Origin of the sequence: Flavicella sp., from assembly GCF_029238425.1 — a bacterium.
Lineage (GTDB): Bacteria > Bacteroidota > Bacteroidia > Flavobacteriales > Flavobacteriaceae > Flavicella.
The window spans coordinates 1-40,455 of record NZ_JAQWGB010000156.1; the positions used below are offsets into that span (position 1 = coordinate 1).

37 protein-coding genes and 1 other RNA gene are annotated in these 40,455 nt (G+C 33.5%); 21 read left to right on the plus strand and 17 right to left on the minus strand.

All coding sequences use genetic code 11. The features are described 5' to 3' along the window. The 3 genes from P8H68_RS10880 to purB form a co-directional block, all read right to left on the minus strand. On the minus strand, positions 1-761 hold a 761-nt coding region (locus P8H68_RS10880; RefSeq protein WP_300324835.1), incomplete at its 3' end, for a TerC family protein. Positions 762-800: 39 nt separating this feature from the next. Then, positions 801-1,175: a hypothetical protein gene (locus tag P8H68_RS10885; RefSeq protein WP_300324838.1), complete on the minus strand. Its 375-nt coding sequence runs from the start codon at positions 1,173-1,175 to the stop codon at positions 801-803. Between the two features lie 110 nt (positions 1,176-1,285). Continuing rightward, positions 1,286-2,629: an adenylosuccinate lyase gene (gene purB, locus P8H68_RS10890; RefSeq protein WP_300324841.1), complete on the minus strand. Its 1,344-nt coding sequence runs from the start codon at positions 2,627-2,629 to the stop codon at positions 1,286-1,288. Between the two features lie 337 nt (positions 2,630-2,966). Between purB and P8H68_RS10895 the strand changes: the two genes are divergently transcribed. The 13 genes from P8H68_RS10895 to P8H68_RS10955 all read left to right on the plus strand — a co-directional run bounded on the left by P8H68_RS10895 (position 2,967) and on the right by P8H68_RS10955 (position 17,447). After that, the gene (locus P8H68_RS10895; RefSeq protein ID WP_300324844.1) at positions 2,967-3,743 is read left to right on the plus strand and encodes a DUF1080 domain-containing protein; all 777 of its coding nucleotides are present in this window, start codon (positions 2,967-2,969) and stop codon (positions 3,741-3,743) included. A 228-nt stretch (positions 3,744-3,971) separates the two neighbouring features. Beyond that, a complete protein-coding gene (locus tag P8H68_RS10900) occupies positions 3,972-5,822 on the plus strand; it encodes a DNA topoisomerase IV subunit B (protein WP_300324847.1) in 1,851 nt (616 codons plus the stop codon). Positions 5,823-5,909: 87 nt separating this feature from the next. Further along, a complete protein-coding gene (locus P8H68_RS10905; RefSeq protein WP_300324850.1) occupies positions 5,910-8,483 on the plus strand; it encodes a DNA gyrase/topoisomerase IV subunit A in 2,574 nt (857 codons plus the stop codon). A 197-nt stretch (positions 8,484-8,680) separates the two neighbouring features. Next, positions 8,681-9,577 (plus strand): MerR family transcriptional regulator, encoded by an 897-nt coding sequence (locus P8H68_RS10910; protein WP_300324853.1) that lies wholly within the window; start codon positions 8,681-8,683, stop codon positions 9,575-9,577. Positions 9,578-9,617: 40 nt separating this feature from the next. Next, entirely contained in the window at positions 9,618-11,087 is a 1,470-nt protein-coding gene (gene crtI, locus P8H68_RS10915) for a phytoene desaturase family protein (protein ID WP_300324857.1), read from the plus strand. After that, positions 11,084-11,923, plus strand: a complete 840-nt coding sequence (locus tag P8H68_RS10920) for a phytoene/squalene synthase family protein (protein WP_300324860.1) — start codon at positions 11,084-11,086, stop codon at positions 11,921-11,923. Before crtI ends, P8H68_RS10920 begins: the two co-directional genes overlap by 4 nt. Positions 11,924-11,985: 62 nt before the next feature. After that, positions 11,986-12,360, plus strand: a complete 375-nt coding sequence (locus P8H68_RS10925; protein ID WP_300324863.1) for a hypothetical protein — start codon at positions 11,986-11,988, stop codon at positions 12,358-12,360. Next, complete coding sequence (locus P8H68_RS10930; protein WP_300324866.1) at positions 12,357-12,806, plus strand: sterol desaturase family protein; 450 nt, start codon at positions 12,357-12,359, stop codon at positions 12,804-12,806. The genes P8H68_RS10925 and P8H68_RS10930 overlap by 4 nt, the downstream gene beginning before the upstream one ends. A gap of 6 nt (positions 12,807-12,812) precedes the next feature. Next, positions 12,813-13,496 (plus strand): lycopene cyclase domain-containing protein, encoded by a 684-nt coding sequence (locus P8H68_RS10935; RefSeq protein ID WP_300324869.1) that lies wholly within the window; start codon positions 12,813-12,815, stop codon positions 13,494-13,496. Then, positions 13,493-13,975: an SRPBCC family protein gene (locus P8H68_RS10940; protein WP_300324872.1), complete on the plus strand. Its 483-nt coding sequence runs from the start codon at positions 13,493-13,495 to the stop codon at positions 13,973-13,975. Before P8H68_RS10935 ends, P8H68_RS10940 begins: the two co-directional genes overlap by 4 nt. Before the next feature lie 116 nt (positions 13,976-14,091). Further along, positions 14,092-15,456 (plus strand): GH1 family beta-glucosidase, encoded by a 1,365-nt coding sequence (locus tag P8H68_RS10945; RefSeq protein WP_300324875.1) that lies wholly within the window; start codon positions 14,092-14,094, stop codon positions 15,454-15,456. An 85-nt stretch (positions 15,457-15,541) separates the two neighbouring features. Next, entirely contained in the window at positions 15,542-16,510 is a 969-nt protein-coding gene (locus P8H68_RS10950; protein WP_300324878.1) for a DUF4421 family protein, read from the plus strand. A 46-nt stretch (positions 16,511-16,556) separates the two neighbouring features. Continuing rightward, positions 16,557-17,447 (plus strand): alpha/beta hydrolase, encoded by an 891-nt coding sequence (locus P8H68_RS10955; protein ID WP_300324881.1) that lies wholly within the window; start codon positions 16,557-16,559, stop codon positions 17,445-17,447. On the opposite strand, the gene nth is transcribed toward P8H68_RS10955, so the two are convergent. Beyond that, complete coding sequence (nth, locus tag P8H68_RS10960) at positions 17,444-18,103, minus strand: endonuclease III (RefSeq protein WP_300324884.1); 660 nt, start codon at positions 18,101-18,103, stop codon at positions 17,444-17,446. The two genes, P8H68_RS10955 and nth, sit on opposite strands and share 4 nt — an antisense overlap. 151 nt (positions 18,104-18,254) lie before the next feature. On the opposite strand from nth, the gene bcp reads away from it, so the two are divergent. Next, the gene (bcp, locus tag P8H68_RS10965; protein ID WP_300324887.1) at positions 18,255-18,710 is read left to right on the plus strand and encodes a thioredoxin-dependent thiol peroxidase; all 456 of its coding nucleotides are present in this window, start codon (positions 18,255-18,257) and stop codon (positions 18,708-18,710) included. A 2-nt stretch (positions 18,711-18,712) separates the two neighbouring features. Here bcp and P8H68_RS10970 read toward each other — a convergent pair whose 3' ends face one another. Together P8H68_RS10970 and P8H68_RS10975 are read right to left on the minus strand one after the other, a co-directional pair. Continuing rightward, a complete protein-coding gene (locus tag P8H68_RS10970) occupies positions 18,713-21,130 on the minus strand; it encodes a carboxypeptidase-like regulatory domain-containing protein (protein WP_300324890.1) in 2,418 nt (805 codons plus the stop codon). A 59-nt stretch (positions 21,131-21,189) separates the two neighbouring features. Beyond that, positions 21,190-22,887, minus strand: coding sequence for a M23 family metallopeptidase (locus tag P8H68_RS10975; RefSeq protein ID WP_300324893.1), 1,698 nt, complete (start codon positions 22,885-22,887; stop codon positions 21,190-21,192). Positions 22,888-23,119: 232 nt separating this feature from the next. Here P8H68_RS10975 and P8H68_RS10980 point away from each other — a divergent pair, with 232 nt between their 5' ends. The 4 genes from P8H68_RS10980 (at position 23,120) to rny (ending at position 25,485) form a co-directional block, all read left to right on the plus strand. Further along, a complete protein-coding gene (locus tag P8H68_RS10980) occupies positions 23,120-23,410 on the plus strand; it encodes a hypothetical protein (protein WP_300324895.1) in 291 nt (96 codons plus the stop codon). A gap of 10 nt (positions 23,411-23,420) precedes the next feature. Beyond that, positions 23,421-23,714 carry a cell division protein ZapA gene (locus P8H68_RS10985; protein WP_300324898.1) on the plus strand — a complete coding sequence of 98 codons (294 nt, stop codon included), beginning with the start codon at positions 23,421-23,423 and terminating at the stop codon, positions 23,712-23,714. Positions 23,715-23,760: 46 nt separating this feature from the next. Further along, positions 23,761-23,867, plus strand: a non-coding RNA gene (gene ssrS / locus P8H68_RS10990) — 6S RNA. A gap of 46 nt (positions 23,868-23,913) precedes the next feature. Further along, positions 23,914-25,485: a ribonuclease Y gene (rny, locus tag P8H68_RS10995; protein WP_300324901.1), complete on the plus strand. Its 1,572-nt coding sequence runs from the start codon at positions 23,914-23,916 to the stop codon at positions 25,483-25,485. A gap of 77 nt (positions 25,486-25,562) precedes the next feature. On the opposite strand, the gene P8H68_RS11000 is transcribed toward rny, so the two are convergent. From P8H68_RS11000 to P8H68_RS11035, 8 genes are all read right to left on the minus strand, one after another. After that, positions 25,563-25,742: a PID-CTERM protein-sorting domain-containing protein gene (locus P8H68_RS11000; RefSeq protein ID WP_300324904.1), complete on the minus strand. Its 180-nt coding sequence runs from the start codon at positions 25,740-25,742 to the stop codon at positions 25,563-25,565. A 224-nt stretch (positions 25,743-25,966) separates the two neighbouring features. Continuing rightward, entirely contained in the window at positions 25,967-26,515 is a 549-nt protein-coding gene (locus tag P8H68_RS11005; protein ID WP_300324907.1) for a sigma-70 family RNA polymerase sigma factor, read from the minus strand. A 10-nt stretch (positions 26,516-26,525) separates the two neighbouring features. Continuing rightward, positions 26,526-27,551 carry a glycosyltransferase gene (locus tag P8H68_RS11010; RefSeq protein ID WP_366144942.1) on the minus strand — a complete coding sequence of 342 codons (1,026 nt, stop codon included), beginning with the start codon at positions 27,549-27,551 and terminating at the stop codon, positions 26,526-26,528. An 83-nt stretch (positions 27,552-27,634) separates the two neighbouring features. Beyond that, the gene (locus P8H68_RS11015; protein ID WP_300324913.1) at positions 27,635-27,820 is read right to left on the minus strand and encodes a membrane or secreted protein; all 186 of its coding nucleotides are present in this window, start codon (positions 27,818-27,820) and stop codon (positions 27,635-27,637) included. Between the two features lie 56 nt (positions 27,821-27,876). Further along, positions 27,877-29,670 (minus strand): acyl-CoA dehydrogenase family protein, encoded by a 1,794-nt coding sequence (locus P8H68_RS11020; RefSeq protein ID WP_300324915.1) that lies wholly within the window; start codon positions 29,668-29,670, stop codon positions 27,877-27,879. Positions 29,671-29,701: 31 nt separating this feature from the next. Then, positions 29,702-30,886: an acetyl-CoA C-acyltransferase gene (locus P8H68_RS11025; protein WP_300324918.1), complete on the minus strand. Its 1,185-nt coding sequence runs from the start codon at positions 30,884-30,886 to the stop codon at positions 29,702-29,704. Between the two features lie 38 nt (positions 30,887-30,924). Next, the gene (locus tag P8H68_RS11030; RefSeq protein ID WP_300324921.1) at positions 30,925-33,327 is read right to left on the minus strand and encodes a 3-hydroxyacyl-CoA dehydrogenase/enoyl-CoA hydratase family protein; all 2,403 of its coding nucleotides are present in this window, start codon (positions 33,325-33,327) and stop codon (positions 30,925-30,927) included. A gap of 18 nt (positions 33,328-33,345) precedes the next feature. Then, the gene (locus P8H68_RS11035; RefSeq protein ID WP_300324924.1) at positions 33,346-33,795 is read right to left on the minus strand and encodes a MarR family transcriptional regulator; all 450 of its coding nucleotides are present in this window, start codon (positions 33,793-33,795) and stop codon (positions 33,346-33,348) included. Positions 33,796-33,935: 140 nt separating this feature from the next. Between P8H68_RS11035 and P8H68_RS11040 the strand changes: the two genes are divergently transcribed. Genes P8H68_RS11040 through P8H68_RS11050 form a run of 3 tightly spaced genes read left to right on the plus strand, consistent with a single transcriptional unit; the run spans position 33,936 to position 37,411 of the window. Next, a complete protein-coding gene (locus P8H68_RS11040; RefSeq protein WP_300324927.1) occupies positions 33,936-34,865 on the plus strand; it encodes an ATP-binding cassette domain-containing protein in 930 nt (309 codons plus the stop codon). A gap of 5 nt (positions 34,866-34,870) precedes the next feature. After that, positions 34,871-36,187 carry an ABC transporter permease gene (locus P8H68_RS11045; RefSeq protein WP_300324930.1) on the plus strand — a complete coding sequence of 439 codons (1,317 nt, stop codon included), beginning with the start codon at positions 34,871-34,873 and terminating at the stop codon, positions 36,185-36,187. A gap of 60 nt (positions 36,188-36,247) precedes the next feature. After that, positions 36,248-37,411, plus strand: a complete 1,164-nt coding sequence (locus P8H68_RS11050) for a sigma-54 dependent transcriptional regulator (protein WP_300324934.1) — start codon at positions 36,248-36,250, stop codon at positions 37,409-37,411. Positions 37,412-37,451: 40 nt separating this feature from the next. Here P8H68_RS11050 and P8H68_RS11055 read toward each other — a convergent pair whose 3' ends face one another. The 3 genes from P8H68_RS11055 to P8H68_RS11065 are packed head-to-tail and all read right to left on the minus strand — an operon-like array spanning position 37,452 to position 40,372. Continuing rightward, a complete protein-coding gene (locus P8H68_RS11055) occupies positions 37,452-38,177 on the minus strand; it encodes a pseudouridine synthase (RefSeq protein ID WP_300324937.1) in 726 nt (241 codons plus the stop codon). Between the two features lie 5 nt (positions 38,178-38,182). Continuing rightward, the gene (locus P8H68_RS11060; RefSeq protein ID WP_300324939.1) at positions 38,183-39,334 is read right to left on the minus strand and encodes a geranylgeranyl reductase family protein; all 1,152 of its coding nucleotides are present in this window, start codon (positions 39,332-39,334) and stop codon (positions 38,183-38,185) included. A gap of 27 nt (positions 39,335-39,361) precedes the next feature. Next, complete coding sequence (locus tag P8H68_RS11065) at positions 39,362-40,372, minus strand: endonuclease/exonuclease/phosphatase family protein (RefSeq protein WP_300324941.1); 1,011 nt, start codon at positions 40,370-40,372, stop codon at positions 39,362-39,364. Positions 40,373-40,455: the final 83 nt, after the last annotated feature.

The window sequence follows — 40,455 nt, forward strand, 5'->3', positions numbered from 1 at the left end:
TTCTTTCTTATCTTCATATTCAATGCCTCTACACCTAAAGAGAAAGCAATTGCAAAATATAAATATCCTTTAGGGATGGCTCCGATTTCTTGGTCGAAGACGGTAGTATGAGCAAGATGGGCACCTTCTGTGATTAACATAAAACCGATCAAAATTAAAAATGACAAAGCCAGCATTTGAATTGTGGGATGTGCGTTTACAAATTTACCAACTGGGTTTGCAAAAAGCATCATGATGGCCATAGATACTAATACCGCGGTAATCATAATATACAAAGCACCATTAGTTCCGTTAGTCATTCCTACGGCTGTTAAAACAGAATCGAAAGAAAATACGATGTCAATCAAAACAATTTGAAGTATGGTTTTGGACATGGTAGAGGTTGGTTTGTGTTCTTTGTCATGAGTCTCTTCGGCACCTTCAACCTTATTTCTAATTTCGCTAGTACTTTTGTATAATAAAAATAGACCTCCTAGAAATAAAATAATACTTTGTCCAGAGACATGAGTATCTAACCATGAAGTTTCAATTGTGAAAATTGGGTCTTTCATTGCAATTAGGTAAGAAACTCCTAATAATAGAATAACTCTAAAAACCATTGCTAGTAGTAACCCTATATTGGTCGCTTTTTTCTGTTGGTGTTTTGGTAATTTTCCTGTGGCAATTGAAATAAAAATAATATTATCAATTCCTAAAACTATTTCTAAAAATGTTAAGGTTAGCAATGCTACCCAGGTATCGACTTGTGTGAAAATTTCCATGCGTTTTTTTAGTTTTTTGAGGTAATATTAGGTTTTTGCTTAGTTGGATGTTTTAATTGTACTTCCTTTCTGTTTAAAGTTGTTGTTCTCATAACCTGCTTCAAAGTCATAAGCATTGTTTTTTATCTTGGTGATTTTAACCACAAAATTAGTGCTGTCCAATTTTGATTTTGGGTTGACCTTTTTCAAATGGAATTCAAACTTGTTTTTCCATGTGATATTGAAAGTGTCAATTTTGTTTTTGTAGGTCTCAATTTGAAGGTTGTTTACTCTGTAAAAGCTAGAGCTGTCTCGCTTATTTTCTAAGTAAGATTTAAAGTGACCCGATTCAAAAGAATAAGAGTTTTTATTTTGTTTGCTGCAGCTGATGATCAAACTGATAATCGCGATACCAATGGCAATTTTTTGTAACATGTGTTAAAATTAAATAAAAAAAGTACCCGTCAGCTAGTTCAGGGTACTTTTTTAAATGATATTATTTTTATTTCTGTATAAATTTCGTGATTCACGAAAAATAATAGGGACTAAATTCCTGTATAGTTACTTGGAGTGATTACTTTTAGTTCATCTTTTATAGCATCAGAAACTTCTAAAGTATCAATAAAGTCAGCGATTGATTTTTGATTGATCACAGAATTTGTTCTAGTCAATCCTTTCAAAGCTTCGTATGGATTTGGATATGCTTCTCTTCTCAAAATAGTTTGGATTGCTTCTGCTACAACGGCCCAATTGTTTTCTAAATCTTGCTCAAAAGCTTCTTTGTTTAGTAATAATTTATTCAAACCTTTTAATGTAGAAGCGAAAGCGATCAAAGTATGTCCAAAAGGAACACCAACGTTTCTTAATACAGTAGAATCTGTTAAGTCACGTTGTAAACGAGAAACAGGAAGTTTTGCTGCTAAATGCTCAAACAATGCATTTGCAATTCCAATATTACCCTCTGAGTTTTCAAAATCAATCGGGTTTACTTTATGTGGCATTGCAGAAGAACCAACTTCTCCTTTTTTAATTTTTTGTTTGAAGTAGTTACTAGAAATGTAAGTCCAGATATCTCTGTCTAAATCCATAATAACATTATTGATGCGTTTCATAGCATCAAAAACTCCAGCCATATGATCGTAATGTTCAATTTGAGTTGTAGGGAAGGAATGGTGCAATCCTAAAATATTTTCAACGAAATGCGTACCAAAAGCTTTCCAATCGATGCTAGGGTAAGCTACTTTGTGTGCGTTATAGTTTCCTGTGGCACCTCCAAATTTAGCGGCATGAGGTGTGTTTTGCAAATGCAATACTTGCTGGTTTACACGCTCAACAAACACAAACAATTCTTTTCCTAATCTTGTAGGAGAAGCAGGTTGTCCATGTGTACGAGCTAACATCGGAATGTCGTCCCATTCTTCTGATAAATCAGCCAACTTAGCTGTCAATTCGTCTAAAGTAGGATAGTAAACCTCTTCCAAAGAATCTTTTATAGATAATGGAATTGCTGTATTGTTTATGTCTTGAGAGGTCAATCCAAAATGGATGAACTCTTTAAAAGCTTGAAGGTTCAAAGCATCGAATTTTTCTTTAATGAAATATTCAACTGCTTTTACATCATGATTGGTAACACTTTCAATTTCTTTAATTTTCAAGGCATCTTCACAGCTAAAAGAAGTATAGATTTCTCTCAAAGCAGGGAAAACAGAAGCATCAAAGTTTTCCAATTGAGGCAAAGGAATTTCGCAAAGAGCAATAAAATATTCAATTTCAACTTTTACTCTGTATTTGATCAAAGCTTCCTCTGAATAATATCCTGCTAATGATTCTACTTTTCCTCTATATCTACCGTCAATTGGTGAAATAGCATTTAAACTTGATAACGACATTTTTGTATATTGAAAATTAAGCGCCAAAAATACACAATTTAAAAGAAATATAAGAAACTATATATGGAAATTTAAAGCGGGTTTGGTGGTAGTTCTTGTGTTTGAATTAAAGTTTGAAAAATAATGAACATTCGCGAGTTTAAAATTCGGTATTTTCGAGAGCTGATTTTAATTGTAAGCTATTTATACCTGAGCTTAAAATAAATTAATTTATAAAAATATCTATATGAAAACCATGCTCTCCAAAACAATATATTTGGTTCTTTTTTTATTTTGTCTACAAACAATAAACTCTCAAAAACAAGGGATTGTTGATAAGCAAGACGGGCCTTCTAAAATGACAAAATCCAAAGATTGGGAATCGTTATTAGACAAGGAATTAAGTCAATGGGAAATCTGGACAGGAGTTCCACATAAATCTGTTAAAAATTTGCCAGCGTCATATGAAATTCCTGAAAATGGCATTCCAGTTAAACCTATTGGGTTGGATAACTCATTGGAGGTATTTAAGGTTGTAGAAAATGAAAATGGAGCATTGGTGTTGCATGTTTCAGGCTTGGTGTATGCTGGACTTACTTCAAAAAAAGAGTATGAAAATTATCATTTGACAATGCTTTTTAAGTGGGGTGAAAAAAAATATGCTCCCCGGTTAGAAAAAAAACGTGATAATGGATTGTTATATCATTGTTATGGCGAACATGGTGCTTTTTGGAATGTTTGGAAGCGCTGTTTAGAGTCTCAGATACAAGAAGGTGATTTTGGAGATTTGTATACTTTGGCAGGAACAAAAGCAAAAGTGCCTGTAAATGAATTCAATCGTTGGGATTCTAGCTCTGAAAATGTGATTAGCGGAGGAAAAAGACTGTATGACACTGAGAGTGTCCATGGAGAATGGACTAGAATTGATTTGTATGTCATAGAAGATAGTGCTATTCATGTAACCAATGGAACAGTAACTTTTGCGCTCACAGATGCAATGACGCATGATAATAAAAAGTTAGATAAGGGACAGCTACAAATACAATCGGAAGGGGCAGAAGCTTTTGTGAAAGATATTCAAATCAGACCGATTAAGAAATTTCCTAAAAAGATTAAAAAAGCTGCTGGGTTTTAAAGTTCTCATTTGCTAATTTCATTAAGGTTGATTTTGTTTTACTAAATATATCTTCGGCAATTTGTGAAATGTTATGTTCCGCCTGAATTCTTTTAAAAAGTTGTTCATAATTATTTTTTTTCTTCTTTTTATTTTTACTCTAAATCCCTATTTTAGCAAGATTCACAGTGTATCAATTGCTTTAAAATAGCGGTCTGGTACAATCAACTTAGTATCACAGAGATAAATATGGCAGAAACTACTTACACCGAAGACAACATACGATCACTAGACTGGAAGGAACATATCAGAATGCGACCAGGGATGTATATCGGGAAATTGGGTGATGGTACTTCTCAAGATGACGGTATTTACATATTAATCAAAGAAGTTTTAGATAACTCCATTGATGAATTTGTAATGAATGCAGGTAAAACAATTGAGATTTCGGTAAGAAATACCAATGTTATTGTGCGTGATTTTGGACGTGGTATTCCGTTAGGGAAAGTAGTTGATGTAGTTTCTAAAATGAATACAGGAGGTAAATATGATTCTAAGGCCTTTAAAAAATCTGTAGGACTGAACGGAGTGGGTACCAAGGCGGTAAATGCTTTGTCGTCAAATTTCAGGGTACAGTCCATTAGAGATGGAAAAACTGTATTTGCTGAGTTTGAAAAAGGTGAATTGATTACAAAAGGAGAACCTGAAAGCTCAAGTCAAAGAAAAGGAACTCGTGTTTCCTTTACACCAGATCCGAGTATTTTTGCCAATTATAAATTCAGGAATGAATATGTGATTAAAATGATCAAAAACTATGTGTATCTAAATACCGGTTTGACGATCATTTTTAATGGGGAGAAATATTTTTCTGAAAATGGATTGAAAGATTTATTGGAAGAAAATATGAACTCAGATGATATGGCGTATCCTGTTATTCATCTAAAAGGAGATGATATTGAGGTGGCGATGACCCATAGTAAAACGCAGTACTCTGAAGAGTATCATTCTTTTGTAAACGGACAACATACCACGCAAGGTGGAACACATCAAGTGGCATTTAGAGAAGCTCTGGTGAAAACAGTTCGTGAATTTTTTGGAAAAAGTTTTGAAGCTTCTGATGTTAGAAAGTCTATCGTGTCAGGAATTAGCATCAAAGTAATGGAGCCTGTTTTTGAGAGTCAGACAAAAACGAAATTAGGATCAACGGAAATGGGAGGCGGCTTGCCAACGGTTAGAACGTTTATCAATGACTTTGTTAAAACACAACTCGATAATTATTTACATAAAAACCCGGAAACTGCTGATCAAATTCAGCGTAAAATTCTTCAAGCGGAAAGAGAACGAAAAGAATTATCAGGGGTTCGAAAATTAGCTCGAGAAAGAGCGAAAAAAGCAAATCTTCACAACAAAAAATTAAGAGACTGTAGAGTTCATTTGGGAGACTTGAAAAAAGACAATAGGTTAGATACTACCTTGTTCATTACTGAGGGAGATTCGGCGAGTGGGTCTATTACGAAGTCGAGAAATGTAAACACTCAGGCAGTATTTAGTTTGAAAGGAAAGCCTTTGAACTCTTATGGAATGAGTAAAAAAGTGGTATATGAGAATGAGGAGTTCAATTTATTGCAAGCCGCTTTGAATATTGAAGAAGGCTTGGATGATTTGAGATATAACAATATTGTAATTGCAACCGATGCCGATGTGGATGGAATGCATATTCGTTTATTGTTGATTACTTTCTTTTTACAGTTTTTTCCAGAGGTGATTAGAGAAGGACATTTGTTTATTTTAGAAACACCATTATTTAGGGTAAGAAATAAAAAAGAAACAATTTATTGTTACTCCGACGAGGAAAGAAGAAATGCTATTGCAAAATTGTCAGGTAAACCAGAGATAACTCGATTTAAAGGTTTGGGTGAGATTTCACCGAATGAATTTGTTCACTTTATCGGAGAAAATATCCGTTTAGATCCGGTAATGTTAGACAAGGAAATGCCAATTGAAAAAATGTTGGAGTTTTACATGGGGAAAAATACTCCGGATAGACAAAAGTTTATCATTGAAAACTTAAAGGTTGAATTGGATGTTGTTGAAGAGTAGCCTTTTTTAATGGGAAAAATAACTCAAAATTTTAAATAGGAAGAAAGACTTAACCGGTTGTTAAATAAGAGAATATAAGTTAAATAGATGCAAGAAGAAAACGAAGAGCAATTAAACGAATCACAAGAAAATCAAAGTCAAGAAACGATTACTAAGGTAACCGGGATGTATAAGGAGTGGTTTTTAGATTATGCTTCTTATGTTATTTTGGAAAGAGCTGTTCCTGCTCTTGATGATGGTTTCAAACCAGTGCAGCGTCGTATCATGCAATCCATGAAAGATTTGGATGACGGGCGTTATAATAAAGTGGCTAATTTAGTTGGGCATACGATGCAGTATCATCCACATGGTGACGCTTCTATAGCAGATGCTATGGTGCAATTGGGGCAAAAAGAATTGTTGATTGATATGCAAGGGAACTGGGGGAATATCCTAACCGGTGATCGTGCTGCGGCCTCTAGGTATATTGAAGCTAGATTGTCAAAGTTTGCATTGGAGGTTCTTTTCAATCCGAAAACTACACATTGGCAAGCTTCCTATGATGGGCGTAGAAAAGAGCCAATTCATCTTCCAGTAAAGTTTCCGCTTTTATTAGCTCAAGGAGCGGAAGGAATTGCTGTAGGTTTGTCTACAAAAGTATTGCCGCATAATTTCTTAGAGTTGATTGATGCCTCAATTAAATATTTAAAAGGAAGAAGTTTTAAAATAGTTCCTGATTTTTTGACAGGAGGTATTGCTGATTTTACAAATTATAATGATGGTAAAAGAGGGGGGAAAGTTAGGGTGAGAGCAAGAATAGCTCAAGTTGACAAAAAAACATTAGCAATTACCGAGATTCCGTTTGCAACAACTACTTCATCATTGATCGATTCTATTTTAAAAGCAAATGACAAGGGGAAAATAAAAATCAAACGTATTGAAGATAATACGGCAGCTGAAGTTGAGATTTTAATCCATTTGCCTCCGAATGTGTCACCTGATAAAACGATTGATGCCTTGTATGCTTTTACAAATTGTGAAAGTTCAATTTCTCCATTGAGTTGTATTATTGAGGATCATAAACCTTTATTCATCGGGGTGTCAGAACAGTTAAAACGTTCGACGGATAGAACGGTGGCATTGTTAAAAAGAGAACTTGAAATTCAATTAGGTGAATTAAATGAACAGTGGCATTTCGCTTCATTGGAAAGAATTTTTATTGAAAACAGAATCTATAGAGATATAGAAGAAGTGGATACTTGGGATGGTGTTATTGAAGCCATCGACTTAGGGTTGAAACCACATACAACTCATTTAAAGAGAGCGGTAACAACGGATGATATTTTGAGGTTGACGGAGATTCGAATCAAAAAAATATCAAAATTTGATATAGATAAAGCAAAGCAGTTTATTGAAGCTTTAGAGGATAAAATTGCTGATATAAAAGATAAGTTGGCGAATTTAGTTGATTTTGCTATTGATTATTTTAAGAGACTTAAAGAGACCTATGGTAAAGGAAAAGAGCGTAAAACAGAGATTAGAATATTCGATGATATTGTAGCCTCAAAAGTTGCGTTGAGCAATACCAAAATTTATGTAAATAAAGAAGAAGGTTTTATAGGAACCTCGTTACGTAAAGATGAGTTTGTAGCGGAGTGTTCTGATATTGACGATATCATTATTTTTAGAAATAATGGAACGATGATGATAACCAAAGTCGCATCGAAAACTTTTGTTGGGAAGGGGATTATCCATTTAGCAGTCTTTAAAAAAGGGGATAAAAGAACCGTATATAACTTGATGTACAGAGATGGTAAGTCGGGACCAAGTTATATGAAACGTTTTAATGTAACGAGTATTACTAGAGATAGGGAATATGACCTAACAAATGGCAATAAAGGTTCTTTACTGCATTATTTTTCCGCCAACCCAAATGGTGAAGCTGAGGTTGTTTCAGTAAATCTAAGAGCGGTAGGAAGTGTGAAGAGATTGAAATGGGATATTGATTTTTCTGATTTGTTGATCAAAGGACGTTCTTCTAAAGGAAACCTGATAACAAAGCTTCCAATCAAAAAAATAGAATTCAAATCGGCAGGTAAATCTACGTTAAAACCAAGAAAAATATGGTTTGATGATACTGTTCAGAGATTGAATGTAGATGATAGAGGAGAGTTGTTAGGGGAGTTTACTGCAGAAGATAAATTACTAATTGTAACACAATCTGGAATTGCTAAAACAATTTCACCTGCATTGAATTATCATTTTGAAGATGATATGATCGTGTTAGAGAAATGGGAGCCTATTAAGCCTATTTCTGCCATTTATTTTGATGGGGAAAAAGAAAAGTACTTTGTGAAAAGGTTTATGATTGATCATCCAGAAAGAGAGGATAGGTTTATTACAGATCATCCAAAATCTCAGTTAGAAATTGTTGCTACAGATCATAGACCGAATGCTGAAGTGGTTTTTTCTAAGCGTAGTTTAGATGCTATTATTGTAGATTTTGAAGAGTTTATTGCTGTAAAGGGAATCAAAGCGATAGGAAATCAATTGTCGACAGATAAGATTAAAACCGTGAATTTGCTAGATCCAAAGCCTTATACACCTCCTGTTTTAGATGATATTGAGGTGAAAGAAGATGAGGTTACAGAAGATGGAGATGCGCAGCCAACTTTGTTTTAAATCAAGATACCTGGCTTTCTTTTTTTGATTAATTTTTTTGTATTTAGAGTAGAAAGAAAGAAGTAATAAACCGCATTTTTTCAGATTTTAAAAAGAATTTGAAACTCTATTTTGAAATAGAATTTTGGTTGTTTGTTAGGTGAAATTAAAATATTGGTAAATTTTGTTTACTTTTGTTTACATAAAACTAACTTTTGATGAACAAAATTAAAGATTCTTTTTTGATCCAAGATTTGGAGACCCTAAGTGGTATCAAGGCACACACAATTCGTATTTGGGAAAAAAGGTATAATTTATTGAATCCCGAGAGACTCAACAGAAACATAAGAAAATACAGTTTAACCGATCTACAAAAGCTTTTAAACGTAAGTATACTTTATAGTAATGGCTATAAGATTTCTAAACTTTCATTGCTGTCTGATGAAGAATTGCATGAGACTGCTAGAAAAATTAGTCTTGAGTCTGTAGCAAGTAACTATAACGTAAATACACTTATTCTTGCCATGTATGCCTTTGATGGAGATCAATTTGATAAGGTTTACAATGAGCTATCTGAATCCATGGGCTTTGAAGAATTGTTTGTCAAAGTCTATATACCTTTATTAGATCATATAGGAGTGTTGTGGCAAACCGATGCTATCAAGCCTGCTCATGAGCATTTTATTTCAAATTTAATTATTGGAAAAATAGTTTTAAATACTGCTGAAATTTCTTCCGTGACTTCTGAAGATACTACTACATATGTTTTGTATCTTCCTGTAGGAGAGTTGCATAGTTTGGGATTGTTGTTTTTAAATTATTGTTTAAAAAAGCGAGGTAAAAAAACAGTATATTTAGGAGGAGGAATTCCTTTTTCTAATCTGCAGACCTTGAACACAAAATTTCCATCCATAAAATGGATTTGTTCCTTTGTTGTAGAAAGAACAAGGGAAGAGAAAGAAGCTTTTTTGTTTGAATATGTTGATTTTTTAAAAAAATCTGATAGTTCAAGTTTGATTGTGGGCAGAGTTATGGAGGAAGTTTCTGGAAAAGAGGAGTTTAAAGAAAGAATTACATTTTTTAATAGTTTTAAAGAATTGCCATTTTTTGAATAAATATTTTTATTTGTTTAATTAATTTATATATTTGTTAAACATGAGAAAAAAAGTAAAAGTATTAGGTTCTGGGTTTTCATCATTATCGGCAGCATGCTATTTAGCAAAAGAAGGCTGTGATGTTGTTGTTTATGAAAAAAACAGTCAAATAGGAGGAAGAGCTAGACAGTTTAAAAAAGAGGGTTTCTTGTTTGATATGGGACCTACTTGGTATTGGATGCCAGATGTGTTTGAACGTTTTTTTAAAGATTTCAATCGTACTCCTGATGCATACTATAAACTGGAGAAATTAAACCCTGCTTATGAGGTCTATTTTGGTTTAGGTGACAGCGTAAAGATTGGAGATGATTTAGATAAAATTTATACTCTTTTCGAAAAAGAGGAAAAAGGGAGTTCTAAATATCTTAAAGATTTTTTGAAACTAGCAGAAAACAATTATAATGTTGCTGTGAAAGATTTAGTATATCGACCTGGGGTTTCACCTCTAGAATTGATTAGCCCAAAAACAGTGACCAAATTAAATCAGTTGTTTTTTGATATCAGAAAGTTAATCCAAAAAAGATTTAACAATCCAAGATTGATAAAAATCTTAGAATTTCCTGTATTATTTTTAGGTGCAAAACCTGGTAATACACCAGCGATGTATAACTTCATGAATTGGGCAGATTTCGGTTTAGGAACTTGGCATCCAAAAGGAGGGATGTTTGAAGTGGCAGATGGAATGGCCTCTTTAGCAAAAGAACTTGGAGTTACGTTTGTTCTTGATGCAGCTGTGGACAAGATTGCTGTAAATGCAAATGGAGTTGCGGAAGGAATTGTTGTGAACGATGAATTTGTGGAAGCTGATATAGTATTAAGTGGTGCTGATTATCATCATACAGAAAAGTTATTGGCAGAAGAGTACAGACAATATTCTGAGAAATATTGGGATAAAAAAACGTTCGCACCTTCGTCGCTACTGTTTTATGTTGGGTTTGATAAGAAAATTGAAAATGTTTCTCATCACACGTTGTTTTTTGATGAGGAATTTGATTCTCATGCCGAATATATATATGACACACCGGCATGGCCAAAAGATCCATTGTTTTACGCTAGTTTTCCAAGTATTAGTGATGATGCCTTTGCCCCAAAAGGGAAAGAAGCAGCAACTTTTTTAATTCCTATCGCAGCTGGGTTAGAGGATACCGAAGCCTACAGAGAGCAATATTTTGATATTATCATTGATAGATTAGAGAAATTGACTGGGCAAAAAGTAAAAAATTCTGTATTGTTCAAAGAGTCTTATTGTGTCAAGGATTTTATAAAAGATTACAATTCGTATAAAGGAAACGCTTATGGATTAGCGAACACTTTAACACAAACAGCATTTCTTAGACCAAAAATTAAGAGTAGTAAAGTAAATAATTTGTATTTTACTGGTCAGTTAACGGTGCCAGGACCAGGAGTACCACCAGCGTTGATCTCAGGTAAAATTGCAGCAGAACTAATTTTAAAAAAGGAAGGGAAATGAAAGAATTATTCGACAAAGTATCCGATTCTACAGCAGTAATGATTACAAAAATTTACAGTACTTCTTTTTCAATCGCTGTTAGGTTATTGGCCCCAAGTATCCGACAGGCAGTATATAATGTCTATGGGTTTGTTAGAGTGGCCGATGAAATTGTAGATAGTTTTGACGGTTTTGAACAAAAACAATTGTTGGATAGGTTTGAGGATGAATACAATTATGCTCGAGTTTATGGTATAAGTTCTAATCCTGTTATCAATGCATTCCAAAGAACTGTAGAAGAGTATGATATTGACCGTGAATTAGTGGATGCCTTTTTAAGAAGTATGCGTGCCGATTTAACGAAACAGGTGTATGCTACGGAAAAAGAGATAAAGGATTACATTTATGGATCTGCCGATGTGGTAGGTTTGATGTGTTTGAAAATATTTGTTCAAGGGGATCAAGAAAAATATTTACAATTAGTAGAACCTGCAATGAAATTAGGCTCTGCTTTTCAAAAAGTCAATTTTTTAAGAGATTTTAAAGCAGATTATGACGGTTTGAGTAGAACCTACTTTCCTAACGTAGATCCGAACAAACTTACGAAGGAAGACAAAGAAAATATTATTAGAGATATTCAAATTGAGTTCGACGAGGCCTTAGGTGGTATTAAAAAATTACCGAAAGAAGCTAGATTAGGAGTCTATGTTGCTTATAGATATTACCTAAGACTTTTGAAAAAAATAGACAATACTCCGGCTCCAGCTTTGTTGGAAAGTAGAATAAGAGTTTCTAATGGGTTGAAAACTTATTTATTGTTTAAATCTTATGTAAGGTATCAGTTTAATATAGTTTAAGAATGAAAGGATTTCTTATGTGTTTTTTATTGACAGTATTTTTTTCTGAAAGTCAGACGATAATGAATAATTTTCATGAACTGCAATCGAAGCAAGATGAAGAAAATTTTTTAAAAGAATTCTCAGCTAATTCTGATGTTGCAGTACAAGCTTATGTTTGTGCAGTGGAAATGAAACAAGCGGAATATGCAATCAATCCAATTTCAAAGCTGAAAATTTTTAACAAAACCAAAAAGAAATTAGCTTTGCTGATAAAGGATCATCCAAATAATATTCATCTCCGGTATGTGCGTTTGTTGTTGCAAGAAAAAACACCTGCAATTCTTGGATACAAAGATAATATCGACGAGGATACCCGTTTCCTTAGAAATGAAATTAAAAATAACAATATCTCTAAAGAGTTTCAGACTTTTATAGAGAGCAATACATCTATATGACTTACTTAATTTATTTTGCAATTACTGTTTTTACATATTTAGCCATGGAGGTAGCAACTTGGTTGACTCATAAATATGTGATGCATGGTTTTTTGTGGGTATTGCATGAAGACCATCATCAGCCAAAATACCAGCATGCATTTGAAAAAAATGATGCTTTTTTTGTAATAGGAGCCATTCCGAGTATTACATTGTTTTATTTTGGAGTTCACCCCGAGTTGAATTATAAATTTTTTATTGGATTAGGTGTTTTGTTTTATGGAATTACTTATTTCCTAGTACATGATGTTTTGATTCATCAAAGATTTAAATGGTTCAAAAAAACAAAAAACAAATACCTTATAGGTTTGAGAAAGGCACATAAAGTGCATCATAAGCATTTAGGAAAAGAGGACGGAGAGTGTTTTGGAATGCTAAATGTTCCTAATAAATATTTTAAAATATAAAATTTGATGACTCCGTTATATTTTTATTTGTTAGTGGGGTCCTTAAGCGTTCCTCTTTTGTTTTCTGTTTTTGTAATTGACTTTGTGAAAAAATTGAAAAATTTTCTCATTTCAACTTCCATAGTTGCTTTGGTGTTTTTAGTATGGGATGTCATATTTACGGAAAATGGGGTTTGGGGCTTTGAAGAAAAATATTGTTTAGGCATTCATATTCTAAAAATGCCGATTGAAGAATGGCTCTTCTTTTTTATTATTCCTTTTTGTAGTTTATTTACGCATTTTGCTTTTTTTTATAAGTTCCCAAAAGTGAAATTGCCAAGAAACTTTACAAGACTTTTCACAGTGGGATTAAAACTTTTGTGTTTGTATTTAGTGTTTTCCAACGCTCATAAAGCATATACCTCTGTTAACTATTCTTTTTTATTCGTTGTCTTAGCTATAGGCTTGTTTTTTAATATTGAATTGTTGCAAAAATTTTATATTTCTTTTCTTATCATTCTTGTGCCTTTTTTTCTTGTGAATGGAGCGCTTACCGGTATGTTTACAAACATTCCTGTTGTGTGGTATGACAATACAGAGAACTTGGGAATTCGATTGATTAGTATTCCTATAGAGGATATTGGCTATGCCTTTTCCATGTTGTTTGGAAATTTATTTTTATTTGAAAAATTAAACGCTTTTAATAAATGAGTATTACCTTCAAAAAACACTCTGGTATTTTTACATTGGAGTCAAAACAAAAGGCTCCTATTTCAGTGGAGCAAGCATGGGAGTTTTTTAGCTCGCCAGACAATCTTGAAAAGTTGACACCGAAAGAAATGAATTTTCAAGTAACCTCGGGCAAACCCCAAAAGGCGTATCCGGGTCAGATTATTAGTTATAAAGTGAGTGTCATTCCTGGAGTTAGGTTGAATTGGGTAACAGAAATCACACAAGTAAAAGAAAACCACTTTTTTATTGATGAACAGCGATTTGGTCCATACAAGATGTGGCACCATGAACATTTTTTTGAAAAAATAGATGATAATTCTTGTTGGTTAGGGGATAAGGTGTCTTACAAATTACCTTTCGGAGTCCTAGGAAGTATCGCGCAGGTTTTATTTATTAAAAAACAACTAAGAGGAATTTTTGAATATAGATCAAAACAAATATTAGAGCTTTTCAAATAACCTATTCTTCACCTCGTGCTTACAATTTGTTAACTCTAAAGTAACTGTATTATCGTGCTATTGAAATAGTTTCGCGTTGCGCCTAAAGTAAGATAATTTTATGTGGGTTGTAAAATATGGCGAAGAAAGAAATAGATGTATTAGATTTTCCAGATGATTTTTTATGGGGTGTAGCCACAGCTGCCTATCAAATAGAAGGTGCTTTTGATACAGATGGTAAAGGTGCTTCCATTTGGGATACGTATACAAATGAAAAAAGTTTTAAAAATGGCAATGCTAACGAGGCAATTGATTTTTATAATAACTTTGAAGAGGATATTAAAAGAATTAAAGAATTGAATTTAGATTCTTTTCGTTTCTCTTTATCATGGTCTAGAATATTTCCAAAAGGTACTGGAGAGATAAATATGGCAGGAGTTGCTTTTTATCATAAAGTAATTGATACCTGTCTGGATCAAGGAATAACACCTTGGGTTACTTTGTACCATTGGGATTTGCCTCAGGAATTGGAGGATAAAGGAGGTTGGACCAACCGTTCTATTTTAGATTGGTTTTCTTTTTATGTAGATTTTTGTACCAAAGAATACGGATCCAAAGTGTCCAATTGGATGGTTATGAATGAGCCCATGAGTTTTATTGGATTGGGATATTTTACCGGGCAACATGCGCCTGGAAAAAAGGGATTGAAAAAGTTTTTACCTGCAGCCCATCATGCAACACTTTGTCAAGCCATTGGTGGTCGTATTGTAAGAGAAAATGTAGAAGGAGCTTATATTGGAACAACGTTTTCTTGTTCTCATGTAACTCCTAAAAATTATTTTTGGAGCAACATCAAAGCGGCGAAAAGGGTTGATGCTTTGCTAAATCGATTCTTTATAGAGCCCTTACTCGGAATGGGATATCCTTATAAAGAGTTTTTGGGCTTGAAAAAAATCAAAAAATATTTTAAATCAGGAGATGAAAAATTAATGCAGTTTGATTTTGATTTTATTGGCCTTCAATATTATTTTAGAATTGTAGCAAAGTATAATTTGTTGCCGCCCATTTTATTCGCGAAAGAAGTTTCTGCTTTGGAAAGAAACGTGAAAACGAATTCCATGGGGATGGAAATATATCATAAAGGCTTGTATAAAATGATTAAGAAGTTTAGCAAGTACGAAGGCATCAATGCAATTTATATTACAGAGGCAGGGGTGTGTCTTGACGATGAGTTGATTGATGGAAAAGTAAAAGACCCAAAACGCATCAAATACATGAAAAAAACATTTTCAAAAATACTCAAGGCTATAAGGAAAGGAAAGAATGTCAAAGGTGTGTTTTTATGGACTTTGGTGGATAATTTTGAATGGGCAGAAGGTTACAAGCCTAGGTTTGGATTGATTTATAACGATTTTAAAACGCAAAAAAGAACGCTTAAAAAATCGGCGTTTTGGTTGCAATCTTTTCTGAAAAGAAAGGAAAAGATATACCCAGATTCTTAGCTTATAATCCTTCAAAAGAAACAGGATAAAATAAAAAAAATAACTACTTTCGAGTATGAGAAAAATGATCTTCATATTCGGTCTTATGCTGCATGGGTGCAATACAATTGCAGGTCAAGAGGATTCGAAGTTCATAGATCTTTCTAAAACGACCAAATTTATAGATACTCTATTGATAGATAGGGATTTAAATAATTGGTCGATAAGAGCCTTAAGTAGTTTTAAACAACAACAATTTATTATTCGACCTAAGGATAATAGATATACCTATAGACCGAATAATCCTTATGGTATCGGTTTTGGTGTTGGGACAAAAAAGGTGATTTTAGATATTTCTTTTAATTTAAAAGCTTCTGAAGAGAATCCAACGGAGCGATATGACATTTTATGGTCTTTTTTTAAGAAAAATCATTTGGTTGATTTTTATTTTCAACGTTATAAAGGCTTTGAAGTTACAAATGCTGCAACAGGCGAAACTTTGTTTAGAGAGGATATACGGTCTTTGTCTACAGCCATCAGATATATGTATATGTTTCATGAGGCTGATTATTCCATTGCCTCAATGAAAACAGGTTTGGTTACAGCAGATAAAACTACTTTCTCCTTAGGGTTAGGAGGTTTTATACTGCATAATACTCAAAGTGCTGACGAATCAATTATTCCGATTCCTACCGATGGTTCTATTTTGACGGAGCCCGTTGAGAAATTTCAAGGAACGGGAGTTGGAGTAATGATGGGGTTTTCATCGTTGATTGTATTGCCACATAACTTTTTTTTATCCTTAAATGCAGCACCGGGAATTGGATTGATGAGTAAGTATGTGACAACTGATGAGGCAGGATATCAACCAAAACAACCCGTGATTCATCAATTGGGCTTGTCCATGATTTTAGGTTATAACGCAGAACAATATTATATCAACTTGGCAATTTCAAATGGATATTATACAACGGATTATAATATTGGGGATGATGTTATCTTTGGTTATTTAAATGCTAAGCTAGCATTTGGCTACAAGCTAAAAGGAAAAGTAAAAAGAAATTGGAAAAAATAGTAAAATGATTCAATTGGATAAAAAGTGTTTATTAATTATTGTGTGTATGGTACAATTTGGTTTTTTATCAAGTCAAGAAAATTTAATTTCAATATGGGGAGATATCATTCCTAATTCCCAAAAATCAGATGAAAAAGAGATATACCCAAAGGCAAAATCTGGAATTTTTAAGATTGCCCAAATTCAAGTTCCTACACTTGAGGTTTTTGAACCATCGGAACCCAACAAAAATGGTAAATCGGTTATCATTTGCCCAGGTGGTGGCTATCATAGTGTCGCTTATGATTGGGAAGGCACAGATGTTGCCAAATGGTTTAATTCGATTGGGGTAACAGCTTTTGTTTTGAAATATAGAATGCCAAATTCTGCTTCCGTAAAAATTTCTCATGAGGCTCCCTTGCAAGATGCGCAAAGAGCGTTAAGGTACGTTCGCTCAAATGCTGAGGAGTTTGGAATTGAAAAAAATAAAATAGGAATTATGGGGTTTTCAGCGGGTGGACATTTGGCTTCAACCCTAGGTACTCAATTTGACAAACCAAATAATTTTAAAGAGTCGGATTTGGATTTAGTTTCTGCGAGACCTGATTTTATGATTTTGTTATACCCTGTGGTTACCATGAAAGAGGATTTTACACATAAAGGATCTAAAAATTCTTTGTTGGGTCCAAAACCTAAAAATAAATTAATAAATCAATTTTCTAATGAACTACAGGTAACGGAGAATACACCTCCAACATTTATTGTTCACGCTTCAGATGACAAAGCTGTACTAGTGGAAAATAGTTTGCAGTTATATAAAAGTATGAATGATCATAATATCAAAACTGAAATGCATATTTATCCTTATGGAGGGCACGGTTTTGGAATGGCAATTAATAGAGGAAGATTGCAAACCTGGACCAACCGATTAGAAGATTGGCTAGTGGATTTGGATTAAGATTTTTTATTTTTGTAATATTCGCCTAAAACAGTTTTTCTTCCAATTGTTTTGGTAATAATATCATTCTCTAGGTTCCAACCACGGGCAGGAGAGTAGTCTCTTCCATACCAAATAATTTGTAAATGCAGATCGTTCCAAATTTCTTTAGGAAATAGTCTTTTAGCATCCTTTTCGGTTTGTACCACATTTTTACCATTGCTTAGATTCCATCTAAACATCAAACGATGAATATGCGTGTCTACCGCAAAGGCCGGTATGTTAAAAGCCTGACTTAATACAACGCTTGCCGTTTTATGTCCAACTGCAGGTAATTCTTCTAAATCTTTAAAGTTAGCAGGTACTTCCCCGTTATGTTTCTCTATCAGAATTTTGGACAATCCATAAATTCCTTTTGATTTCATTGGTGATAAGCCACAAGGTCTAATGATTTCCTTTATTTCCTCAACACTCATTTTAACCATATCATACGGGTTGTCGGCTTTCGCAAAAAGGAGTGGTGTGATTTTGTTGACACGAACATCCGTGCATTGTGCAGAAAGTAAAACAGCTACTAACAAAGTATAAGGATCTTTGTGGTCTAAAGGAATTGGGATTTCAGGATATAATTCTTCTAGTTTGTCAATTACAAATTGAACCTTTTCTTGCTTTGTCATGTTGTATTATTTGTGCGATAAAAATACAAAACAAACTAGTATGATGGTTGTTTTGATGCAAGAGAATTTATGGTAAGTTTACTGGTTTTAGTTTTTATTTGTGACGATTACTTTATAACTTCGATACTTGTAAATTTAGAAAAATAAGATTATGACGACATTAAAAATTGGAGATAAAGCTCCTATGTTTGAAGCTTTAGATAATGCGGGAAATACAATAAAATTAACAGATTACGAAGGGAAAAAATTGGTGTTGTTTTTTTATCCAAAAGCAAGTACACCTGGATGTACTGCAGAGGCTTGTGATTTAAGAGATAATTACCAATCGTTTCTAGCAAAAGGGTATGATGTTTTGGGAGTAAGCGCAGATTCTGCTAAAAGACAACAAAATTGGATAAATAAGCATGAGCTACCATTTCCTTTGTTGGCTGATGAGGATAAAAAAGTTATTGAGGCATTTGGAGTTTGGGGACCTAAAAAATTTATGGGTCGTGAATATGATGGGATTCACCGAACAACATTTGTAATTGATGGAAAAGGAGTGATAGAAGATATCATCTTAAAAGTGAAAACAAAAGCTCACGCAGATCAAATCCTTTCAGAATAAATTTAGAATTTCATGGCCAGTCGAGCATTGATAACTCTGCTGGTCATGTAATTTGGAACACCATAGGCTTGCTTCGTATAAGCATCTCTTACCCAGGTATTGGTGTTTGAGTTTTGTATGTCAAAAATATTAAAGATTTCAATTCCAACATTTAGATCTTGAAAACTACTTAAAAACCCTGTTTTATAGGTTTTCTTTTGATCTACAATTATATAAGAAAATCCTACATCCGCTCTTTTATAAGAGGGCAATCTAGATTGGTATTCATATGGATCACTGTAAGAAGGAGATCCGCCCGGAAGCCCAGAATTGTAAACCATATTCAAATACACTTTTAAATCAGGAACACTAGGTACATAATCTTGAAACAATATTCCTAGTTTGAATCTTTGATCCGTAGGTCTTGCGATTTCACCTCTTCCATCAATATTTTCTTTGGTACTTAGCAGCCCCATGCTGATCCAGCTTTCATTTCCAGGAACAAATTCACCATTCAATCTAAAGTCAATTCCAATCGCATTTGCTGTAGTTACGTTGTCTGCTCTATATCTAATTCTAACATTGTCAACAGAATAAGCATTTACATCACTCAGCTTTTTTGAATACGCTTCTGTTGTGAATTTAAAAGGCCGGTTCCACATTAGGAAACTATATTCGTTCCCGATTACAAAATGGATAGATTCTTGTGCTTTTACGTTCTTTACAATTTGACCTTCGTAATTCTTTAGCTCTTTGTACATAGGAGGTTGGTGATACCATCCGCCGGAAATCCTAAACAACATATCCTTCTCCCAGTTAGGTTTGATAGAAAATTGACCTCTAGGACTTATGGTGTATTGTGTTTCTGAAGTAAAATTGTCCGAAGTCACATTCCAGAATTGGGAACGAACTCCGAAATTATACCATACTTGATGGTCTTTCCATTCCGATTGTTTACTCCATTGTGCATAGGCAAATAGTCTATTGATGGTAACATCATTTAATGCTCTAATAGATCTGTAAGGTTCTATAGGACCCGTGTAAGGTTCAGCGGGTTGATTGTTGGGGACTTGATTTTCTAGAGGTCTTATTGAAAAACCTGTAGAGTCAATAATCTCCCATTCATTGATACTTTCTCGAATATTTTCTTTTTGCAGTTTCATTCCCAATTCATAATAGTTTTCGTCTTCACGAGTGGAAAGTTTCAACTGTATGTTTTGAATTAAGGCGTCTAGTTCATTTCTAGAGTGGTTAATTTGACCACCTATTCCTTCACTGTATTCGGTATCTCCAAAATTTGGGGAGTCAATATCTCCATTCGTTTGATTTAGAGAATAGGCTCCTATGATATCAAAATACTCTTCCTCTTGTGTATTATAGATAGAAGAAGTAATGGTTAATTTAAGATCATCGGCATGTCGATATGTTGCATTTAAAGCACCGAAATAAGTTCGAAAGGTGTCGTTTTCATTTCCTTGATACACAACGACTAATTCTAAAGGATTGGTAATAGTACCAAAAGTTGTTCTTCTTGTAAGCGGTTGGTAGTTGTATTTGTTGACTGAGATGTTTCCTAGAAAATCAACCGTCCATTTTTTTGAAAGTTCATATGAAAGAAAAGTCTGTACATCGGCAAATTGGGGTTTGTAATTCGTCTCAGTGTCCTTCGTATTTACCAACAACGAATTATCTCTATAACGAACACTTGTTATGGTTGATAGTTTGTCCTCTGCAAATCTCCCTTCAAAAGTGGCACTCCCACCCATCATATCTAGTTCAATAGTAGTTGCTGTTTCTGTAGGTTTTCTATAAGTGATATCTAATACAGAAGACAATCGATCTCCGTATTTAGCTTGAAACCCACCTGCGGAGAAATTGATATTTTGGATCATTTCGGTATTTACAAAACTCAAACCTTCTTGTTGGCCAGACCTAACTAAAAAGGGTCTGTAAATTTCAATTCCATTAACATAAACCAAGTTTTCATCAAAGTTTCCTCCTCGAACATTGTACTGTGTACTCAATTCATTATTGTTACTCACTCCTGCAAAAGTCATCAATAGATTTTCAACTCCTGGATTAGCGCCTGGAAGTTTTTTTACTTTTTCCTTTTTAACGGTGGTAAATCCTTGAACGGCTTTTCTTTTATCTTGAATGGTTACTTCGTTTATTTCTTCTGTTTTTAAAGTTAGAAGAGGAGAGAAACGATAGGTTTTGTTTTTGGGGATCTTAACTCTTTTGTAAAAGGTATTGTAACTAACATGACTGAATTCTAATATGATTTCAGTTTTAGCAGGTATTGAGATAAAATACTCTCCTTTACTATTTGAGGTTGCTCCTCCAGCAGAGTTGGCGAAAGTAATATTTACCCCTTCAATCGGATTTCTTTTGGTGTCCCTAATATATCCCTTAACAACAGCCTTTTGGGCAAATATGGACATATTAAATAACAGAAATAAAAGTAAATATGTAAGTTTTTTATTCAACTAAATTGTCTAGGTTATTTTGTTTGAAATGTGGAGGTAAATGTACGAGTATTTCCAACGTTATCCATAGCGATTAAACTAAATGTATGGTTTCCCTTTACTAGTTCAATATCATCAAAGTCAAAAGTAAGTTTATTTGTCTTAACATTCAACTCCATGCGAATCCATTTATCGTCGATTTCACCTCTGTATTTTTTAAGCCCCGATTCTTTATCAGTGACCTTTATACTAAAATAATGATAATTTGATAAATTTTGGTTTTCGTAGAAACTACATTTTTCTATAATAGGGGCATTCTTGTCAGAATGTAATTTAAAGTCACCTAGTGATCTTGTACTTGTACTAAATAAACTGTCGTTTTTTGTAGTACTGCAATAGTTGTAGTATTTATTTTTTACCACACTGGCAATATACATTTTATCTTTTTGCTCTTTAGAATAAGCACTGACATCAAATGTTATTGTATAGCTTTTATGTAAGGGAACAATAGGTTTATGAATGGAAATTATAGAATCCTTTTCTGTAATATCCAAATACAGATTATTGTAGAAAACGTTTTTAGGGAATTTAATTTTTACCTTATTTATTTTAAATGAATTTTCCTGGTTTTTTTTGATGTAATAATTCGTTTGTTTTTTCTCATCCATTATAACAGGAGTTTTCTTAACTCCTCGAACAGGAATGGTCAATTCACTTATATTGCCTACAAAATCAGAAACACGTATTTGAATTTGATAAGCTTTTCCATCTTCAATTGATATTTCTCCTTTTCCAAGTTTTCTATTGTAGGTACTTAGTTTGTTTTCACGATGAATATATGTTTTTTGGTATTTTCTTTTGTGCTCTCCATAGTAGGGATAATCAATCAATAGATTGATATATTTAGATTCATCAAAAGAAAAAGTTTCTACCTTATGTTCAAATTGTTTTTTACCATTTACAAGCATTTCAAGTTTGTAGATACCATTTTTATTAAGGGCTCCATCTTGTTGATCATAGGTGTTTAACGAAAAACCAATTTTACCATAAGCCTTAACTTCACTAGCAATATAGGTTCCACTCGCCATGTGCTTGAAGTTTATAGGGAGTGCTATATTACTTGTGTTTACAGAAGAAGAATCATTAAAAGCATATGCTCTTAAATGATTGATTCTAGGTTTTTTGGTATCCTTTGGGATCAAGCCGAAGTGCATCGGATTGATTATTTTTTCAGTTTTTGTACTTCTAATTTCAAAGTGAAGGTGAGGGGCAATAAAACCTCCTGTACTACCTGAATAGGCAATTATTTCATCTGTTTGGATAGGAAGAACCTCTTTTTTAGGAAACAATTGAATTTCTTCTTTTTCTAGTCTGTATTGGTTTTTACGTATGTAAGCTTCTATATTTTTATTGAATTTTTTAAGATGAGCATAAACAGTAGTATATCCATTAGGATGGGTGATATAGAGAGCTTTTCCATAACCCCAATTGGAAACTTTTATTCTAGAAACATAACCCTCAGCTGCAGTATGAACATTCAACCCTTCCTTTTGTTGTGTTTTGAGGTCCATTCCAGAATGAAAATGTGCGGTTCTCAATTCTCCGAAGGTTCCGGCCAATATTATTGGAATTTCTAAGGGGTTTCTAAAATAATTTTGTGGATATTCCGTTTGTGCGATTAATTTAGGAATGCTTATAATTAAAATAAAGGTAAAAATATATTTGTTTTTCAATGGTCTGTTTTTTTATAGCTAAAATACTTTTTTACCACAAAATAAGAGAATGAATTTTTATAAAAAAAACAAAAATAAAAGTAGATGAAACATTCATAAAAATAGTTTTTAACTGTTGTTTATGAGTGTATTATATGTGGAATCTAAAATTATGGATGAAAATACGTAGAAATTGTTGCGTTTTAACTTTGGAATGTTAACTTTGTAGAGATAGTTTTCGTAATACGCACTTATGAGTATAAAATTGGAATCTGTTGATTTATTGGAAAGTAAGTTGACTACATTAGTAGAAAGATATACTTTTTTAAAAGAAGAAAATGATATTCTCATTTCCAATATTAACAAATTGCAAAATCTAGTTTCTCAATTAGAAGAGAAGTATAATGAGGAACAAGAAAAGTATAGGTTGCTAAAAATTGCAAAAACTATTGAAGGTAGTAGAACCGATAGCAAAGAAACAAAAAACAAAATAAATACTTTGATTCGTGAAATTGACAAGTGTATTGTTAAATTGAATCAATGAGTTCATTCAAATGGCGGAAAAAGTTAAAATCAATGTTGTGATTGGAGGGAGAACTTATCCTTTGCATGTAAATAGTGCAAAAGAGGAGGAGGGAACCAGAAAAGCGGCAGAAAAAATTAATAATTTGATTTTAAAGTTTGAAGAAAATTATGCCGTTAGTGATAAGCAGGATGTGTTGGCCATGTGTGCCTTGCAGTTTGCTTCTAAGCTTGAGATTACAAGTATTGTAGATCAAGAAAATGAACAAAAAGCTATAGAGAAAATAGAGAAAATGCATTCTATATTGGATGCAAATTTGAAATAATCTCTAAAATAAGAGAATACTACCTACATTAGTTAATGTTTGATAAACTCAACGCAATTCCATTAAAAAGGATGAGTCTTAGTTGTAAAAGCGTGTCGATTCGATCGAATACTTGAGCCTCTAGTTAGTCCTAAACTTGTTATTTGGGAGTTTATATAAACCAACTGATGTAGGTTTTTTATATATATAATTAAACTAAATGGAAACAACAACAATAGTAGTAGCAGCGATTGGCGCTGGTGTTGGTCTGGTAATTGGGCTTTTGATAAATAATATTTTGCAAAAGCGTAAAGGCTCATCGATTATAAAATCAGCTAAAAGAACTGCTTCAAACCGAGTTAAATCAGCACATAAAGAGGCTGAAGCTATTAAGAAAGATAAAATTCTTCAAGCAAAAGAACGATTTATTGAATTGAAAGCGGAACATGAAAAAGTAGTTCAGGCTAGAGAGAAAAAAGTAGTTGATGTAGAGAAAAGAATTAGAGACAAAGAGTCTCAGTTAGCTTCTGAAATAGATAAAAACAGAAGATCTAATAAAGAATTAGATGCAAAACAAAAGGATTATGATTACAAACTTGATTTTTTAGATAAAAAGCAAGTAGAGGTTGAGAAAATTCACAAAAGACAAGTAGAGCAATTAGAGGTTATGTCTGGTTTATCTGCTGAAGATGCGAAGGCCGAACTTATCAAGTCGTTAAAAGATGAGGCTAAGTCTGATGCAATGTCTTATGTTCAAGATATATTGGAAGAAGCGAAACTTACTGCAGAGCAGGATGCTAGGAAAATTATTTTGAATACGATTCAAAGAGTGGGTGTAGAGCAGTCTATTGAAAACTGTGTATCCGTATTTAACCTAGAATCAGATGATGTAAAAGGTAGAATTATTGGTAGAGAAGGTAGAAATATTAGAGCCATTGAAGCTGCTACAGGTGTTGAGATTATAGTAGATGATACTCCGGAGGCAATTATTTTATCATGCTTTGACCCTGTAAGAAGAGAGGTAGCAAGATTGTCATTACACAATTTGGTTACTGATGGAAGAATTCATCCAGCAAGAATTGAAGAGGTGGTTAAGAAGACTGAAAAACAAATTAACCAGGAAATTATTGAAGTAGGAAAGAGAACTGTGATAGACTTGGGAATTCACGGTTTACACCCAGAATTGATTAGGACTGTAGGTAGAATGAAGTTCCGTTCTTCTTATGGACAAAACTTATTACAACATTCGAGAGAAGTAGCTAATTTGTGTGCTTTAATGGCTACAGAATTAGGTTTAAATCCAAAAATTGCGAAGCGAGCTGGTTTGCTGCATGATATTGGAAAAGTGCCAGATACGGAAACAGAATTGCCACATGCTTTGTTAGGAATGCAATGGGCTGAAAAATACGGTGAAAAACCGGATGTTTGTAATGCTATTGGAGCTCACCATGATGAAATCGAAATGAAAACATTATACGCACCAATTGTTCAGGTATGTGATGCTATTTCTGGAGCTAGACCAGGTGCAAGAAGACAAGTATTGGATTCTTATATTCAAAGATTAAAAGATTTAGAAGATCTTGCTTTCGGATTTTCAGGAGTACAAAAAGCCTATGCTATTCAAGCAGGTAGAGAGTTACGTGTTCTTGTAGAAAGTTCTAAAGTGAACGATGAGAAGGCTGCAGAGTTATCTTTCGGAATTTCACAAAAAATTCAAAACGATATGACCTATCCAGGTCAAGTAAAAGTAACAGTTATTAGAGAAACGAGAGCTGTGAATGTTGCGAAGTAAAATATAGTTATACGCATAAAAAAGCTCCTTAAGTTATTTAAGGAGTTTTTTTATGTCTTATAGTGAAATAATATTATCTAGTTTTTCTTGATGTTTCTAACTCCATATACCAAAGCAGATGCAGCTAAGAATAATAGGCCTCCATCAATAGGCAAACCTGGAGGAGGAGGAGGAGGAGGAGGTCCTTGAGCAAACATCTCTCCTGTATTTATAAGCAATACACTTATAAATAATACGAATGGGGTATAATTTTTCAAGTTATTTAATTTAAACAAAACTTATGCAATTTAGTATGAACTCTTTTTCTTAGTACAAAATTATTATATTTCCTTACGAAATACTATTATTAAGACTCAAATTACGAGGGAATACCTAAATACTTAACATTTGTATAGTGTAAATAACGCAATTTTATTCGACATATTATAGTTTTCCTCAAAAAAAGTAATTTTAAAATGGATCCTTGCTAAAGGATTGGTATTTACCTTTCTGCTATTATTTCAGCAAGAAGTTTTTTTGCTCTTAGTAATTTTACTTTAACATTATTTAATGGTTCATCGAGTTCCTTAGCGATTTCCTTGTAGGATAATTCTTGAAAGTACCGTAAGTTTATTATTTGTTGATAATGAGGTTTTAGTTTTTTGATAAACCTTAGCAGTTCGGCTAAGTTTTGTTCAATGATCAATTGATCTTCTGGTGATGGGGTTTCGTCCGTAATATCATAAGACTCCTTTAAGTCGTTGTTCAAGGAAATAGTAGGAGTTTTGGCTTTCCTAAACTCGTCAATTTGTATATTTCGAGATATTGTTAAAATCCAAGATTTAAAATTATATTTTTCGTCAAATAAATCTATTTTGTCAAATGCTTTAGAAAATGTTTGTATGGTGATATCCTCTGCTTCGTTTTCATTATTTGTTTTAGCCATTTGAAATCTATAAATATCATTCCAATAATGATTTAAAAGTGCCTTGTATGCAGATTGTTCACCAAGTTTGGCATTTTTTATATGAGCTAAAATATCTTTTTCCATATATTTTGTATCATTTCCAATTCGTGGGAATAGAAATTCGGTTTATTAAATATAAATATAATTGAATAAAAATTAGAGATATTTCTAAAAAAGGAATCCATAGAATAAGATCCATTTCTTTCAGTTTTTTTGAGAATAATCCGAAGGATAAAAATAAAATAGCATATCGAATGAATAGAGGTATCAAAATAAACTTTACATCCGCAGTAAAAAACAACAAAACAAAAGGAGCGATAAGGGTAATTATTTGTGTAAGATAAAACGTGGCTAATAAAATTTTATGATGCGCCTTGTAATGTGAAGCCGTTGAAATATGTCGTCTTTTTTGAAGGATCCAGTCTTTGAAGCTATTCTTAGGAATGGAAGTAGTGGTACTATCAAAGGAAAGATTTATTGAGGTATTTGAGCTATCCGCAATTTCGTTGATAAATAAATCATCGTCTCCTGATTTTATTTTAATATGCTTGATAAAACCATTGACTTTGAAAAATTCACTCTTGGTATAAGCTAAATTTCTTCCAACACCCATATATGGAATGCCTGCTTTGGAATATGAAAAGTATTGAAGAGCCGTTAATACTGTTTCGTAACGGATTAGTTTATTTAGAAAAGAGTTTTTAATTTTCTCATATCCTCCATATCCTAGAACAATTGATTTTTTTTTGGAAAAACAAGAAGCCATTTGTTCTATCCAATTCTCACTAGTTGGATAACAGTCTGCATCCGTAAATAATAAATGTTCGTATTGAGCTGCTTTAATACCTAGGGTCAAAGCATATTTTTTATTGCCCCAAAAATTTTCACACTCTTCGACATTTACAATTTTTATGTTGCTATTGTTTTGTGCAAATTGAGAAATGATTTCACCGGTTTCATCAGTTGAACGATCGTTGATTAGAACTATTTCGAATGGAGCTGAGTATTTTTGTTGTAGAAAATGAGGAATGAATTTTTTTAAATTTTGTGCTTCATTTTTAGCACAAACAACAACAGAAATAGGGTTTCTATTTCTGTTGTTGTTTTGCTTAGCTCCCAAAAGAGGAGTTAAAAAAATAAGGTAATATAAACACTGTAAAAAAATGATCACGTAAAATGTGATCCATAAATAATCAAGCATATTTATTTGTTTTCACAATCTTCAGGCATTTTACCACAAAAACCACAAGGCTCTCCTTTTTCATTAAAATTGGAGTTCTGACTTGCGCACGTTCCAGCAAATTTTCCGTCTTTTTTAGCCCATATTTTAATTGCAATTCCTGCAAAAGCAAGCGCAAGTAAAATAAATGTTATTATTGCTAATTTCATATAAAAAATATTTGATGCAAAGATAAATAATTCTTCTCTAATCAACTATTTTAGAACTAAAAAGAGTACTGGTTTTCTTCGATAATTTTTGCTGCAATTGTTTTTCTTAAAGCAACAATATTTGGATAGTTTGCATATTTGGTGAATCGCTTTAATCCGATCAAAAGCATTTTTTGCTCGTCACCAGTAGTAAAAGAAATGATGGCTTCTTTTCCTTTGTTGTTTATGATTTCTACCGCATTGTAGAGGTTCAATTTCGCCATCGCTATTTGCGATTCACATGCTGATTCACTAGTTTTTGATACCAGTTTTTCCACTTTTAAAAGCGTAGATTCTGCCATATATATTTCAATCATAATATCCGAAGCTGCTGATATAATTTGTTGTTGAGATTCTAGTTCCATTCCAAAAGTTTCTACTGCTTTACCGGCAATCATCAAAAATGTCTTTTTTAATTTCTCAATGATTTCATTTTCTTCAGAGAATAATTTAGAATAATCAGGAGTATCAAAAGAAGGAATTGCCATTAAGTCGTTGGCAACTGCCATTGCTGGAGTAATCAAATCTAATTCACCTTTAAAAGCCTTTTTTAACAACATTCCGACACTTAATAAACGATTTATTTCATTTGTCCCTTCATAGATTCTTCCAATACGTGCATCTCGCCATGCTGATTCCATTGGAGTGTCTTGTGAGAATCCCATTCCACCAAAAACTTGTATTCCTTCATCTGTTACATATTGTGCTGCCTCGGAAGCATACACTTTTAGTAAGGCACATTCAATAGCATATTCTTCTACACCTTTAAGTTCAGCTTCTTGATGTGTAGTACCGGCAGCTATATATTCATCTATTTTATTTTGAATGTCTTTGGCGGCTCTATAACTTCCTGATTCTGTTACAAATGTTTTTGTGGCCATTTCCGCCAGTTTATATTGAATAGCACCGAAACTTGAAATAGGAGTTTTAAATTGTTGTCTTTCGTTAGCGTATTTTACAGCTTCAGTCACTACTCTTCTACAAGCATCTAGACAGGCTGCCGCTAATTTTATTCTTCCAACATTTAAGGAGTTTAGGGCTATCTTAAAACCCTTTCCTCTTTCAGAAAGCATGTTTTCGATAGGTACCTTTGTATCGTTGTAAAAAACTTGACGTGTGGAAGAGGCTTTGATTCCTAATTTATGTTCTTCTTCTCCCAAGGTTATTCCATTTGAATTTTCTGGGTCGTATTCCACAATAAAAGCGGTGATGTTTTTATCATCTTCAATACGGGCAAAAACAATCATTAAACTACAGAAACCAGCATTGGAAATCCACATTTTCTGACCACTTATTAAATAGTGTTTTCCATCTTCTGATAAAACGGCCTTTGTTTTCCCGGAGTTGGCATCGCTACCAGCTCCTGGTTCCGTCAAACAGTAAGATCCAAACCACTCACCGCTTGCCAATTTTGGTACATATTTTTGTTTCTGTTCCTCAGTTCCGTATAAAAGGATTGGCATTGTTCCGATTCCTGTATGGGCTCCATAAGCAGTAGCTAAGGAACCACTAGAGCCAGAAATATAATCACAAACTAACATTGTAGAAACAAAACCCATACCCATTCCACCGTATTGTTCAGGAACAGAGATGCTCAAAAGTCCCATTTCCGCAGCTTTGGTCATAATTTCTTCCGTAAAAGCATAATCTGATTTTTCAAACCTTTCCTTATGAGGCCAGACTTCTTTGTCGATAAATTCCTTTACAGACTCTTTCATCATTTGTTGCTCCTCAGTAAAATCTTCGGTGATAAATACATCTGCTGCTTTTGTCGTTTTTAATAAAAACTCTCCTCCTTTTATAGTACCCATGATTTTGTTTTTGTTTAGTTTGTAGTTTGGTTTATTTTAAGAATTCGTACACTCCTGCTGCTCCTTGTCCAGTACCCACACACATTGTAACCATTCCATATTTGTTTTTTCTTCTGCGCATCTCATTAAAAAGTTGTACTGATAATTTTGCGCCGGTACACCCCAATGGATGCCCCAATGATATTGCACCACCATTAACGTTTACAATATCTTGATTTAGACCTAATTCTCTAATCACGGCCAAAGATTGAGAAGCAAATGCTTCGTTCAACTCTATAAGGTCTATATCGTTTAATGTCAATCCAGCTCTATCTAAAGCTTTCGGAATTGCTTTCACAGGTCCTATTCCCATAATTTTTGGCGGAACTCCAGCAACAGCAAAAGAAACCATTCTTGCGATGGGTTCTAAGTTCAACTCCTTAACCATTTCCTCACTCATTACCATCACAAAAGCGGCACCATCACTCATTTGTGAAGAGTTTCCTGCGGTCACACTTCCATCTGCAGCAAAAACGGGCCTTAATTTAGCCAAGGCTTCTTTGGAAGTACCTCTTCTCGGACCTTCATCGGTTTTTACCTCATAGCTTTTGGTTTGTTTTTTGCCTGAGTCATCAATAAATATTTCTTCAATATTTATCGGAACGATATCGTCGTCAAAAGTATTATGATCCAAGGCATGCAAGGCTTTTTGATGTGAATTGAAAGCGAATTCATCTTGGTCTTCTCTAGAGACTTTAAACTGGTTTGCAACGGCTTCTGCTGTCAATCCCATTCCCCAATAATAGTCTTCATGTCCTTCGGCAGCAGCTTTGTAATTTGGAACGGGACGATATCCTCCCATAGGAATATAACTCATACTTTCTACTCCTCCGGCAATAATACAGTCGGCCATTCCCGATTGTATTTTGGCTGCCGCAATACTAATCGTTTCTAAACCTGATGCACAATATCTATTTACCGTCATACCAGCAACGGTGTCAATTTTTAATCCCATTAAGGAAACCAAACGCCCCATATTAAGCCCTTGTTCAGCTTCCGGCATTGCGTTTCCTACAATGACATCATCAATTCTAGACTTGTCAAGTTCAGGGATGTTTTTTAATAAATGCTCAATAGTTTCTGCAGCCAGTTCATCAGGTCTTTTAAAACGAAAAAGTCCTTTAGGTGCTTTACCCACGGCTGTTCTATATCCTTGTACTATATATGCTGTTTTCATGTTTTCTGTTTTTTTTATTGGTTAGAAAGTTGCGTGAATTAGTTTCTTAAAGGTTTTCCTGTCTTTAGGGTATGTTGGATTCTCTCCAAGGTTTTCCTTTCTCCTAATAAAGATAAGATGGCTTCTCTTTCTAAATCTAATAAATACTGTTCGCTTACATAGCTTGGTTCAGATAAATCTCCACCCGCCATGATATATCCAAGTTTGTTGGCAATTTTTTTATCGTGCTCTGAAGCATAATGCCCTTTTTCCAAACTATCGGTTCCAACTCTAAACATTCCTAATACTTGTTGTCCTAAAACTTTCACTTTTTTCGGAGTCGGTTGTGTATATCCATCCTCTAGCATTTGCAAGGCATATCTTTTCGCAGTTGCAATTTGTCTATGTTCATTGACAACTACCATGTCTTTTCCTTTTTGATAAAATCCAAGGTCAAAAGCTTCATGGGCCGAAGTAGCAACTTTAGCCATGGCAATATTGATAAAACTATCTCTTAAGCGATTAAGTTTTACATCATCTTTTAAGAACTCTTCTGAAGCCCTTAAAGTCATTTCTTTTGTTCCGGCCCCGGCAGGAATAATCCCTACACCGAATTCTACAAGCCCGGTATAAGTTTCAGCAGCGGCCACAACTTTATCCACATGCATACTCATTTCACAGGCTCCGCCAAAAGTCATTCCTCTTGGAGTCAACAAAGTAGGAACAGAGGAATAGCGCAGTCTCATAACCGTATCTTGAAATAATTTTGTAGCCATATTCAATTCGTCGTATTCCTGTTCAATGGCTAGTAAAAATGCCATAGCAAGATTGGCTCCAACAGAAAAATTAGCAGCTTGATTCCCTAGTATTACGGCTTCATATTCTTGCTCTGCAAGGTCAATTCCTTTATTGATCGCTTGTAAAACACCACCACCAATAGTATTCATTTTAGACTGAAATTCTACATTTAGAATTCCATCTCCTAAATGTTGTATGGATGCTTCTTTGTTGGACCAAATGGTACTGTTTTCTCTAATGTTATTTAAGATAATAAAAGAATCTTGTCCAGGCTTTTTCTTGTTTTGTTTTGAAGGAATATCATAGTAGTCTTCAACTCCTTCAGCAACAGTGTAAAATGAACCTTGTCCCGAAGCTAACATTTCTTGAACCCAGGCGTTCAGTTGAAGCCCTTCGTTTTTTATCAACTCTATCCCTTTTTCAACACCAATAGCATCCCATATTTGGAAAGGTCCATGTTCCCAACCAAATCCAGCTTTCATGGCATCATCAATTCTAAAAAGTTCATCTGAAATTTCAGGAATTCTATTCGCACTATAGGCAAATAGTGCAGCAAAAGTTTTTCGGTAAAAATCTCCAGCCTTATCTTTTCCTTTTATCAGGATAGGAAATCTATCTACTACATTAGAAACCGTTTTAGTGTTTTCTAAAGTGCTGAATTTTATTTTTTTAGCAAGTGAATATTCATAAGTATCTAGGTTTAGCGCATGAATTTCTTTTTTGCCTTTTTCAGAAACTACTTTTTTGTAAAATCCTTGTTTACTTTTGTTACCAAGCCATTTGTTTTCCATTAGCTTACTCACAAAAGTTGGTAATTCGAATAGGTCATGTACTTCGTCATTCGGACAGTTTTTATGCAATCCTTCTGCTACATGAACAAGAGTATCTAAACCAACCACATCTACAGTTCTAAAAGTCGCAGATTTAGGACGACCAATAACAGGTCCGGTTAACTTATCTACTTCTTCCACAGTAAGTCCAAGTTCTTTAACGATATGAAAAAGACTCATAATCCCAAAAATACCAATTCGATTTCCGATAAAGGCTGGAGTGTCTTTGGCTAGAACTGAAGTTTTTCCTAAAAATTTCTCTCCATGAGCCATGAGGAAATCAACAATTTCTGGTTTACAGGAAGGTCCTGGCACCACTTCAAACAGTTTTAAGTATCTAGGAGGATTGAAGAAATGAGTGACTGCAAAATTATTTTGAAAATCTTCGCTACGTCCTTCATTCATGAAATTGATGGGAATCCCAGAAGTGTTTGAACTTATAATAGTACCAGGTGTTCTGTGTTTTTCAATTAATTCAAATACCTTTTGCTTTATATCTAAGCGTTCTACAACTACTTCAATAATCCAATCTACCGAAGCAATTTTAGCAATATCGTCCTCTAAATTTCCCGTTTCTATTCTAGAGGCAAATTCTTTCTTATAAATAGGAGAGGGCTTCGATTTTAAGGAACCAGTAAGGCTGTTATTGACAATTCTATTTCTTACAGCTTTGGATTCAAGAGTAAGTCCTTGTGACTTTTCTTTTTCGTTCAATTCTTTAGGAACAATGTCTAATAAAAGTACTTCCACTCCTATATTAGCAAAGTGACATGCGATTCCTGATCCCATGATCCCTGAGCCAATAACGGCAATCTTTTTAATGTGCTTTTTCATTTGGTTGAATTTACTTGCTTATTGTTTAGTATTGAATATTAATTTTTTTGAAACTAATTCTTGAATGGTTTCCGTAACCTCAAAAAAGTGTTGAAGTTTGGTGTCCGAAACATTATCCTTGACCATGTCATTGAATTGAAGAACACTTTGCTTAGATGTTTCTCTTTTTTCAATGCCAAAATCCGTAAGTTTTATCAATACACCTCTTCCGTCATCCGGATTTTTTTCTCGGTATATCAATCCTTTTTCTTCCATTTTTTTTATAAGTCGAGATAAACTCGTGGGTTCCATTCCCATTTTTGGCCCAAGAGCAGTAGAAGGGGTTCCTTTTTCAAAATCTATATTAAGTAATAGAAATCCTGTAGCCATGGTGCTTCCATATGTGGCAGCTTCTTCATTATACATCTTAGCAACCGCTTGCCAAGTGGCTCTTAAATGATGGTCTATGGATTTGTTTTTTGTTGGCATTTACAAAGATGAATTAAATTATGTTATGCATGCACAGTAAATATATGAATTTAATTTGATAGAAAACAAAATTATCTGTTAAATAAAAAGAGGGTTTAATTTTTGATATATTTGGATTCCAATCTTTAAATTACAAAAAATTGTTGCAAATAAATAATGTGAGTAAATTCTATGGTGATTATATCGCTTTAGATGACATTTCTTTTTCAATTCCTAAAGGAGCTGTTTTCGGACTATTGGGACCAAATGGAGCTGGGAAAACATCATTGATCAGAATACTGAATCAAATTGTTTTAGCGGATAAAGGAAAGGTTCTCTTGGATGGTGAAGAGTTGAATGAAAGTCATATTTCACAAATAGGTTATTTGCCAGAAGAAAGAGGTTTGTATAAATCTATGAAAGTAGGGGAACAGGCCATGTATTTAGCGCGACTGAAAGGAATGTCTAAAGAGGATGCGAAAGAAAAACTTTTGGTTTGGTTTGAAAAATTTGGAATAACGGATTGGTGGGATAAAAAAATTCAAGAACTATCTAAAGGAATGGCACAAAAAGTACAGTTTATTGTAACTGTATTACACGAACCAAAACTTTTGATTTTTGATGAACCTTTTAGTGGATTTGATCCAGTGAATGCAGAATTAATCGCGAATGAAATATTAGAGTTAAAAGAGAAGGGAGCCACTATCATTTTTTCTACTCATAGAATGGAATCTGTTGAAAAAATGTGTGATTATATTGTTTTGATCCATAAATCAAAAAAGATATTAGAAGGAAACCTTGTAGAGCTTCAAAAAAAGTATCGTACTTATTTGTTTGAAATAGGGATAAAAACAGAGTATGGAGACAAACTTAAAAAGGAATTATCGCTAGACTATCAAATAAAAGATGCCAATTTTCAAACGCTGCATAATGATGTGCGCCTTATGGTACAGTTAAAAGAAGCTCAATCAAGTGAAGCTCTTTTAGAAAAAATAAAGACTTTAGGTTCTGTAACTCACTTTTTGGAACAAATTCCAACCATGAATTCTATATTTATGAATGCTGTTTCTAATCAATTTGTAAATAATTAAGAATTATGGAAAAATTAAAACTAATTATAAAGAGAGAGTTTCTGACAAAAGTGAGAAATAAATCTTTTATAATTCTTACTTTTTTAAGTCCGTTTTTAGTAATTGGTATGGGGTTGTTGATTGCGTATCTAACTAAGGTAAATGAATCAAGCGTTAAGCAGATAGTAATCGTTGACAATTCTCAATTAGCGATTAGCAAAGACTTTATTAGTTCAGAAACGGTTCAATACATTAATTTGACTCAAGTTGGGCTAGAACAATGTAAGGTTTTGGTTGAAGAAGATAAATATGACGGGTTATTGTTTTTGCCTTCTGGATATAAAAATTTGAGAGAACTATCGGAAAGCATCGAATTTTATTCTGTTGATGCTCCTAATTTGATGCTTGTTAAAAGTATTGAAAGCAAAATAGCGAATAGACTTAAGTTTTCACATTTGGAGGCTATTGGTATTCAACAACAGATAATTAAAATTGCAAGTTACCAAGTATCCATACATCAAATTAATTTTTCTGGTGGAGAATCTTCAAAATTAGGGAGCGGGATCAAGATTGGTCTTGGAATGGTCGCTGGCTATCTAATCATGATGTTTATCGTTGTGTATGGAAATTCGGTTATGAGATCTGTAATTGAAGAGAAAACAAGTAGAATTATTGAAGTAATTATTTCATCTGTAAAACCATTTCAACTGTTGATGGGGAAAATAATTGGTAATGCATTAGCAGGCTTGTTACAGTTTTTTATCTGGGGAGTTTTAATATTGGTTTTTAGCTATGCAGCTTCTTTTTTCTTGGGCATTGATTTTATGACTATACAGTCTAATCAAATTGTAGATGCAAAGGTTTCTGTATCGGCAGATAACTTAAATGAAATTATAATGGTCGTGAGAGAAATCTTAGATCTTCCGCTAATCACTATGTTTTTTCTGTTTATTTTTTATTTTATCTCAGGTTTCTTTTTGTACAGTTCTATTTATGCTGCAATTGGTGCTGCTGTGGATAGTGAGACGGATACCCAGCAGTTTATGTTGCCGGTTGTCATTCCTTTGATATTAGGTGTGTATGTTGGCTTTGCTGCTGTAATTAGTGACCCACATGGACCTGTTGCTACAACTTTTTCTATTATACCTTTTACTTCTCCCATTGTGATGATGATGCGAATTCCATTTGGAGTCTCCTGGTATGAAATAGTGATATCAATGTTTGTTTTGGTTGCTACCTTTATTGGAATTGTATATGTTGCAGCGAAAATTTATAAAATAGGTATCTTAATGTATGGTAAAAAACCTAGCTATAAAGATTTATACAAATGGCTTAAATATTAAGATAATTGAGAAAGTTTTGTTAGGTTTGATATTGAAAACTATTAAAGGAAATCCATTTAGATGAGTAATATATTAATAATTGAAGACGAAGCGGCAATACGTAGGGTATTGACTAAAATTATCAGCGAAGAAAATGATGCCTACCATGTAGAAGAGGCTGAGAATGGGTTGATTGGTCTTGAGAAAGTAATGGAGAAAGAGTATGATCTGATTCTTTGCGATATCAAAATGCCAAAAATGGATGGAGTGGAAGTCCTAGAAAAATTAAAGAAAATTGAGTCTCAAGTTCCGATTATAATGATTTCTGGTCATGGTGATCTTGATACTGCCGTGGAAACTATGAGGTTGGGAGCATTTGATTATATCTCAAAACCGCCAGATTTGAATCGTTTGCTAACCACTGTGAGAAATGCTTTGATGAGCAATAATCTTATCGTTGAAAATACTCGTTTAAAGAAAAAGGTGAGTAAAAAGTATGAGATGATCGGTGAAAGCGATGCTATTTTACATATCAAAACGATGATAGAAAAAGTTGCCTCTACAGATGCTAGGGTGCTTGTGACTGGACCTAATGGAACTGGTAAGGAGTTAGTGGCTCACTGGTTGCATGAGAAAAGTGATAGAGCCAAAGCACCAATGATTGAAGTAAATTGTGCCGCAATTCCTTCTGAGTTGATAGAAAGTGAACTTTTTGGTCATGTGAAAGGTTCTTTTACTGGAGCGAATAAGGATAGAGCGGGGAAATTTGAAGCTGCGAATAATGGAACAATATTTCTTGATGAAATAGGGGATATGAGTTTGTCTGCCCAAGCAAAAGTGTTGAGAGCTTTGCAAGAAAGTAGAATTAGCAGAGTAGGTAGTGATAAAGATATTAAAGTAAATGTTCGTGTGGTTGCAGCAACGAATAAAGACTTGAAAAAAGAAATTGCTGAAGGAAGATTTCGAGAAGATCTATACCATAGGTTAGCGGTTATTCTTATCAAAGTTCCGGCGCTTAACGATAGGAGGGGCGATATTCCATTATTGGTAAATTATTTTGCAAAATTGTTGGCAGGAGAACAAGGCTTGCCTGTCAAAGGTTTTTCTCAAAAGGCAATTGACTTGCTGAAGCATTATGATTGGACTGGGAATATTAGAGAGTTGAGAAATGTTGTGGAACGCTTAATGATTCTTGGAGATGCCGAAGTTTCCGAGGAAGATGTGAAGTTGTTTGCAAGTAAATAAAACAAAAACCCCATTTCAAATTTGAAATGGGGTTTGCTTTTTAAGAGGCTTCTTCTGTTTTACTGGAATTACCAACTAATTTATTAATCGTAAGTAATTCGGCTCGTGTAAAAGACCTGTACTTACCAGGTTTGATATTGTTCAAACGAATATTCATAATTCTTACTCGTTTCAGTTTTTTAACTTCGTATCCTAAGTACTCACACATTCGTCGAATCTGACGATTCAAACCCTGCATTAAAATAATCTTAAAAGTATAATCATTAATTTTTTCTACAAAGCACTTATCAGTGATCGTATCTAAAATAGGAATACCATTCCCCATTTTTTTTATGAAACTCTCTGTGATTTTTTTATCCAAAGTAACAATATATTCCTTTTCATGATTGTTTTTAGAGCGTAAAATTTTATTTACAATATCTCCATCATTCGTCATAAAAATCAAACCTTCACTAGGCTTATCCAAACGACCTATAGGAAATATTCTTTCCGGATAATTCATGTAGGTGATGATGTTGCCTCTAATTTTTGTATCTGTAGTACAAGTAATACCAACAGGTTTGTTAAATGCTAAATAAATATTTTCAACTTCTTTGGTAATCAATTGGCCATGGACCATGATTGTATCCTTTGAAGTTACTTTAACACCAAGACCAACAGTTTCTCCATTAACTTTTACATGTCCATCTTCAATTAATTTATCAGCGGCACGTCTAGAACAATATCCGGTTTCTGAAATAGCTTTGTTAAGTCTTTTGGTCTCCATTAACTTTAAATCTTAAATTTATCGAAAATAGCACCTTTAATTTTTTCTCCAATTCTAGATTTAATATCAGTTGGATAAGATCTCTCTCCCATGAAAACATCTGTCATTGCTTCACAAAAACGAGGTCCATACATTTTCATTAGAAAGTGACGAGCCTTTTCATTTTCATAGAATAATTTTGCTAGGTAAACCCCTGTTTTAAGCTCAGGAAGTAATACTTTACTCAATTTAGTGTCAAACAATGCTTCAGTTTCCTTGCTGTCTAGTTTCGCTTCAATTATAGATTCTGCTGCCATGACACCCGTTAAAATTGCGTTTGAAATTCCTTCGGCAGTTACAGGATCTGCAAAACCTGCAGCATCACCGACTAACAATACATTTTTTCTAAAATATCCATCTTCTCTAGGAGTAACCGGAATTTGAAATCCATGAAATTGCTCGTTAACGATGTTTTTAATCCCTAAAGTTTTTAAGTACTCTTGGTAGTGCTTTTTAAGATCAATTTTTGTTCTACGAGCCGAGGCGACTCCAATAGATAAATGATTCTTTTTAGGGAAAGACCAACCATATCCTAAAGGAACTGCATCAAAATCGAAACGTACTTCTTTAGAAAGTCGCTCAAAATCTTCAGGTGATACTTCTACTTCATATTCTAAAGCTGGAATTAAATATCTAGTTTCTTCCCAACCAGTTAATTTTGCTGTTGGACTCAAAGCTCCGTCGGCAGCAATAACAAATTTAGATTGAATATCTCCCTTAGAAGTGTGCAATGCGATAGAATCACCAAAAGTCATGTCTTTTAACTTATGATCTTCTAGCAAAGTGATTCCTGCTTTTTTTGCTTTTTCAACAATTAAATTGTCAAAATCATCTCGCATGATCATACTAATAATCGGTTCTTCTCTTTCAGACGTTAAATGAATACCAGCTTTATCAAAATAGATATCAATTTTATTAAACTCTCTTTCAACTACTGAACTTACATCAAAAGGCATATGTCTTCTTCCTCTATAGACAAAGCCTCCTCCACATGTTTTATATCTTGGAAGTGTTTCTTTTTCAATAAGTACTACAGAAATTCCATTTTCTGCTAATTTTAATGCAGCTGAAGCACCTGAAGGTCCGCTTCCAATAACTGCAACATCGTATGTTTTCATAATTTGGTTTTTGCAAATGTATTAATTTCAAAGAGTTATTCTGGTCATTATTGGGTAATGATCAGAATAATTAACTTTGTAGGTGTGAAATTCTTGTATTTTAATATTTGTATCGGTTAGGATAAAATCAATCCGAAATGGAAATATATAGTCGAATGATTTCCCAAACCCTGAACCTGCCTCAATAAAAGTATCCTTTTTATCTTTACTTAGTTGGTTGTATACCCAAGAGAAAGCAGTGTTGTTAAAATCCCCCATAAAAATTGTTTTGTATGGCGTGTTTTTGGCATGGTTTATTATTTTTTCTACTTGTGTTTGTTGTTTTATAAATCTACTTGTAAATTTATGAAATAGTTTTTCCGAATCTTTTTCTCCAAAATTATTTTTGTTTTTATCGATACTAAAAGATTGCAAGTGTAAGTTATAAATTCTTATGGTGTCATTTTTAGTTTTTATATCTGCATATATACAATTGTTCCCTGATTTTTTGAAATCTAGAGAACCTTTGTTTACTATTTTGTGTTTGGAATAAATAGCTTGTCTGGCACTTGATTTTTTAGTTTTTACAATATACGTATATGGATACCTCAACTGAATGTCTTTTTTAGGATAGTATTCTTGAAATGAGATTATGTCTGGTGATTTAACGTTGATAAATTCATAAATATTTTTATCCAAGTCATTTTTTTTCGACCATTTATAGGCATTAAACAAACGAACATTGTATGACATTATTTTGATAGAGTCATCCTTGTTAATTGATTCATTGTTTCCGAATTGTACAAAAGCATTGATATGCTGGTAACCGATGGCCAAAATTAAAAGCGACAAGAAAAATTGTTTTTTTACTCTAACGATCCAAAATATAAAAAACAGAATATTAACAATGATAAGTACTGGCATTCCCAGACTCAATACCGAAACGGTTGCCGTAACTTTTGGAGGGACAAATGGGATGATATATGAAGCAAGTAAAAAAAATGCTGCAAGTGAATTGAAAAAGAAAATTACTTTATCTATGAAGGAAAGGTTTTTCATGAATTCTTTTTTCCTTGTTTGAATAAAAGGTTTTTTTCCTCTTGGTTTAATGAATCGTAACCGGATTTGCTGATTTTATCTAA

What these genes read in the sequence shown, in the direction of transcription:
- P8H68_RS10895 (WP_300324844.1), top strand. Translation starts at nt 2,967, where the DNA reads ATGACAAAATCCAAAGATTGGGAATCGTTATTAGACAAGGAATTAAGT.
- purB (WP_300324841.1), bottom strand. Translation starts at nt 2,629, where the DNA reads ATGTCGTTATCAAGTTTAAATGCTATTTCACCAATTGACGGTAGATAT.
- crtI (WP_300324857.1), top strand. Translation starts at nt 9,618, where the DNA reads ATGAGAAAAAAAGTAAAAGTATTAGGTTCTGGGTTTTCATCATTATCG.
- P8H68_RS10950 (WP_300324878.1), top strand. Translation starts at nt 15,542, where the DNA reads ATGCTGCATGGGTGCAATACAATTGCAGGTCAAGAGGATTCGAAGTTC.
- P8H68_RS10940 (WP_300324872.1), top strand. Translation starts at nt 13,493, where the DNA reads ATGAGTATTACCTTCAAAAAACACTCTGGTATTTTTACATTGGAGTCA.
- P8H68_RS10885 (WP_300324838.1), bottom strand. Translation starts at nt 1,175, where the DNA reads ATGTTACAAAAAATTGCCATTGGTATCGCGATTATCAGTTTGATCATC.
- P8H68_RS11035 (WP_300324924.1), bottom strand. Translation starts at nt 33,795, where the DNA reads ATGCCAACAAAAAACAAATCCATAGACCATCATTTAAGAGCCACTTGG.
- P8H68_RS10985 (WP_300324898.1), top strand. Translation starts at nt 23,421, where the DNA reads ATGGCGGAAAAAGTTAAAATCAATGTTGTGATTGGAGGGAGAACTTAT.
- P8H68_RS11045 (WP_300324930.1), top strand. Translation starts at nt 34,871, where the DNA reads ATGGAAAAATTAAAACTAATTATAAAGAGAGAGTTTCTGACAAAAGTG.
- P8H68_RS11025 (WP_300324918.1), bottom strand. Translation starts at nt 30,886, where the DNA reads ATGAAAACAGCATATATAGTACAAGGATATAGAACAGCCGTGGGTAAA.
- P8H68_RS10945 (WP_300324875.1), top strand. Translation starts at nt 14,092, where the DNA reads ATGGCGAAGAAAGAAATAGATGTATTAGATTTTCCAGATGATTTTTTA.
- P8H68_RS10900 (WP_300324847.1), top strand. Translation starts at nt 3,972, where the DNA reads ATGGCAGAAACTACTTACACCGAAGACAACATACGATCACTAGACTGG.
- P8H68_RS11020 (WP_300324915.1), bottom strand. Translation starts at nt 29,670, where the DNA reads ATGGGTACTATAAAAGGAGGAGAGTTTTTATTAAAAACGACAAAAGCA.
- bcp (WP_300324887.1), top strand. Translation starts at nt 18,255, where the DNA reads ATGACGACATTAAAAATTGGAGATAAAGCTCCTATGTTTGAAGCTTTA.
- nth (WP_300324884.1), bottom strand. Translation starts at nt 18,103, where the DNA reads ATGACAAAGCAAGAAAAGGTTCAATTTGTAATTGACAAACTAGAAGAA.
- P8H68_RS11065 (WP_300324941.1), bottom strand. Translation starts at nt 40,372, where the DNA reads ATGAAAAACCTTTCCTTCATAGATAAAGTAATTTTCTTTTTCAATTCA.
- P8H68_RS10925 (WP_300324863.1), top strand. Translation starts at nt 11,986, where the DNA reads ATGAATAATTTTCATGAACTGCAATCGAAGCAAGATGAAGAAAATTTT.
- P8H68_RS11060 (WP_300324939.1), bottom strand. Translation starts at nt 39,334, where the DNA reads ATGAAAACATACGATGTTGCAGTTATTGGAAGCGGACCTTCAGGTGCT.
- P8H68_RS11015 (WP_300324913.1), bottom strand. Translation starts at nt 27,820, where the DNA reads ATGAAATTAGCAATAATAACATTTATTTTACTTGCGCTTGCTTTTGCA.
- P8H68_RS11030 (WP_300324921.1), bottom strand. Translation starts at nt 33,327, where the DNA reads ATGAAAAAGCACATTAAAAAGATTGCCGTTATTGGCTCAGGGATCATG.
- P8H68_RS10920 (WP_300324860.1), top strand. Translation starts at nt 11,084, where the DNA reads ATGAAAGAATTATTCGACAAAGTATCCGATTCTACAGCAGTAATGATT.
- P8H68_RS10910 (WP_300324853.1), top strand. Translation starts at nt 8,681, where the DNA reads ATGAACAAAATTAAAGATTCTTTTTTGATCCAAGATTTGGAGACCCTA.
- P8H68_RS10905 (WP_300324850.1), top strand. Translation starts at nt 5,910, where the DNA reads ATGCAAGAAGAAAACGAAGAGCAATTAAACGAATCACAAGAAAATCAA.
- P8H68_RS10980 (WP_300324895.1), top strand. Translation starts at nt 23,120, where the DNA reads ATGAGTATAAAATTGGAATCTGTTGATTTATTGGAAAGTAAGTTGACT.
- P8H68_RS10955 (WP_300324881.1), top strand. Translation starts at nt 16,557, where the DNA reads ATGGTACAATTTGGTTTTTTATCAAGTCAAGAAAATTTAATTTCAATA.
- P8H68_RS10935 (WP_300324869.1), top strand. Translation starts at nt 12,813, where the DNA reads ATGACTCCGTTATATTTTTATTTGTTAGTGGGGTCCTTAAGCGTTCCT.
- P8H68_RS10930 (WP_300324866.1), top strand. Translation starts at nt 12,357, where the DNA reads ATGACTTACTTAATTTATTTTGCAATTACTGTTTTTACATATTTAGCC.
- rny (WP_300324901.1), top strand. Translation starts at nt 23,914, where the DNA reads ATGGAAACAACAACAATAGTAGTAGCAGCGATTGGCGCTGGTGTTGGT.
- P8H68_RS10970 (WP_300324890.1), bottom strand. Translation starts at nt 21,130, where the DNA reads ATGTCCATATTTGCCCAAAAGGCTGTTGTTAAGGGATATATTAGGGAC.
- P8H68_RS11050 (WP_300324934.1), top strand. Translation starts at nt 36,248, where the DNA reads ATGAGTAATATATTAATAATTGAAGACGAAGCGGCAATACGTAGGGTA.
- P8H68_RS11055 (WP_300324937.1), bottom strand. Translation starts at nt 38,177, where the DNA reads ATGGAGACCAAAAGACTTAACAAAGCTATTTCAGAAACCGGATATTGT.
- P8H68_RS11005 (WP_300324907.1), bottom strand. Translation starts at nt 26,515, where the DNA reads ATGGAAAAAGATATTTTAGCTCATATAAAAAATGCCAAACTTGGTGAA.